General features: G+C 64.0%; 52 protein-coding genes, 1 tRNA gene and 2 pseudogenes (2 of these 55 cut by a window edge). 25 read left to right on the top strand and 30 right to left on the bottom strand.

The annotated features are described in order from the left end of the window. The 3 genes in view from smpB to dapA are tightly spaced (at most 59 nt apart) and all read right to left on the bottom strand, a layout consistent with a single transcriptional unit that may run on beyond the window. Positions 1–2 carry a 2-nt sliver of an SsrA-binding protein SmpB gene (gene smpB, locus ACKWRH_RS25715; protein ID WP_008133025.1) on the bottom strand. It extends 472 nt beyond the left edge of the window, so just 2 of its 474 coding nucleotides fall inside the window; only part of the start codon is in view: it crosses the left edge, with 2 bases visible at positions 1–2; its stop codon lies off the left edge, out of view. A gap of 59 nt (positions 3–61) precedes the next feature. Continuing rightward, positions 62–478 (bottom strand): large conductance mechanosensitive channel protein MscL, encoded by a 417-nt coding sequence (gene mscL, locus ACKWRH_RS25720; RefSeq protein WP_445222475.1) that lies wholly within the window; start codon positions 476–478, stop codon positions 62–64. Positions 479–528: 50 nt separating this feature from the next. Then, entirely contained in the window at positions 529–1419 is an 891-nt protein-coding gene (gene dapA / locus ACKWRH_RS25725; protein WP_038975901.1) for a 4-hydroxy-tetrahydrodipicolinate synthase, read from the bottom strand. 282 nt (positions 1420–1701) lie between these two features. Here dapA and ACKWRH_RS25730 point away from each other — a divergent pair, with 282 nt between their 5' ends. Continuing rightward, entirely contained in the window at positions 1702–4098 is a 2397-nt protein-coding gene (locus tag ACKWRH_RS25730; protein ID WP_445222476.1) for a transglycosylase SLT domain-containing protein, read from the top strand. Positions 4099–4292: 194 nt separating this feature from the next. Here the strand turns inward: ACKWRH_RS25730 and ACKWRH_RS25735 are convergent, their stop codons facing one another. From ACKWRH_RS25735 to ACKWRH_RS25790, 12 genes are all read right to left on the bottom strand, one after another. Next, the gene (locus ACKWRH_RS25735) at positions 4293–5966 is read right to left on the bottom strand and encodes an arylsulfatase (protein ID WP_445222477.1); all 1674 of its coding nucleotides are present in this window, start codon (positions 5964–5966) and stop codon (positions 4293–4295) included. Between the two features lie 29 nt (positions 5967–5995). Next, a complete protein-coding gene (locus ACKWRH_RS25740; RefSeq protein WP_445215800.1) occupies positions 5996–6802 on the bottom strand; it encodes an SUMF1/EgtB/PvdO family nonheme iron enzyme in 807 nt (268 codons plus the stop codon). Between the two features lie 615 nt (positions 6803–7417). Continuing rightward, entirely contained in the window at positions 7418–8989 is a 1572-nt protein-coding gene (locus tag ACKWRH_RS25745; RefSeq protein ID WP_445215801.1) for a porin, read from the bottom strand. 571 nt (positions 8990–9560) lie between these two features. Continuing rightward, positions 9561–9654 (bottom strand) — tRNA-Ser (locus ACKWRH_RS25750). Between the two features lie 444 nt (positions 9655–10098). Then, entirely contained in the window at positions 10099–10365 is a 267-nt protein-coding gene (locus ACKWRH_RS25755; protein WP_014494734.1) for a hypothetical protein, read from the bottom strand. 1506 nt (positions 10366–11871) lie between these two features. Then, on the bottom strand, positions 11872–13350 hold the full coding sequence (gene gatB, locus ACKWRH_RS25760) for an Asp-tRNA(Asn)/Glu-tRNA(Gln) amidotransferase subunit GatB (protein WP_445215802.1): 1479 nt from the start codon (positions 13348–13350) through the stop codon (positions 11872–11874). Next, positions 13347–13649 carry a hypothetical protein gene (locus ACKWRH_RS25765; RefSeq protein ID WP_445215803.1) on the bottom strand — a complete coding sequence of 101 codons (303 nt, stop codon included), beginning with the start codon at positions 13647–13649 and terminating at the stop codon, positions 13347–13349. The genes gatB and ACKWRH_RS25765 overlap by 4 nt, the downstream gene beginning before the upstream one ends. After that, entirely contained in the window at positions 13640–15121 is a 1482-nt protein-coding gene (gene gatA / locus ACKWRH_RS25770) for an Asp-tRNA(Asn)/Glu-tRNA(Gln) amidotransferase subunit GatA (protein WP_445215804.1), read from the bottom strand. Before gatA ends, ACKWRH_RS25765 begins: the two co-directional genes overlap by 10 nt. Then, positions 15118–15333, bottom strand: a complete 216-nt coding sequence (locus ACKWRH_RS25775) for a hypothetical protein (RefSeq protein ID WP_354268054.1) — start codon at positions 15331–15333, stop codon at positions 15118–15120. Before ACKWRH_RS25775 ends, gatA begins: the two co-directional genes overlap by 4 nt. A gap of 79 nt (positions 15334–15412) precedes the next feature. Beyond that, positions 15413–15700 carry an Asp-tRNA(Asn)/Glu-tRNA(Gln) amidotransferase subunit GatC gene (gatC, locus tag ACKWRH_RS25780; RefSeq protein WP_445215805.1) on the bottom strand — a complete coding sequence of 96 codons (288 nt, stop codon included), beginning with the start codon at positions 15698–15700 and terminating at the stop codon, positions 15413–15415. 77 nt (positions 15701–15777) lie between these two features. Then, positions 15778–16854, bottom strand: coding sequence for an NAD(P)H-dependent flavin oxidoreductase (locus ACKWRH_RS25785; protein ID WP_445215806.1), 1077 nt, complete (start codon positions 16852–16854; stop codon positions 15778–15780). A gap of 145 nt (positions 16855–16999) precedes the next feature. Continuing rightward, positions 17000–18022, bottom strand: a complete 1023-nt coding sequence (locus ACKWRH_RS25790) for an NAD(P)H-dependent flavin oxidoreductase (protein ID WP_445215807.1) — start codon at positions 18020–18022, stop codon at positions 17000–17002. A gap of 100 nt (positions 18023–18122) precedes the next feature. On the opposite strand from ACKWRH_RS25790, the gene ACKWRH_RS25795 reads away from it, so the two are divergent. Both ACKWRH_RS25795 and ACKWRH_RS25800 read left to right on the top strand, forming a co-directional pair. Next, entirely contained in the window at positions 18123–19013 is an 891-nt protein-coding gene (locus tag ACKWRH_RS25795; RefSeq protein ID WP_445215808.1) for a LysR substrate-binding domain-containing protein, read from the top strand. Positions 19014–19200: 187 nt separating this feature from the next. After that, positions 19201–20136 carry a cyclase family protein gene (locus tag ACKWRH_RS25800; RefSeq protein WP_445215809.1) on the top strand — a complete coding sequence of 312 codons (936 nt, stop codon included), beginning with the start codon at positions 19201–19203 and terminating at the stop codon, positions 20134–20136. A gap of 67 nt (positions 20137–20203) precedes the next feature. On the opposite strand, the gene ACKWRH_RS25805 is transcribed toward ACKWRH_RS25800, so the two are convergent. Next, positions 20204–20419: a hypothetical protein gene (locus ACKWRH_RS25805; protein WP_445215810.1), complete on the bottom strand. Its 216-nt coding sequence runs from the start codon at positions 20417–20419 to the stop codon at positions 20204–20206. Between the two features lie 46 nt (positions 20420–20465). Between ACKWRH_RS25805 and ruvX the strand changes: the two genes are divergently transcribed. Together ruvX and ACKWRH_RS25815 are read left to right on the top strand one after the other, a co-directional pair. Beyond that, the gene (gene ruvX / locus ACKWRH_RS25810; protein WP_028150651.1) at positions 20466–20951 is read left to right on the top strand and encodes a Holliday junction resolvase RuvX; all 486 of its coding nucleotides are present in this window, start codon (positions 20466–20468) and stop codon (positions 20949–20951) included. 3 nt (positions 20952–20954) lie between these two features. Continuing rightward, positions 20955–21878 carry an AEC family transporter gene (locus tag ACKWRH_RS25815; RefSeq protein ID WP_445215811.1) on the top strand — a complete coding sequence of 308 codons (924 nt, stop codon included), beginning with the start codon at positions 20955–20957 and terminating at the stop codon, positions 21876–21878. Between the two features lie 128 nt (positions 21879–22006). Here the strand turns inward: ACKWRH_RS25815 and ACKWRH_RS25820 are convergent, their stop codons facing one another. Together ACKWRH_RS25820 and ACKWRH_RS25825 are read right to left on the bottom strand one after the other, a co-directional pair. Further along, positions 22007–22771 (bottom strand): lysostaphin resistance A-like protein, encoded by a 765-nt coding sequence (locus ACKWRH_RS25820; protein ID WP_445215812.1) that lies wholly within the window; start codon positions 22769–22771, stop codon positions 22007–22009. A gap of 54 nt (positions 22772–22825) precedes the next feature. Further along, positions 22826–23545, bottom strand: coding sequence for a M15 family metallopeptidase (locus ACKWRH_RS25825; RefSeq protein WP_445222478.1), 720 nt, complete (start codon positions 23543–23545; stop codon positions 22826–22828). 254 nt (positions 23546–23799) lie between these two features. On the opposite strand from ACKWRH_RS25825, the gene ACKWRH_RS25830 reads away from it, so the two are divergent. The 4 genes from ACKWRH_RS25830 (at position 23800) to ACKWRH_RS25845 (ending at position 28127) form a co-directional block, all read left to right on the top strand. Further along, a complete protein-coding gene (locus ACKWRH_RS25830) occupies positions 23800–24747 on the top strand; it encodes an aspartate carbamoyltransferase catalytic subunit (protein ID WP_014494716.1) in 948 nt (315 codons plus the stop codon). 5 nt (positions 24748–24752) lie between these two features. Beyond that, positions 24753–26054 carry a dihydroorotase gene (locus ACKWRH_RS25835; RefSeq protein ID WP_445222479.1) on the top strand — a complete coding sequence of 434 codons (1302 nt, stop codon included), beginning with the start codon at positions 24753–24755 and terminating at the stop codon, positions 26052–26054. Positions 26055–26116: 62 nt separating this feature from the next. Then, positions 26117–26713 carry a glycerol-3-phosphate 1-O-acyltransferase PlsY gene (plsY, locus tag ACKWRH_RS25840; protein ID WP_445215813.1) on the top strand — a complete coding sequence of 199 codons (597 nt, stop codon included), beginning with the start codon at positions 26117–26119 and terminating at the stop codon, positions 26711–26713. Positions 26714–26924: 211 nt separating this feature from the next. Continuing rightward, a complete protein-coding gene (locus tag ACKWRH_RS25845; RefSeq protein WP_445215814.1) occupies positions 26925–28127 on the top strand; it encodes a patatin-like phospholipase family protein in 1203 nt (400 codons plus the stop codon). On the opposite strand, the gene ACKWRH_RS25850 is transcribed toward ACKWRH_RS25845, so the two are convergent. Next, complete coding sequence (locus tag ACKWRH_RS25850; protein ID WP_445215815.1) at positions 28119–29363, bottom strand: amidase; 1245 nt, start codon at positions 29361–29363, stop codon at positions 28119–28121. The two genes, ACKWRH_RS25845 and ACKWRH_RS25850, sit on opposite strands and share 9 nt — an antisense overlap. A 312-nt stretch (positions 29364–29675) precedes the next feature. Between ACKWRH_RS25850 and ACKWRH_RS25855 the strand changes: the two genes are divergently transcribed. After that, positions 29676–30101, top strand: coding sequence for a DoxX family protein (locus ACKWRH_RS25855; protein ID WP_445215816.1), 426 nt, complete (start codon positions 29676–29678; stop codon positions 30099–30101). 106 nt (positions 30102–30207) lie between these two features. Beyond that, on the top strand, positions 30208–31350 hold the full coding sequence (gene dprA / locus ACKWRH_RS25860) for a DNA-processing protein DprA (protein WP_445215817.1): 1143 nt from the start codon (positions 30208–30210) through the stop codon (positions 31348–31350). Here dprA and ACKWRH_RS25865 read toward each other — a convergent pair. Next, positions 31347–31757 (bottom strand): winged helix-turn-helix transcriptional regulator, encoded by a 411-nt coding sequence (locus ACKWRH_RS25865; protein WP_445215818.1) that lies wholly within the window; start codon positions 31755–31757, stop codon positions 31347–31349. The genes dprA and ACKWRH_RS25865 overlap by 4 nt on opposite strands. A gap of 84 nt (positions 31758–31841) precedes the next feature. On the opposite strand from ACKWRH_RS25865, the gene ACKWRH_RS25870 reads away from it, so the two are divergent. Further along, positions 31842–32450: an FMN-dependent NADH-azoreductase gene (locus tag ACKWRH_RS25870; RefSeq protein WP_445215819.1), complete on the top strand. Its 609-nt coding sequence runs from the start codon at positions 31842–31844 to the stop codon at positions 32448–32450. 58 nt (positions 32451–32508) lie between these two features. On the opposite strand, the gene ACKWRH_RS25875 is transcribed toward ACKWRH_RS25870, so the two are convergent. Both ACKWRH_RS25875 and ACKWRH_RS25880 read right to left on the bottom strand, forming a co-directional pair. Next, entirely contained in the window at positions 32509–32691 is a 183-nt protein-coding gene (locus ACKWRH_RS25875) for a hypothetical protein (RefSeq protein ID WP_445215820.1), read from the bottom strand. A 175-nt stretch (positions 32692–32866) separates the two neighbouring features. Then, positions 32867–33640, bottom strand: a complete 774-nt coding sequence (locus ACKWRH_RS25880) for an SDR family oxidoreductase (RefSeq protein ID WP_445215821.1) — start codon at positions 33638–33640, stop codon at positions 32867–32869. A 121-nt stretch (positions 33641–33761) separates the two neighbouring features. Here ACKWRH_RS25880 and ACKWRH_RS25885 point away from each other — a divergent pair, with 121 nt between their 5' ends. Next, positions 33762–34229 (top strand): winged helix-turn-helix transcriptional regulator, encoded by a 468-nt coding sequence (locus ACKWRH_RS25885; protein WP_445215822.1) that lies wholly within the window; start codon positions 33762–33764, stop codon positions 34227–34229. A 264-nt stretch (positions 34230–34493) separates the two neighbouring features. On the opposite strand, the gene ACKWRH_RS25890 is transcribed toward ACKWRH_RS25885, so the two are convergent. After that, a complete protein-coding gene (locus ACKWRH_RS25890; protein ID WP_014494703.1) occupies positions 34494–34733 on the bottom strand; it encodes a hypothetical protein in 240 nt (79 codons plus the stop codon). Between the two features lie 227 nt (positions 34734–34960). Here ACKWRH_RS25890 and topA point away from each other — a divergent pair, with 227 nt between their 5' ends. From topA to ACKWRH_RS25910, 4 genes are read left to right on the top strand one after another with little or no spacing between them, the layout of a single operon-like run. Beyond that, positions 34961–37708: a type I DNA topoisomerase gene (topA, locus tag ACKWRH_RS25895; protein ID WP_445215823.1), complete on the top strand. Its 2748-nt coding sequence runs from the start codon at positions 34961–34963 to the stop codon at positions 37706–37708. Between the two features lie 19 nt (positions 37709–37727). Next, on the top strand, positions 37728–40085 hold the full coding sequence (gene rnr / locus ACKWRH_RS25900; RefSeq protein WP_445215824.1) for a ribonuclease R: 2358 nt from the start codon (positions 37728–37730) through the stop codon (positions 40083–40085). Further along, positions 40079–40519, top strand: a complete 441-nt coding sequence (locus ACKWRH_RS25905) for a DUF983 domain-containing protein (RefSeq protein WP_014494700.1) — start codon at positions 40079–40081, stop codon at positions 40517–40519. Before rnr ends, ACKWRH_RS25905 begins: the two co-directional genes overlap by 7 nt. A 32-nt stretch (positions 40520–40551) precedes the next feature. Next, positions 40552–41301, top strand: a complete 750-nt coding sequence (locus tag ACKWRH_RS25910) for an NUDIX hydrolase (protein ID WP_445215825.1) — start codon at positions 40552–40554, stop codon at positions 41299–41301. Between the two features lie 27 nt (positions 41302–41328). On the opposite strand, the gene ACKWRH_RS25915 is transcribed toward ACKWRH_RS25910, so the two are convergent. Both ACKWRH_RS25915 and ACKWRH_RS25920 read right to left on the bottom strand, forming a co-directional pair. Then, positions 41329–42687: a metallophosphoesterase family protein gene (locus ACKWRH_RS25915; protein WP_445215826.1), complete on the bottom strand. Its 1359-nt coding sequence runs from the start codon at positions 42685–42687 to the stop codon at positions 41329–41331. A 76-nt stretch (positions 42688–42763) separates the two neighbouring features. Next, positions 42764–43306: a hypothetical protein gene (locus ACKWRH_RS25920; RefSeq protein WP_445215827.1), complete on the bottom strand. Its 543-nt coding sequence runs from the start codon at positions 43304–43306 to the stop codon at positions 42764–42766. Between the two features lie 225 nt (positions 43307–43531). Here ACKWRH_RS25920 and ACKWRH_RS25925 point away from each other — a divergent pair, with 225 nt between their 5' ends. From ACKWRH_RS25925 to ACKWRH_RS25935, 3 genes are all read left to right on the top strand, one after another. After that, complete coding sequence (locus ACKWRH_RS25925; protein WP_445215828.1) at positions 43532–44857, top strand: LLM class flavin-dependent oxidoreductase; 1326 nt, start codon at positions 43532–43534, stop codon at positions 44855–44857. Between the two features lie 124 nt (positions 44858–44981). After that, the gene (rpmG, locus tag ACKWRH_RS25930; RefSeq protein WP_007603295.1) at positions 44982–45149 is read left to right on the top strand and encodes a 50S ribosomal protein L33; all 168 of its coding nucleotides are present in this window, start codon (positions 44982–44984) and stop codon (positions 45147–45149) included. A gap of 1198 nt (positions 45150–46347) precedes the next feature. Further along, positions 46348–46674: a BA14K family protein gene (locus tag ACKWRH_RS25935; RefSeq protein WP_063982797.1), complete on the top strand. Its 327-nt coding sequence runs from the start codon at positions 46348–46350 to the stop codon at positions 46672–46674. A gap of 212 nt (positions 46675–46886) precedes the next feature. Here ACKWRH_RS25935 and ACKWRH_RS25940 read toward each other — a convergent pair. Next, a pseudogene (locus tag ACKWRH_RS25940) lies at positions 46887–47018 on the bottom strand (MFS transporter); the annotation flags it as partial. 200 nt (positions 47019–47218) lie between these two features. Here ACKWRH_RS25940 and ACKWRH_RS25945 point away from each other — a divergent pair. After that, on the top strand, positions 47219–48073 hold the full coding sequence (locus ACKWRH_RS25945; RefSeq protein ID WP_445215829.1) for an arylamine N-acetyltransferase family protein: 855 nt from the start codon (positions 47219–47221) through the stop codon (positions 48071–48073). A gap of 6 nt (positions 48074–48079) precedes the next feature. On the opposite strand, the pseudogene ACKWRH_RS25950 reads toward ACKWRH_RS25945, so the two are convergent. Together ACKWRH_RS25950 and ACKWRH_RS25955 are read right to left on the bottom strand one after the other, a co-directional pair. Continuing rightward, a pseudogene (locus ACKWRH_RS25950) lies at positions 48080–48259 on the bottom strand (hypothetical protein); the annotation flags it as partial. 737 nt (positions 48260–48996) lie between these two features. Beyond that, complete coding sequence (locus tag ACKWRH_RS25955; protein WP_445215830.1) at positions 48997–49431, bottom strand: Imm50 family immunity protein; 435 nt, start codon at positions 49429–49431, stop codon at positions 48997–48999. Positions 49432–49498: 67 nt separating this feature from the next. On the opposite strand from ACKWRH_RS25955, the gene ACKWRH_RS25960 reads away from it, so the two are divergent. Together ACKWRH_RS25960 and ACKWRH_RS25965 are read left to right on the top strand one after the other, a co-directional pair. Beyond that, positions 49499–49666 carry an RNA polymerase sigma factor region1.1 domain-containing protein gene (locus ACKWRH_RS25960; RefSeq protein WP_445215831.1) on the top strand — a complete coding sequence of 56 codons (168 nt, stop codon included), beginning with the start codon at positions 49499–49501 and terminating at the stop codon, positions 49664–49666. A gap of 141 nt (positions 49667–49807) precedes the next feature. Then, on the top strand, positions 49808–50662 hold the full coding sequence (locus ACKWRH_RS25965) for an SDR family NAD(P)-dependent oxidoreductase (protein WP_445215832.1): 855 nt from the start codon (positions 49808–49810) through the stop codon (positions 50660–50662). Positions 50663–50910: 248 nt separating this feature from the next. Here ACKWRH_RS25965 and ACKWRH_RS25970 read toward each other — a convergent pair whose 3' ends face one another. After that, on the bottom strand, positions 50911–52086 hold the full coding sequence (locus ACKWRH_RS25970) for an OpgC family protein (RefSeq protein ID WP_445215833.1): 1176 nt from the start codon (positions 52084–52086) through the stop codon (positions 50911–50913). An 802-nt stretch (positions 52087–52888) separates the two neighbouring features. On the opposite strand from ACKWRH_RS25970, the gene ACKWRH_RS25975 reads away from it, so the two are divergent. Then, complete coding sequence (locus ACKWRH_RS25975; protein ID WP_445215834.1) at positions 52889–53866, top strand: helix-turn-helix domain-containing protein; 978 nt, start codon at positions 52889–52891, stop codon at positions 53864–53866. Between the two features lie 136 nt (positions 53867–54002). Here the strand turns inward: ACKWRH_RS25975 and ACKWRH_RS25980 are convergent, their stop codons facing one another. Next, entirely contained in the window at positions 54003–55241 is a 1239-nt protein-coding gene (locus ACKWRH_RS25980) for an MFS transporter (protein WP_445215835.1), read from the bottom strand. A gap of 129 nt (positions 55242–55370) precedes the next feature. Here ACKWRH_RS25980 and ACKWRH_RS25985 point away from each other — a divergent pair, with 129 nt between their 5' ends. After that, positions 55371–55827, top strand: the 5' portion of a protein-coding gene (locus ACKWRH_RS25985; RefSeq protein WP_445222480.1) for a TetR/AcrR family transcriptional regulator. It continues 152 nt past the right edge of the window; only the first 457 of its 609 coding nucleotides appear in the window; the start codon lies at positions 55371–55373; its stop codon lies off the right edge, out of view.

The following is a 55827-nucleotide window of genomic DNA, read 5'->3' on the forward strand; positions in this document are numbered from 1 at the left end:
ATGGAAGACAAACCTGATCGAGATGCGCGAGGACGCTAACAGTTTGGATGAAGCGCGCGCGTCAAGACTTCTTGAGGAGATCGCGGATCTCGGTCAGCAGTTCGACCTCGGCCGACGGTTTTGGTGGAGCGGCGGGCGCAGCCTCCTCCTTGCGCTTCAAGGTGTTCATGGCACGGATCACCAGGAACAGCACGAAGGCGATGATGATGAAGTTGATCGTCAGCGTGAGGAAGCTACCCCAAGCCAAGACGGCGCCCTGCTTTTTTGCGTCCGCGAGATTTGCGGCGGTGACCTTGCTCGAAAGTGGCGTGAAGTAGTTCGAGAAGTCGAGCCCGCCGGTAGCCGCGCCGATGATCGGCATGATCACGTCGCCGACGAGCGAAGTGACGATGGCGCCGAAGGCCGCGCCGATGATGACGCCAACCGCGAGATCGACGACGTTGCCCTTCATGGCAAATTCGCGGAACTCCGTGAGCATCTTCCTGCCCTTCTCGTCGACGCTCATGAACGGCTCCCCGGTTGGCTAAATCAATTGATCAGCCCAGCATGAACCATGGCGCTGCGCACGGCAACGCGCGTCGGCTCGGTGACCGGAACCATCGGCAGCCGCAGCGTCTCGTCCAGCTTGCCGAGCAGCGACATCGCGTACTTGATCGGCGCCGGATTGCTCTCGATGAAGAGATTGTTGTGCAGCGGCATCAGCTTGTCGTGGATTGCGAGCGCCGCCTTGGTGTCGCCCTTCGCCCAGGCGGCCTGGAATTCCGAGCACAGGCGCGGCGCGACGTTCGAGGTCACCGAGATGCAGCCGTGGCCGCCATGCGCCATGTAGCCGAGGATGGTCGCGTCCTCGCCGGAGAGCTGGTTGAAATCCTCGCCCATCGCCGCGCGCTGCTGCGAGACGCGGACCATGCTGGCGGTGGCGTCCTTGACGCCGGCGATGTTCTTCAGCTCCCACAGCCGCTTCATGGTGTCGACCGACATGTCGATCACCGAGCGCGGCGGAATGTTGTAGATGATGATCGGGATGCCGATCGCATCGTTGATCGCCTTGAAGTGCTGGTACATCCCTTCCTGGGTCGGCTTGTTGTAATAGGGCGTCACGACCAGCACGGCGTCCGCGCCGGCCTTCTCGGCGTGCTGCGCGAGCTCGATCGCCTCCTTGGTCGAGTTGGAGCCGGCACCCGCGACCACGGGCACGCGCCCCTTGGCTTCAGCGATGCACCATTCGACGACCTTCTTGTGCTCGTCATGGCTGAGCGTCGGGCTCTCGCCGGTGGTGCCGACCGGGACCAGGCCGTTGGTGCCCTCCGAGATCTGCCAGTTGACCAGCGAGCGGAACGCCGCCTCGTCCAGCGAGCCGTTCTTGAACGGCGTGACCAAGGCGGTGAACGATCCCCGGAATTTCGTCTTGGCTGCCATGGACTTCCTCCGTACGCGGCTATCTCTTGTGAGCAAGCCGCATTCATATCGGGTCTATCCCGCGGGTAAAAGACCCGCCTCCGTGTGACGCACCGTTTAGGCCGCGATTTTGCCGCGGTAATGGTGCAAACCCGGCAAAGGTAAGCAGCTGTTGGTATTTTGTCCGCATATTCAATCAAATACAGCTAGGTCTTGGGCCAACTGACTGATTCGGGGCGACCAAACGCCGTGACCTCCTTTCCTCGTGCCGCATGGCGATCCACCGGTCTGGCCGTGTGCCTCATGGCGGGGCTGTCGGTCGGCTGCGCCGCCCTGGCCAAGTCCAATGAGACGACCGCGGACGGGGCCAAGGACGCCGTGAAGCCGGCGGCCAAGGACCCCGCGAAGGGACCAGCCAAGGAAACACCAAAGCAAACACCGAAGGGAACCGGCAAGGAAGCACCGAAGGGCACGAGCAAGGGAGCGGCTACCGCCCCGCCCAAGGATGCCGCGAAGAAACCTGGCAAGGACGCCGCCAAGGATGCAGGCAAGAACGCCGGCAAGGAACCCGCCAAGGACAAGCCCAAGCCCGCAGCCGCCGCGCCAAAATCACAGCCGACCGCCAACGGCTCGCCGCCCAAAACCGCACCCGCGCCGGCCGTGACGACCACCGTCAGGTCTGCCGCCCCGGCGCCCGTCACCAAACCCGTCGCAGCTCCTCTGCTTGCGCCGGCGACCCGCCAGCACGCCACGCCGCGCAAGCCGGTCACGCCGGCTGCGGTCGCTGCGACCTCCTCGACGTCGCAGGCCGACAAGGACACGCTCGAGAACGTCATCGAGCTCGTGCGCAAGCGCAAGGCGGCCGACGCCACGAATTACGCCGCCTCGATCTCGGATCCCGTCGCACGAAAGCTCGCCGAATGGATCATCCTGCGCAGCGAGGACAATGGCGCGACCGTGGAACGCTATCGCGCCTTCCTCTCCGCCAATCCGAGCTGGCCGTCGCAGACGTTCCTGCGCCGGCGCCTCGAGGCCGCGATGTGGGACGACAGGCGCGACGATTCGGTCGCGTGGTCGTGGTTCGAGAATGAATCGCCTGTGTCCGCCAAGGGCCGCTTCACGCTCGCCAAGGCGATGCTGGCGCGCGGCGACCGCGCCAATGCCGAGCGGCTGGTGCGCGAGGCCTGGCGCAGTGATCCGATGTCGGAGGAGACCGAGAACAACGCGCTCGACCAGTTCGGCGCCCTGCTGACGCCGGGCGACCAGAAGGCGCGGATGGACACCCTGCTCTATGGCAGCGAGAACGAAGCTGCGCTCCGCGCCGCAAAGCGCCTCGGCGCCGGCTATGTCGCGCTGGCCAAGGCCCGCATCGCCGCCGTCAAGAAAGCGCCGAATGCGCGCGCGCTGCTCGACGCCGTGCCGCGCGAGCTGCACAACGATCCCGGCTTCATCTTCAGCAAGATCCAGCTCCTGCGCCGCGAAGAGAAGTTCGCCGAAGCCGCCCAGCTGATGCTGTCGGCGCCGAAGGATCCGAACCGGCTCTACAATCTCGACGAATGGTGGATCGAGCGGCGCCTGCTGGCGCGCAAGATGATCGACACCGAGGAATTCCGCAGCGCCTATCTGATCGCGCGCGACGCGGCCCTGCCCTCGCGCGACATCTACAAGACCGAGCAGGAGTTCACGGCGGGCTGGATCGCGCTGCGCTTCCTCAACGATCCCGCGGCCGCCACCCAGCATTTCGCCCGCATCGGCGTCGGCAGCGTCAATCCGACCACGCTGGCGCGCGCCGGCTATTGGCAGGGCCGCGCGGCGGAAGCGGCGGGCCGCCAGCAGGAGGCGCGCAACGCCTACGCCCGGGCGGCCGAGCAGTCCACCAGCTATTACGGCCAGCTCGCGCGCGCGAAACTCGGCCTGCCGCAGATCGAGCTCAACAGCCAGCCGCGCGGCCGCGGCGCCGAACGGCTGGAGATCGTGCGCGCCGCGCACCTGCTCTACGAGCTCGACGAGCGCGAGATGGCCGTGCCCATGCTCGCCGACATGGGCGAGAACGGCGATCCCGAGGCACTTGCCGGCCTCGGCGAGCTCAGCCAGCGCTACAGCGACGCGCGCGGCATGCTGCTGCTCGGCAAGGCCGCGCTCAACCGCGGCCTGCCGTTCGACTTCTACGCGTATCCCGTCAACGGCATTCCGCAGTTCACGCCGATCGGCCCCGAGGTCGAGCGCAGCATCGTCTATGCGATCGCGCGGCAGGAAAGCGCGTTCAACCCCTCCGTGGTCTCGCCGGCGCAGGCTTACGGACTGATGCAGGTGACGCCGGACGCCGCGCGTTATGTCTGCAAGCGGCACGGCGCGACCTACGATCTGGGGCGGCTGAAGAATGATTCGGTCTACAACGCCACGCTCGGCTCGGCCGAGCTCGGCGGACTGCTCGAGGACTACCGCGGCTCCTACATCATGACCTTTGCCGCCTACAATGCCGGCCGCGGCAGCGTGAAGAAATGGGTCGACCGCTACGGCGACCCGCGCGATCCCAAGGTCGACGCGGTCGACTGGGTCGAGCTGATTCCGTTCTCCGAGACGCGCAACTACGTGCAGCGGATCATGGAGAATCTTCAGGTCTACCGTGCGCGCTTCGGCGGCGGCACACGGTTGCAGATCGAGGCTGACCTGCGCCGCGGCACCGGCAGCGTGGAATAGCGGCGCCTTCTCTCGATTCGCTGCCGGGAGCATCGGCGGCAAGCGCCGGACATCCGCCGTCGTCCGGCTTGAGCCTTCGAGAGTAATCTCGTGAGGCGCCATTCCAGAGCGCACCCTTGAGAGCTGCCGATGTCGTTGGTCAGATCGGCAGCTCGCGCCACTCCCGGGGCTTGGGGCGCCCGTCGCCCCATATCCTACTTGCCGGCCTGCGACTGCATGGCCTTTTCGATCTGCTCCTTGACGGCTTCCAGGTTGAAGCTCGCGCCCTTCTGCATCGGCGGAAACTCGATCGCCGTCTGCGCAAGCTTGCCGACCTCCTGCTGCACGAACTGGAACCGCCAGAACTCGAAGACAAACCAGTTATAGAATGCCATCGACCCTTGCGCGCCGTTGGGCATGTTCGTGCGTTCGAAGGGATCGAGGCGGATATTGGTGAGGATCGGCCAATCAACCTTGACCGTGCCGCCCAACCAGCCGCCCGGCTGATCAGTGAAGCGATATTTGAAGTCGTCGATGCGCACCGCGCTCAGTGTGCCCTCAGTGAAATAGAAGACCGAGTGGCGAGCAGACGGGCCTTTCCCGGTAATCAGGTCCATCTGGTTGTACCCGTCGAGGTAGACCTTGTAGGTCTTGTCGCCGAGTTGCTTTCCCTTCCTCAGCTCCTCGGCGATATTCGGATTGCCCGCTGCGGCGACGAAGGTCGGGAACCAGTCGAGTCCTGACATAATGGCGTTCTCGACCTTTCCTGCGGGCACGTTGCCCGGCCAGCGGATCATGCAAGGCACACGGAAGCCGCCTTCCAGCGCCGTTCCCTTGCCGCCCGCAAACGGCGTCTGTCCGCCGTCCGGCCAGGTGAAGTTTTCCGCGCCGTTGTCGGTTGTGAACGCGACGATCGTATTGTCGTCGAAGCCCTCGTCCTTGAGCTTCTTCATGACGGCGCCGACGATATCGTCGAGCTGTGCGAATCCGCCCTCGGAAACTGACCAGCCGTTTTCGGAGTTGCGCATGTTCTCGTATTTTTCAGAGAGGTGGGTGACGATGTGCATGCGCGTCGGGTTGAGCCAGACGAAGAACGGCTTGTTGTCCCGCTTGGCCTTGTCGATGAAGTCGAACGTGATCTTCAGGATTTCGTCATCCACCGTCTCCATCCGCTTTGGGTAAAGCGTTCCGGCGTCCTCGATCTTTTGCTTGCCGATCTTGCCCCAGCGCGTCTGCACTGTCGGATCGTCGACGTTGGTCGCCCATGAATGAACCATGTTGCGCGGACCGACGGTGGCCAGCAGCGATTGCGGGTAATTGCGGTGGGCCGGGTCCTCCATCGCGTCGAGGTGATAGAGGTAGCCAAAGAACTCATCGAAGCCGTGCACGGTCGGCAGGAACTCGTTGAGGTCACCGAGGTGGTTCTTGCCGAACTGCCCCGTGGCGTACCCCATGGATTTCAGCGCGGTCGCAATGGTCGGCGCTTGCGCCGGCATGCCGATCGGGGAGCCTGCCTGGCCGACCGTGGTAAGCCCGGTACGAATCGGCAGCTCTCCGGTGATGAAGTTGGCGCGGCCCGCCGTGCAGCTGGCCTCGGCATAGTAGTCGGTGAAGCGCATGCCTTCCGCGGCGAGCTTGTCGAGGTTCGGTGTCCGGCTTGCCATGATGCCCTGGTGGTAGGCACCGATATTGAACCAGCCGATGTCGTCACCCATGATGAAGACGATGTTTGGCCGCTGGCCGGCCGCTGCGGGTGCTGGTGCCGGCTGCTGCGCTTGTGCCGGGCTCGTCAGTCCGACGGCCGAGAGCGCCGAAGCGGCGACGAGAGAACTACCACTCAACAAGAGATCGCGGCGTTTCAATCCTCCGCCGATTGGTCCCGTGCTCATCTCAGGCTTTTCCGGAATCCTATCGTTACTCATGACGTGATCCTCTTCCTGGTGATGCACCTGAAGCCGAGATGGCTTGCTGAGGTGTCGATCGGCTCGGCATGACGCGCGGCCGGACGATAGCGGCGGCAGTAGTTGGGAGCGCAAAGATGCGAGCCGCCTTCGAGCACCTTGCGCGGAATCCCGAGTGTCGGCTGACAAGAGTCGTAGCTCGCGCCATTGGGCCCGCCGCGAGGATTTTGCGGGATGCAGCAGACTTTCGGGATGTCGGCTTCGTGCTTCTGCGAATACCAATCGGCGGTCCGCTCCCAGACATTGCCGATCATGTCGTGCAGGCCGTAACCGTTGGCCGGGAATGCGGTGACGGGCGAAGTGCGTTCGAAGCCATCAGCCGCAGGATTCTGGTGCGGGAAAGTGCCCTGCCAGCTGTTTGCCATATGCCTGGCGCCGGGGAATTGCTTGTCACCCCAGGCGAATTCCGCGCCGTCCAGTCCGCCGCCTGCGGCGAGCGCTCGCTTAGGTGGCGTGAAGACCAGCGAGCCGGCCATGAGCGTGTGCGGCAGAGCGCCCGGATAGTCCTTCGCATCAGGTGTAATTTCGGCGACAGTGACGTAGCCGGTCGCGTTCAAGAATTTGCGGAATTGGCGGTTGGTGACCGGCGCGCGATCCATCCAGAATTCGTCAACGGTAACGAGATAGGCCGGCGCTTCCTCTGGATAATGCCGATCCGAGCCCATGCGAAACGTGCCGCCCGGCACGTAAGGCATCCCCTCACCCGCTGGATCTTCGAACGATTGTCCGGAGCCAGACAACGATTTCGTATCAGCCAGATTCATCCCGCCCCCCGGGCCCGTACATCAGCGGCCTGCGTTGCTTCACACCGCTCGAAGAGTTGCTTCGCTTGATATGCGCTTTTCGATAGTGGGGTCTTTGACGGATGGTGAGGCGTACAGAAACGAAGCGGCACTCCTCCGGGTTGATCCAGATCAAAGGTCCGTTTCGGGTTAAGCAGACAGCGCGGAGAGTAGAGAAGATGTCAGCCGCAACGCCGGGCCGCCGTCGTCAACTCGGCGGCAGCGGAACCCAAACCTGAGAAGCTCGAAATTGGCCGCCCGACCTCGTCAGTTCTGGGACCCATCTGCCAGATCTGACCCGTTCGATTTCGAGTGCGGCGGAGCAAAGGGAAGCCCTCGCCTCCGCGGCGAGGTCAGTCGGCGAGATGATCGCTCGCCGTGTCCGAAAGCGACGGGCGGACCACGGGCGCGCCGGAGATGACGTGCAGAGCAGTGACCGCCCCTTCTGCAACGGCCGCGACCTGAGGCGTAGCGAGCGACCGGTCACGGGGGCGAGGCACCAGCTTGGCCTGCGTTGCCGGGTCGCAAGCCCGTTCACCAAAAGAAAAGCCCCGGCGGTTTCCCGCCGGGGCTCTCTGTCAGGTCGTTAGACCAAACTTACCAGTTGCGCTGAGCGCGGAGCAGCATGCTGACCGTGCTCTGATCCTTCAGCTCGTACACGGCACCCGGCTTGGCCACAACAAACGCAGGGCCAGCGGCGAGCGTGCTGATCGTGCCCGCGAACTTCTGGTCGAGCATGGTGTAAGCCACGTCCGCCGAGAAGGTCAGGTTCTTCACCGGCGTCCAGCGGGTGATCAGACCGATCGTGCCGATGTTGAAGTCCGGGTTGCAAGAGGTGATACCCGCGGTGGCGGCACCCAACGTAGCGAGTTGGCCGCAAACGAGAGCCGCACCACCGTTGCCGTACTTCAGCTGAGCGTACGATCCGTAGATTGCCGTGTTCCAGTACGCATCCCAGTTGTGGGTGTAGGCGCCACGGAAGCCCCAGCTCGTAACCGTGCTGATGCCGGTTCCGTTGGCGAACACACCATCAGCAGCGCCGGCAAGGCCAATGCTCTGATAGGCGCCAGCCAGGTTGGTACCGCCGAACATTGCATAGTTCTGCGAAGCCAAGCTCTGGAAGTTGTAGCGGGTCGCGCCGTCAGTGTAGACCGCCTGGACGTTGATCACGTCGCCCGCGCCAGTCGGAATGTTCTTGATGGACAAAGCCGCCTGGACAGCCCAGCCCCACTTGTCGCCGGGATGACCGGCTGCTTCGGTTCCGACAAGACCAGGAGTCGCGTAGTACGCTACGTGGTTGTTATGCGCCGCTGCGGACAACTGGAACAGACCCCAAGCCTGGTCAATGCGGACCATACCCTGGATGTCAGGAGCCCGCGTGCCGCCGAAGGCATTGATGCCGTAGCCGCCGGTACCAAAATTCGCGACCGAAAGGCCGGCGCTGGTGTTGTACAGGTTGCTCTGGTAGTAAGCGGTCGGGTCCACGGCCGAAATCGCGGCAGTGATGCCCTGACCGAAGTCAGCGGTGTAGGTGAACTGGTTCACACCAGTGACCGTGCCGCCGCCACCAGTCAGACCGTCGAAGTTGTTACCCGGATAGTTGGTCCAGGGGGCGTCGAACTGGGCAACCGCCTTACCCATCGTGAAGCCAGCGAACTGGATGAAAGCGTAGTAGACGCCAAGCGTACCGCCGGCGATTGCGCCTGCGTTGGAATTGTTGGGTCCGCTAACGCCCGAGCTGCCGAGCTGCGAGTAAACGGTAGAGCCGTTGCCGGTGCCGTTGCCCGTGTAGTTATCCGTCGTCCAGGACATGACCACATCAGCAAAGGTACGAACCACGCCGTACTCGGTCGCAGTGCGTGTGTCGATGTTGAGGTCTGAACGGGCGCGAGTGACGTAGTAGTTCGTCAGGCGGTTTTGAGAACCGTTAACGCTGCTGAAGTTACCGTTGAAATCGGTCGCGTTGATCGCGACTTCAGCACGCAGGTAACCACCCAGCTTGATGCAGGTGTCAGTGCCCGGGATGTAGTAGAATCCGGCACCGTACAGGGAGCAGATCTTCACGTATTCGACCGCTTTGGCCTTCACGGGGAGATCGGCTGCCTGTGCTCCGCCAACGGCAATCAGACCTGCCGCTGAACCGAGCAAAAGGCTCTTAACCAACTTCATGTTAAACCTCCAAGTTTGCTCTATAGGGAAGGTTCCGGATCCGCTGGGTGACGACACCCTAAGGTTGGTTCCCTTGTCCCTTAACTCACCGCTTAGTCGCTTCGCGCCTTCGGACACACCCGCTGAACGCGAGGGACTTAAGCGAACCACCTAAAACGGGACGACCTCGGGATGCCCCCCTCCGTCGCTCAGTCACAATTACCGAACGTCCTTGCACACACAACAACAGAACGCTCCGTAGCGAGCCCATGACGTTTGTTTTCCGAAGGGTGTTGCACAAATAACACGCAGATGTGATCGAAGCGCCTTCGCAACATATTGTTTTTACTTATGTTTCTAGGACGGTTCCGTTTGCCGTCAAAATTCCCCACCTGAGGCACTGTGGACGGAACCTCGGCCTGAACAGGCTTTGACGCGCACGAATCGTGGAATCAGAAGGAGACTCAAGGAGAAGGCACACAGGTCTTCCCGCGACTCTCCACCAGGCGCAGGCATGGTCACGGCTCGAGGCGCGCTGCGAAGGCTCTTTATCGATGGCGGGGATTGTTGAGACCGGAGCGGACAGCTCGGCTGGCGGAGACGGAGGGATTCGAACCCTCGATAGGCCTTTACAAGCCTATAACGGTTTAGCAAACCGCCGCCTTCAGCCACTCGGCCACGTCTCCAATATGCCGGGTATGCCCGACACGGCGGCGAGCCGCAAGCGGCAGAATCAAGGTCTGTGCGTTCTTTCACCTGAAAGCGACCGCCGGACGGCTGCGAAAGCCTGGCGCAAGGATCAGCGCGGCACGCGCAGCCGATTCTCGCTCTCTATATATGTGTGCATCCAGTGGCGGGATTGCCGGATCCCCCACTGCGAGGGCGCATTCAGCACCGCCTCGCCGGCTCAGATATTGAACCAGACGCCGGAGCCGCGCCGGGACGGAAGGCCCAGGACCTTCATATCCCCGGCAAGAGGCCCGTCTTGTGCGGCCCTCCGGGTTCCAGAGCGGAGTCGTCGGGCGGCGGATCGGTCATGCCCCGCGGGTCCCGAGGCGACACGACGAAGGAACTTGATTGAGCGCAATCAGACGCCCCGTGAAGACAGGGGTGCGGATGCGATTCTCGGCTCAGTGAGCCGAGACCCACGCCCTCGCCTCGCGCTGCGCGGCCGAGATCTCGGCGTCCGACATCTGCCCGGCGACTTCCTGGCGCAGCGCCACGGCGTCCTTGCGGCCCTTCAGCGCGGCGAGGTTGAACCATTTATGCGCGGCGACGAGGTCGACGAGGCCGGAGCGGCCGCTCGCCCAATAGATCCCGCGCTCGAACAGCACGTCCGACAGCGCGCTCGCGTCGATCGGCGTCGCCGTCTCCAGATCGAAAGTACCCTGAAACATAACGCATCCCCTTTTTTTCTGCCGCCTCGTTCCCCCGAGCGCGGCTCCCGTCCAAAGAACTGTTCAACTCATCCCCGAGTCTTCTTGCCCAAGCCGTTTGCCGGCTTGTTGGAGGCGATGATGGCGGGCAAATTTGAATGGCAGTTTAAGTATCGCGATGAAGCAGACGTAAACGCACCCGCACGGGGCGCGCACGACAAATGCAAAAAGTCCCCGCTTTGCAGGCACTTCTGCGATTCGTCAGATTCGGTTTACCTTGGGATTTTGGGAGAACGATAACCATCGCGCGCGGTGACGCCCGCCCTGCGGTTACAATTTATGGGAGGGGCGCGTTGTTGGAGGGCTGGCAAGGCCACACGGGCGCCTCGCGCGGCGGCGCCACCCCGCGCAGCGCGAAACTCGCGACTCAGGAATCGGAGCGACGACTTCGCATTGCGCCTGAGCGGCGACCGTCGCGGCAAACGACAGTTCGTCGCAGCTCTCGCCTGCCCCAAGGCAGCGCGGCCACGTCACGGTCAGATCAGCAATGTGGGAAAAGGGAATGCCGGCAATACCCCGGCCTCAAAAGAACGAGGGCGTCGGCGAACACGTCAGGACCAGATTCCACGTTGGCCCGAAGGCCGCTTGTGAAATTGCGGAGCCCTTGAGAAGGAGAACCGCACCGAACGAAGAAAACTTGTTTCTTCTGCCGGACCGTACTTTGGCGAGCGAACCCGCGAAAGAGAACGATCCGACCGTTGGCCTGATGTCTCGCCGACACCCTCTATCGCCGACCAGAACCTGTTAGAAGGCGCTGATGACGTGCCGGCTCTCTAGGAGCCGGCAACTTCAGAAGTCGAAGTTACTTCTTCTTCGCGACCTTGCGGGTCTTCTTCGCAGTCTTCTTCACTGCGCTCTTCGCCTTCTTCGCCTTCTTCGCCTTCTTCGCTTTCTTGGCCATGTTGCCCTCCGATGTGTGAGATGGCTTTAATCGCTGCATGCAGTCGGGGATCGAGTGCACACTCATCCCGAATACACCAACACGACGAAAAAAACAGCTTCTCGCTTAAAGAAGTGTTGACGGCGCAACGCGCCTACGCTTGGCGAGCGCGGTGCAGGCGCACTGCATGACGCGTGCTTGCGATCGCGGGGAGTGCCCGCATCGTCAACGTTTGCGCGAGATGCGATTGCAGAAAAACACTACGCAGCAAGTATTTTTCTGCACGCGCGCATCGCGCATGCGCGATGCAATGATGCGCATCGTCGATCCCGCGATCGCCGCGCGAACGCGCTTCGCGGACTCTGAGTCGCGAGTTTTGGCAACGAAAATATTTTCATGCTTAACGGCGCAAGCGCTCGTCAGCGCGTAGGGAAGCCGCCGTTTTGCGCGAATCGCGTGGCGGCGATTCGGCCGCCGCATCGCCGTCGGTCGGGATGGAGTTTGCCGCCGAGGGTGCGCGAGCGTCGCAGCGCGCACCGGAAGCGAGGTGACGGAGCGTATCCGTCACCTCGTTCGAATGTGTGACGTCAGATGCCGAGCTTCGACTTCAAGAGGTCGTTGACGCTCTGCGGGTTCGCCTTGCCGCCGGACGCCTTCATCACCTGGCCGACGAACCAGCCGAGCGACTGCGGCCTGTCCTTGACCTGCGCGGCCTTGTCGGGATTGGCCGCGATGATGTCGTTGACCACCTTCTCGATCGCCGAGAGATCGGTGACCTGCTTCATGCCGCGGCTTTCGACCAGCGCGCGCGGATCGCCGCCCTCCTGCCAGACGATCTCGAACAGATCCTTGGCGATCTTGCCGGAGATCGTGCCCTCGCCGATCAGGTCGATGATCGCAGCCAACTGCTCGGCGTTGACGGGAGAGTCCGTAATACCCCGGCCTTCCTTGTTGAGGCGGCCGAACAGCTCGTTGATCACCCAGTTCGCCGCCATCTTGCCGTCGCGGGCACGGTTGCCGAGCGTGTCCAGCACCGTCTCGTAGAACACCGCGCTCTCGCGCTCGGCGACCAGCACGCTCGCATCGTAAGCCGACAGGCCGAAATCAGCGACGAAGCGCGCCTTCTTCTGGTCCGGCAGCTCCGGCAGCTCTGTCTTCAGCTCGTCGACGAAGCTTTGCGAGAATTCGAGCGGCAGCAGGTCGGGATCGGGGAAGTAGCGGTAGTCATGCGCCTCTTCCTTGGACCGCATCGATCGCGTCTCGCCCTTGTTGGGGTCGTAGAGCCGCGTTTCCTGGTCGATCGCCCCGCCGTCCTCGAGGATCTCGATCTGGCGCCGCGCCTCGTACTCGATCGCCTGGCCGATGAAGGTGATCGAGTTCATGTTCTTGATCTCGCAGCGCGTGCCGAGCGGTGCGCCCGGTTTGCGCACGGAGACGTTGACGTCGGCGCGCAAAGATCCCTTCTCCATGTCGCCGTCGCAGGTGCCGAGATAGCGCAGGATCGAGCGCAGCTTGGTCACATAGGCCTTGGCCTGCTCGGCGTCGCGGATGTCGGGCTTAGAGACGATCTCCATCAGCGCCACGCCGCAACGGTTGAGATCGACATAGGACATGGTCGGCGACTGGTCGTGCAGCAACTTGCCGGCGTCCTGCTCAAGATGAAGGCGCTCGATGCCGATGGTCGCGGTCTTGCCGCCATCCAGTTCGACCACGACCTCACCTTCGCCGACGATCGGCGACTTGTACTGGCTGATCTGGTAGCCCTGCGGCGAGTCCGGATAGAAATAGTTCTTGCGGTCGAACACCGAACGCAGATTGATCTGCGCGTTCAGCCCGAGCCCGGTCCGGACAGCCTGCCTGACGCATTCCTCGTTGATGACGGGCAGCATGCCCGGCATCGCGGCATCGACCAGCGACACGTGGCTGTTCGGCTCGCCGCCGAATGTGGTCGAGGCGCCCGAGAACAGTTTCGAGTTCGAGGTCACCTGGGCATGGATCTCCATGCCGATGACCATCTCCCAGTCACCGGTGGCGCCCTTGAGAAGCTTGTGCGTGGCCGTGCTCATGTCCTGCTCCCGAGCAGCGTGGCAGCGATCCGCTCCCACTCCGCCTCCAATGAATCCTTTGCCGCGGGTTGGCCGGCCTGGCGATACCAGTAGCCGGCATTGCCGAGATCGCCTTCGACCCGGTGCAGATAGGCGTGCACCCAGGCAGCGTCGCGGCTGCTCTCGTCCTGAACGATCATGTGCGCCTGATCCCAGTCGCCCTTCGCGGCCCACCAGAGACCGGCGAGCGGCGCGCTCAGATCCGGCGCGGGCGCCGCGCCGTCGAGGCTCGCGATGAACGCGGCGACATTCACCACCACCTCGCGGGCGTGAAGCGGCCGGCGGCCTGCTCGATCACCTCGCCGAGCGAGAACAGCGTCTCCTCCTCGAACGGACGGCCGATCAGCTGCAGGCCGAGCGGCAGGCCCTGCGCGTCCTTGCCGGCGGGCACGGCGATGCCCGGCAGGCCCGCCATGTTCACGGTCACCGTGAAGATGTCGTTGAGGTACATCTCGACAGGATCCGCATCTTCGCCGCTCTTCTCGCCGATGCCGAAGGCGGCGGAGGGCGTCGCCGGGGTCAGGATCGCGTCGACGCCCTTGGCGAAGCAATCCTCAAAGTCCTTCTTGATCAACGTGCGCACCTTCTGAGCGCGCAGGTAATAGGCGTCGTAATAGCCGGCCGAGAGGACATAGGTGCCAATCATGACGCGGCGACGCACCTCGGCACCAAAACCTTCGGCACGGGTGTTCTCGTAGAGCTCGATTATGTTCTTGCCCTGCTCGCGCAGGCCGTAGCGGACGCCGTCATAGCGTGCCAGGTTCGAGGACGCCTCCGCCGGCGCCACGATGTAATAGGCCGGCAGCGCGTATTTGGTGTGCGGCAGCGACACCTCGACCAGCTCGGCACCGGCGGCTTTCAGCCACTCTGCCCCCTCACTCCAGAGCTTTTCGATCTCGGCCGGCATGCCGTCGAGACGATACTCCTTGGGGATACCGATCTTCATGCCCTTCACGGACTTGCCGATCGCGGCCTCATAGTCCGGCACGGCAATGTCGACCGACGTCGTGTCCTTCGGATCGTGCCCGGCCATCGAGCGCAGCAGCATCGCGCTATCGCGCACGCTGCGCGCGATCGGACCGGCCTGGTCGAGCGAGGAGGCGAAGGCGACGATGCCCCAGCGCGAGCAGCGGCCGTAGGTCGGCTTGATGCCGACGGTCGCGGTGAACGCCGCCGGCTGGCGGATCGAGCCGCCGGTGTCGGTCGCGGTCGCGCCCATGCACAGCAGCGCCGCCACGGCCGACGCCGAGCCGCCGGACGAGCCGCCCGGCACCAACGTCGTGTTGCTTCCCTCACGCCGCCAGGGATTGCCGACGGGGCCGAAGCAGGAGGTCTCGTTCGCCGAGCCCATCGCGAACTCGTCATTGTTGAGCTTGCCGAGCATCACGGCGCCGTCGCGCCAGAGCTGCGAGGTCACGGTGGACTCATAGGTCGGCACGAAATTGCCGAGGATCCTTGAGCACGCCGTGGTGCGCACGCCCTTGGTCGCGAACAGGTCCTTGATGCCGAGCGGGATGCCGGCGAGCGGGCCGCCCTCACCCTTGGCGATCTTCTCGTCCACGGCCTTCGCCATGTCGCGCGCGCGATCGGGCGTCTCCATGACGAAGGCATTGAGCACGCGTGCGGCTTCGATCGCGTTCAGATGCGCGTCGGTCAGTTCGAGCGACGTGAAAGTTTTTGCCGCGAGACCCTTGCGGGCCTCGGCGAGCGTCAGCAATGTCAAATCGGTCATTTATTGATCGGGCTGCAGAAGAACGGAGACAGGGTTTTGTCGTTGGCCGGGTCGTCTTTATTCTTGGCGGCGGCGTTCGCGGCGGCCTCGATCTCGTCGAGCACGGCATTGACGGCGACGTTGGGATCGGCAGCCTTGCCCTGCCGCTCCATCTTGTCGAGATAGTTCATATAGGCCTGATAGGCCTTCTCATCGTCGCAAAGCATGCACATCGGACTTGGTCCTAAGGCTCTTTAGTTTGACGCGTTTTCTTTACGCGAACCGGCTTCCACTTCGCTCGAAAACGCTACGTCACTCGACCACCTTGGGCACCAGGAAGAAGTGACCTTCGGTCGCGGGCGCGTTGGCAACGATATCGTCGGCGATCTCGCCGTCATTGACCACGTCCTGCCGCTTCTTCATCTGCATCGGGGTGACCGAGGTCATCGGCTCCACGCCCTCGACGTTGACCTCCGAGAGCTGCTCGACAAAGGCGAGCATGGCGTTGAGCTCGCCCTGCAGATGCGGAACCTCGTCCTCGGAAACCGCAATGCGCGCCAGGTGCGCGATGCGGCGGACGGTAGCGTCGTCGACGGACATTATATAAGGCCTCTCACGGCAAAATCTAACTGCCGTATAGCAGAGGCCGGTTTTGCGCCGCAACCGGCGGCGAGACCTTAGCCAGCCAGTCCCTTCATGCGGGCCAGGGCCGATTTGGCAAGATCCCGGGTCAATTCGGCTGCGGGGACCTCACGGCCCAGGGCCACGGCCTGGCCGGCCCAGAGATTGGTGAAATCCACCCTGCCCTGTTTTTCGGCAGCTGCCTTGAGCGGCCCCAGCGCGGTCGCGGCATGCGGAAACGGCGGCGCCTCGGGCGAGATCGGGCCGGCTTCGCGCATCAGGCGGTTCTGGACGCCGCGCGCCGGACGGCCGGTCATGACATTGGTGATGACGGTGGAATCGTCCCGCGCTTCAGCCAGCGCCTTGCGCCCGCCCGCGCTGACCTTGGATTCCGGGCAGCGCAGATAGGCGCTGCCGATCTGCACGCCGGAAGCGCCGAGCGCAAAGGCTGCGGCGATGCCGCGCCCGTCGGCGATACCACCGGCCGCGATGACAGGCACCTTCACGGCGTCGGCGACCTGCGGCACCAGCGCAAAGGTGCCGGGCTGCTCGGAGATCTTGTCGGTCAGGAACATGCCGCGATGCCCGCCGGCCTCGGCGCCTTGCGCAATGACGGCATCGACCCCGCGCTCTTCCAGCCAGACTGCTTCCTTCACCGTCGTGGCGGACGAGATGACCAGGCAGCCGGCCGCCTTGACGCGCTTGAGCAGCGCCTGCTCCGGCAGACCGAAATGAAAGCTGACGACCTCCGGCTTCAGCTCCTCGACGACCTCGCAGAAGGCGGCGTCGAACGGCGCACGGTTCGCGGCGTTGATGGGCGCGGCGGGATCGAGGCCGTGCTCGGTGTAATAGCCCGTGAGCCGCTGCTTCCAGCGCGCTTCGGCTTCGGCTGTGAGGTCAACCGGCGTGTGGCAGAAGAAGTTCATGTTCACCGGCGCCTTCACGCGCTGGCGAATGATGTTGACCTGCTCGCGCGCCTTCTCCGGCGACAGCATCGCGCTCGGCAGCGAACCAAGCCCGCCGCCCTCTGCCACGGCGATCACCAGTTCGGCATCCATCACACCGGCCATCGGCGCCAGCACGATGGGGAATTCGGTCTTGAAGAGATCGATCAGTCGACGGTCAGGCCACATGGTGTGTCTCTCTCGTTGGTCCTTACCCTCCCCTGGAGGGGGAGGGTCGATCGCGCGAAGCGCGAGCGGGGTGGGGTGACGGTCTCTCCATTGAGACGCTGCCCGAGTGGAGAGATCACCCCACCCCGCTACGCATCTCGCTTCGCTATATGCGTAACGACCCTCCCCCTCCAGGGGAGGGTGAAGAAGTTTGCGCCGCGACTATCGAGTTGCGGCGGCCGGCAAGCAGTTGCTCGGCTTCAGCTGCAATCCGCTGCACGAGCTCCGCCGCCGGTGCAATATCATGAATCAATCCGACCGCCTCGCCCGCGATCACGGCCGCAACGTCGAAATTGCCGGCGGCCTTTGCCGCGGCATAGTCCGCCGCGACTGCCGCAACATTCTGCATCAGCTCGACCTCGCGGCCGATCCAGCGCCTGGCGTGGTCGTTGATGAGACACCTTCCCGTGAAGGGCGCCGGCCAGACATTGTTGCGCGAGAGATCGAAGATGATGCCGCGCACGGTCGTGCCGCTGTTCGCCGCGCAGATGCGTCGCTTGGCTTCCTCCGCGCCATCAGCCTCCTGGCTCGCATAGAAGCGCGTGCCGAGCAGCACGCCGCTCGCGCCCAGCATCATCATGGCGGCGAGACCGCGCCCGTCGGCGATGCCGCCGGCCGCGACGACAGGCACGTGGCCCGCGGCAAGATCGACGATTGCAGGCACGAGATCGACGGTGGTGCGGGAGGCACCGTGACCGCCCGCCTCCGTGCCCTGCGCGATCAGGACATCGGCGCCGGCATCGAGCGCCTGCCGCGCCATGGCTTCATCCTGCACCTGGCAGATCAGGCGTGCACCAGCGGACTTGATCTTCGGCGCGAACGGTGCGGGATCGCCGAACGACAACATGATCGCAGACGGTTTTGCGGCGAGCGCGACATCGAGAAGCTCGGGCCGCTTGGCGAGGCTCCAGGTGATGAAGCCGATCCCGAATGGCGCCGACAAGCCCGCGAGCTTCGCAGTCTCCTGCTCAAGCCACACCTTCTCGCCATAGCCGCCGCCCAGAATGCCGAAACCGCCGGCACGGCTCACGGCCGTCACGAGCCGGCTGCCGGCGACGATATCCATCGGCGCGAGCAGGATGGGATGCTCAATCTCCAGCAGCGTGCTCAGCGAAGTCGCAATCGGCATGGCTCCTCCCCAATCTGGACAGGGAGACTAGGCGCGGCTAGCATTCTCGAAAAATGAATTGTTGCGAACGCTGCCATCACAAAAGCGAAACGACGCCACCATGGAACTCAACGATATCCAGACCTTTGCCGCGGTCGCTCGTACCGGCGGCATCACCCGCGCCGCCGAAGAGCTCAACACGGTGCAATCCAACGTCACCCAACGCGTGAAGGCGTTGGAAGCGGAGATCGGCACACCGCTGTTCGAGCGCCACAGCCGCGGCATGACGCTAACCGGCGCCGGCAAACGCCTCCTGCCCTACGCACAGCGGATGGCCGCGCTGTCGCGGGAGGCCGTGCTCGCCGCGCGTGACGACGGCGAGCCGAAGGGACCGCTCGCGATCGGCTCGATGGAGACGACGGCAGCCGTGCGGTTGCCGCCCCTCCTCGCCGATTTCCACCGCAACTTCCCTGCCGTGCGGCTGAGCCTGCGCACCGCGACCACCGCCGATCTCGTCGCGGGCGTGCTCGAAGGCGCGCTCGACGGCGCCTTCGTCGCGGGTCCCATCGCACATGCCGACCTCACTGCGACGAGCGCGTTTCGCGAAGAGCTGGTGCTGGTCAGCGCGCGGCGCTGGGCCTCGCTCGCCGAGCTGCGCGCCGGCACGCCGGAGTCCGGTCCGACCGCGCTGGTGTTCCGCACCGGCTGCACCTACCGCCAGCGCCTCGAACAGATCTTTGTCGAGTTCGGCTGGCCGTCGGCGGCACGCTTCGAGCTCGGCACGCTCGACGGCATGATCGGCTGTGTCGCCGCCGGCATGGGCGTGACGCTACTGCCGCGCGCCGTGGTCGAACGCAGCGCGATGAACGGCAGCGTGTCGATCCACACACTCAGCCCCTCGCATGCGCGCGTCGAGACGCTCTTCATCCAGCGCGGCGGCGGACATCAATACAGCGCACTCAGCGGTTTCATATCCTGCCTGAAGAAAGACAACGACGTCATCGCGGCCTGACGCCGGCGCCGCGTTCCACGCGGCGAAATTCGTCACAAATCCATCGCGCTTGAATTAGTCTGCGCTGCGTTCAGCCGCCGCAGCGCAGCACCTCGAAAAGCTTTGAAGCGCGCATCCGTTCTCCGTTAGGATGTGTCACTGGCCAGCGCGAAAACATAACGAAGCCAAAACATCGGGAGGACTAACGATGCGCAATACGCTCGTGTTGTGCTGTGTCGCCGCGTTGTCGGCGATATCAGGAACTGCAAGCGCACAAGACTGGACCAAATCGAAATGGGGACCGAACGACGAGATCGGTGCCGCCAACTACATGACGCCGGAGCTGGTGGTGAAGGCTGCATCGCTGGTGAAGACCGGCAAGACCTACGCCCTCGGCATTCCCGTGACGTCGCAGACGCCGGCCTATCCGCCGCGCACCTTCAAGATCACCGTGGTGCAGCCGGGACAGGCGGGCAGGCCGGGCCTCGGTCCGAACAAGGCGACCTATAACGACGACATCCTTGATACGTGGGTCGGCATCGGCAGCCAGCTCGACGGGCTCGGCCATCTCGGCGTCGAGCACGTCTATTACAACGGCAACAAGCTCGCCGATTTCGCCGATCCGAACGGGTTGAAGAAGCTCGGCATCGAAAAGGTGCCGCCGATGGTCACGCGCGGCGTGCTGCTCGACATGGCCGCCTATTTCAAAACCGACATCGTGAAGGAAGGCACCGCCTTCAACGTCAAGGAGATCGAGGAAGCCGCCAAGCAGCAGAACGTCGAGATCCGCCAGGGCGACGTCGTCATCTTCCACACCGGCTGGCTCAGCCTGATCGGCAAGGACGACAAGCGCTATTCGGCCGGCGAGCCCGGCCTCGGCGTCGAAGGCGCGAAGTACCTGACCGGCAAGGGCGTGGTCGCAATCGGGGCCGACACCTGGGCGCTCGAGGTGCTGCCGTTCGAGTCCAAGAACGTGTTCGAGGTGCACCAGATCCTGCTCGCCATGAACGGGACCTACATTCTCGAGAACATGGACACCGCCGCGCTCGCTCGCGACAAGGGCTACGAATTCCTGTTCGTGCTTGGACAGCCGCGCTGGACCGGCGGCGTGCAGGCGATGATCAACCCGATCGCGATCCGCTGATCGGCGACGCCCTCAGCGGGCGAGGATCGGCCTGCCGCCCGGCAGCCGCCCTCGCCCGACCTGTCCGTCATCGCGGCCTGAGATACCACCGCCGCAGCGCAACCAAGGCCCAGATAGCTTCGACGAGTCCAAACGGCCAGGCGCCTTGCAGGAAGCCGTAAGCCGAGCCGAGCGCGCAGGACACCGCGAACAGCAGCACGAACCAATGGCTGCGATCCTCCAGGGCATAGCAGACCAGCATCGCCGTCACGGCAAACAGGCCGAATAGTGTCAGTGCATCCATGTTCCGGGTTCACTCCGCAGCGCGACGCGTGATAAGCGCTAGTCCCATGCCGGCTCTTATCCTGCCCCTGATCGATGCTGCAACCCACTGGCCCGAACGCGGCGGGTTGGTCGGCCTTGACCTAGGCACCAAGACCATTGGCGTTGCCGTATCCAATCCGGACCGGCGGTTGGCCACCGGCGTCGAGACCATCCAGCGCAAGGCGTTCAAGCAGGACGCGGCGCGGTTGCTCGCGATCGCGGCCGAGCGCAAGGCGGTCGGCTTCGTGCTCGGCCTGCCCATCAACATGGACGGCAGCGAGGGCCCGCGCGCGCAATCGACCCGCGCCTTCGCCCGCAATCTTGCCGGGCTGACCACACTCCCCATCGGCCTCTGGGACGAGCGTCTGTCGACCGCCGCGGTCGAGCGCGAGCTGATCGGCATGGACGTCAGCCGCGCCAAGCGCGCCGAGGTGATCGACGAGCACGCTGCGATCTTCATCCTGCAAGGCGCGCTCGACCGCCTCGCCAATCTTCGCGCGGCATCGGGCTGATCCATGACCGTCGTGATCGCGGCGCTGCTGCCGGTTTTCATCCTCATCGTGCTCGGCGTGGTGCTCAGGCGCACCCTGATGCGGCTCGACACGCAATGGCACGGGCTGGAGCGGCTGACCTATTTCGTGCTGTTCCCGATGCTGCTGATCCAGACGCTGGTGAAGGCCGACCTCTCCAGGGTGCCGGTCGCCGGCGTCGGCGGCGCGCTGCTGCTGTCGGTGCTCGCGATGTCGCTGCTCTGCCTCGCGCTCCGCCCGGCGCTCGCGCGTGTCGACATCGACGGTCCCGCCTTCACCTCGATCTTCCAGGGCGCGACGCGCTGGCAGACCTATGTGGCGCTCTCGGTGTCCGCCAACATGTTCGGCGATGTCGGGCTGGCGCTGGCGTCCGTGGCGATGGTCGCGATCATTCCGCTGGTCAACGTGTTCAGCGTCGCCGTGCTCGCGCACTATGCATCGCCCGAGAAGCAGTCGGCGCGCGCCATCGTCATGACGGTGATCCGCAATCCCCTGATCTGGGCTTGCGTGATCGGCCTCTTCATCAACGTCATTCATTTGCCGCTGCCCAAGATCTGGCATGATGTGGCGGACGCGCTGAGCCGGTCCTCGCTCGCCATCGGCCTGCTCGTCACCGGCGCCGGCCTGCAGCTCGAGGGCCTGCTCCGCCCGAGCGTCAGCGCGACGATCGGCGTCGCGTTCAAGCTGGTCCTGATGCCCGTGCTCGCGCTGGCGCTCGCCGCCTGGTTCGGGCTCTCGGGCGACAGCCTGGCGATCGTCGCAATCTGCGCGGCGGTGCCGACCTCGCCCAGCGCCTATGTGCTGGCCCGCCAGATGGGCGGCGATGCGCCGCTGCTGGCGCAGATCATCACGCTGCAGACGATCTTGGCGGCGATCACGATGCCGATCGCGATCGCGATGGTGGCATAAGACTCGTCATTGGAGCGCACCTCCCTCGCCTCGTCATTGCGAGGAGCGAAGCGACGAAGCAATCCAGACTGTTTCCGCGGAACGATTCTGGATTGCTTCGCTGCGCTCGCAATGACGGAGTATGGGCCTCAGCTCCCCAGCCACATCGTCAGCACCACCGCCGTCAGATTGTTCAGCGCGTGAAGCACGATGGTGAGCCAGAGCGAGCTGGCGCGATAGCGCATGTAGCCGAACCACAGGCCGATGGAGAAGACCTCGGCGAGGAAGTACATGTCGTACTGCAGGTGTACGACGGTCCACACCAGTGACGACAGGATGATCGCGCCGGGCACCCGCAGGAAACTCGCCGACCAGCCGCGAAACAGGAAGCCGCGCGCCAACACCTCTTCCGACATCGGCGCAGCGACACTGAACGCGAACAGCAGCATCACAGCCGCGCCCTTGTCGCGACCCGATTTCAACAGATCAGTCATGAAGCCCGGCGTCGCCTCGCGGCCAAGGCTCCGCGACATCGTCTCCCAGGCGACAACGATCAGGACAAGCCCGATGGCGCCGAACAGCATTTGCTTCCAGGACGGCCAATGCAGCGCGAGATAGTCGACGAACGAGGCCTTCTTGATGCGGATGGCGAGCCACACCGCGGCCAGCGTCGCCGGCAGGCCCATGGTCACCGACAGCGCGAGCGCCGCGGGCTCGCGACCGACACGCTGGATCGACATCAGGTCGAGGGGGTCGCCACGGTCCCAGACCAGATAGAGGATGGCACCGACCTGGCCGAGAAACATCGCGACGAAGATGAGCAGGCCCCACACCGCCGTGCCCCAGAATTTCCAGACGCGCGGCGCGGCTGGCGTCACGGTCATCGGCGGGAGATCGGGATTGAGGGAGTCCATTCAAGCGCTTTCGTTGGGACGGCACCGTCATTCCGGGGCCGTTCGCACGACGATCTACTTCGTTCGCGGCGGAATCGGGAAATCATAGGCCGCCCCGCCCGCCCCCGGCAGGGAAAAATGCCACCACTCCTTCGCATAGTTCACAAAGCCTTGCTTCGCCATCGCGGCCACCAGCCGCTTGCGCCAGGCGCGCTGGTCCGGATTGATCGACGTTACAGCGGTATGCCCCTTCGTGTCCGTACAATCATAGCCCGTGCCCATGTCGACGCTGCCCTCCGGCAATCGCGCCTCGACCGGCGCCGTGCAATCGGCATAGGTTTTCGACGGGTCGTATCTGGCGGAATTGTCAGCCTTGAGATCGACCAGCGTGAGATCGAGCGCCGCGCCCGTGGAATGCTGCGAGCGGCTCGCGATGTAGCCGAGGCGGAACAGCTCGGTCTTCGGGATCTTCGGATTGTAGCGCCGCTCGGCCGCCGTCTCGTGGCCGTTCTGCGACCACTTCACCATGTCGAGCGAGGCCCGCGCCGGCCGGTAGCAGTCGAACACCTTCAGCGACAGGCCTTGCGCCGCCAGCTCCTGCTGGACCGCCCTCAGCCGCAGCCCCACCTCGCGCTTCACCACGCATTCGCCGGCGCCGTAGCCGGCGAGCGGACGGCCGACGAAATTGTTCGAGCTGGCGTAGCGGATGTCCTGGATGATGCCGGGATCGATGTCGCGCAAATAGACGAAGCCGCCGGGGAGCGATTGGGCGTGGGCACCAGACGAGATCGCCATCAATACAATCGCAATTCGAATTGATTTCACGAGATGTCTCCCGGACCCGTCATGGCCGGGCTCGTCCCGGCCACCCACGTTCTTTTTGCGTCAAATGCGATAGAAGATCGTGGATGCCCGGGACAAGCCCGGGCATGACGGAGATCGACGATTGGGCCCGTCAAAGCGGCGAAACCGACAGATCAGGGGATAACTCCCCGCCGCGGCATTGGCCCTTGCTCCCCCCGCCATCCCCGCCTATAGCTCTCGTTTTAATGACATCGAAATCGACCTTCGTCCTCGGCCACCGGCATTTGCTGGGCATCGAGGGCCTTTCCGCGGCCGACATCACCGGCCTCCTCGACCTGTCCGAAGAATATGTCGAGCTCAACCGCCAGGTTGACAAGAAGCGCACCGTCCTGCGTGGACGGACGCAGGTAAATCTGTTCTTCGAGGCCTCGACCCGGACCCAGTCCTCGTTCGAGCTCGCCGGCAAACGGCTGGGCGCCGACGTCATGAACATGTCGGTCTCCTCCTCGTCCATCAAGAAGGGCGAGACGCTGGTCGACACCGCGATGACGCTGAACGCCATGCATCCGGATATCCTGGTGGTGCGGCATCACGCGTCCGGCGCGGTGGAACTGCTGGCGCGCAAGGTCGACGGTTCCGTGATCAATGCCGGCGACGGCGCGCACGAGCATCCGACGCAGGCGCTGCTCGACGCCCTGACCATCCGCCGCAACAAGGGCCGGATCGAGGGCCTCGTGGTCGCGATCTGCGGCGACGTGCTGCATTCGCGTGTGGCCCGTTCCAACATCATCCTGCTCAACACCATGGGCGCCCGCGTCCGCGTCGTCGGCCCTTCCACGCTGCTGCCGCCCGGCATCGAGCGAATGGGCGTCGAGGTTGCGCGCGACATGCGCGAGGGGCTCAACGGCGCCGATATCGTCATGATGCTGCGGCTCCAGCGCGAGCGCATGAACGGCTCCTTCGTGCCGTCGACCTCCGAATATTTCAACTATTTCGGGCTCGACCAGAAAAAGCTCGCCTACGCCAAGCCAGACGCTCTCGTCATGCATCCCGGCCCGATGAACCGCGGCGTCGAGATCGACACCGCGGTCGCCGACGGCGCGCAATCGCTGATCCGCGAACAGGTCGAGATGGGCGTGGCGGTACGGATGGCCGTGCTCGAAGCGCTCGCCCGCAACTTGCCGAACGCGTGATGCTCATGCTGACTGACCGCCGTCCCATCCTGCTTGCCAACGCCCGCGTCGTCGATCCCAGCAGGGATTTCGACGGCCCCGGCGATGTCCTGATTGCCGACGGCATCATCCGCGAGACCCGCCGCGGGATCGGAGCGGCCGGCGTCCCCGAGGGCACCGACGTCGTCAACTGCGCCGGCAAGATCGTGGCCCCCGGCCTGGTCGACATGCGCGCCTTCGTCGGCGAGCCCGGCTTCAGCCACCGCGAGACCTTTGCCTCCGCGAGCCAGGCGGCTGCGACCGGCGGCATCACCACGATCATCTGCCAGCCCGACACGTCTCCGGTGATCGATAACTCGGCCACCGTCGACTTCGTGATGCGCCGCGCCCGCGACACCGCGATCGTCAACATCCAGCCGATGGCGGCGCTCACCAAGGGCATGCGCGGCGAGGAGATGACCGAGTTCGGCCTGTTGAAGGCCGCAGGCGCCATCGCCTTCAGCGACGGCGACAGAAGCGTGACCAATGCCCAGGTGATGCGCCGGGCCCTGACCTATGCGCGCGATTTCGACGCGCTGATCGTGCATCACACCGAAGATCCCGATCTGGTCGGCGAAGGCGTCATGAATGAGGGCGAGTTCGCCTCGCGGCTCGGCCTGATGGGCATCCCGAACGCGGCGGAGGCCGTGATGCTGGAACGCGACATGCGTCTCGTCGCGCTGACTGGCGGCCGCTATCACGCGGCCTCGCTGTCCTGCATCGACTCGCTCGACGTGCTGAAGCGCGCCCGCGACGCCGGGCTCGCCGTCAGCGCCTCCGTCTCGATCAATCATCTTGCGCTCAACGAGAACGACATCGGGCCCTACCGGTCGTTCCTGAAGCTGTCGCCGCCGCTGCGCACCGAGGACGACCGCCGCGCGCTGGTCGCAGCGGTGGCCTCCGGCCTCGTCGACGTCATCATGTCCGACCACAATCCGCAGGACGTCGAGGTCAAGCGTCTGCCGTTCGCGGAAGCCGCACCCGGCGCCATCGGGCTCGAGACCATGCTGCCGGCGGGCCTCCGCCTCGTGCACAATGACGAACTGGACCTGAAGACGCTGATCCGGGCCATGTCGACGCGGCCGGCCGAGATCCTGGGCCTGCCGGGTGGAACCCTGCGCACGGGCAGCCCCGCCGATGTCATCGTGATCGATCCCGATGTGCCCTGGATCGTCGATCCCGCCGACCTCAAATCGCCCTGCAAGAACACCCCGTTCGACGAGGCCCGCTTTACAGGCCGCGTGGTGCGCACCATTGTCGGCGGACGGACGGTGTACGAGCATGTCTGACGGGCAAATTCATGCGTGGCGTCTCGGTTCGACATGGAGATGCGGCCTTTGGAGATGCGGCCATGGGGCTTGAAGCCTTCCTGCCGGTGGCCTTCGTCATCGGCTACCTCCTCGGCTCGATTCCGTTCGGGCTGGTCCTGACCAAGTTCGCCGGCACGCAGGATATTCGCTCGATCGGCTCCGGCAGCATCGGCGCCACCAACGTGCTGCGCACGGGACGCAAGAGCCTTGCCGCGGGCACCCTGCTGCTCGACGCGCTCAAGGGCACGGTCGCGGTGGTGGTCGCCGGCTACATCGCGGGGCCCAATGCCGCCATGGTGGCCGGGCTCGGCGCCTTCCTCGGCCATCTCTTCCCGGTCTGGCTGAAGTTCAAAGGCGGCAAGGGTGTCGCCGTCTATATCGGCATCCTGCTCGGCCTGTTCTGGCCCGGCGCAGTCGTGTTCTGCCTGCTTTGGCTCGCCACCGCCTTCACCACCCGCTACTCCTCGCTCTCCGCACTGGTGGCGGCGTTCATCACCCCGATTTTCCTGTGGTGGTTCGGGCACCTCGCGCTCGCATCGCTGTTCGCCGCGCTGACGCTGCTCTTGTTCTACGCGCATCGCGAGAACATCAAGCGCCTGCAATCGGGCAAGGAAAGCCGGATCGGCGAGAAGGCGTAGAGCGTTTTCGAGCGAAGTGGATACCGGTTCGCGTCAAGAAAACGCGTCAAAACAGAATCCAAGGCCGAAAAAAGTACGGATACCGCCGCACCGCTACCGCATTATATGCCGAATCCTGTTCGCAACTCTCAGCTGACTCTCGGCGAGAGTGGCGAACAGGTTCCATGCCTGTCATCCTGACTCAGCAAATGGCGTTACGCGGTTGCTCAGAATGAGCGAGAAGATTGTCGGCGCGCATGACGGGCCCGGTTCGCTTGGTGCTTCCAGCACCGCAGCAAGCCGGCTGCTCTCGACGACCAATGTCTGGTCCGTTGCGCCCTCGCCGCTGCCCGCGCCCGAGCCTGCTCCCGTTCCCCCGCAGGTGACCCAGCCTGCGCCAGTCGCGCAAGCCGCTGCGCGAGTCGAGATCGTGACCACGTCCGCGCCGGTCGCGCTCGCGCAGCCGCACTCCGACCAATGGCCTCCGCAAAAACTGTCGCTGGCCCTTCAGGGCGGCGGCACTTTTGCGGCCTTCACCTGGGGCGTGCTGGAGCGGTTGCTGGAACACCCGACCATCCAGATCGACACCATCAGCGGCGCCAGCGCCGGCGCCATCAATGCGCTCCTGCTCGCCACCGGCCTTGCCGAAGGCGGACGCGAAGGCGCCCGCTCGCGGCTGAACCGGTTCTGGGTCCGGCTGATGCACGAGGCCTCGTTCCGCTCCTTGATGCTGGTCGGCGGATTCTCGCCGGCGGGAAGCTCGGTCGCGTTCGGCCCGACGCTGCGCTCCGGCCAGTTCGATCCGTTCGATCTCGATCCGCTGCGGCTGGCGCTGTCGCGCGACATCGATTTTGCCGCCTTGCGCGACGCGGCCTGCCCAAAACTGCTGATCGCCGCGACGCGAATCCGCGATGGGCAGCAGCAGATCTTCCGTAACGATTGCATTACCGCCGACGTCGCGCTGGCCTCGACCTGCCCGCCTTTGGTTCACTGCGCCGTCGAGATCGACGGCGAGGCCTATTGGGACGGCGGCATTGGCGGCAATCCGCCGCTGGTGCGCCTGGCGCAGGAGTCGACAACCTCCGACCTGTTGCTCGTCCAGGTCACGCCCACGCGCGACAGCTACGTGCCGATCACCCTCGCCGCGATCGACCGCAGGCTCGACCAGATCGCAGCCAACGCCGCGCTCAACGCCGAGATCGCGGCCCTGGAATGGGCGCGAGCCACGGCCGCACCTTCGCTGCGGCTCTCCAGGGTCGCGGCCGAAGACTCCGTCGAGGGCCTGGCGCAGCGCTCATCCACCGATCTCGGCCGCGGCTTCATTCGCACGCTGCACCGGAGTGGCCGCGAGGCGGCCGAGCGTTGGCTCGGACAAGGCGCCACAGGCGCCGAGGCCGAACGCGCGCTGCCCGCTGCTGAGCCCGCGCTAGCCTGATTTCGCCAGCGCATCCTCCAGGAACCATGCCGCCGCAAGCGCGAGCGGATCGTTGCCGAAGCGTGCGATCACCTGCACGCCGATCGGCAGGCCGCCGACCTTCAGCACCGGCACGTTGACGCAAGGATTGCCCATCAGCGTCCAGAGCCGGTTGTAACGGGGCGAGCCGGTCGAGGCGAGCTCCTTGGCCGGCGCGGTGCCCGGCGCCGAATAGGTCAGCAGCACGTCAAAGCCCTCGAACAGCTCGCCGAGCTCGCGGCGGCCACGGCGGGCGATCCGACGCGCGTCGTCATATTGCTTCGGCGTCAAGCCGACGGTGTCATCGAGGCTGGCACGCAGCATCGGCGCGATCTCGTCATGATGCTCCGAAAACTCCCAGGCCAGCGCGCGATGCGCCTCGAAATCCTGGATGATCGGATGGATTCGCCAGGCTTCCTGCACCGACTCCGGCAAATCGATGGTCTTGACACTGGCACCGGCCCTCTCGGCCGCCTTGATCGCAGCCTGCAAGCCCTCTTCCGCCGCCGGCTCCACGGCCTCGGCAAACTCCTGCCTCACCACGCCGATGCGCGGCGCCTTCGCCGCGGCGATGCCATCGAATTCAGTGCGGCCGGTGATCGCCAGCAGCCCGCGCGCGAGATCTTCCGCGCGCGATCCGAACAGGCCGACGGTATCAAGCGCCCATGAGTAGCACTTCACGCCGATGGTCGGCAGCATCCGGAACGACGGCTTGATCGCGGCAGCCCCACAATAGGCCGCGGGACGGATCACCGAGCCGCCGGTCTGGGTGCCGAGCGCCAGCGGGATCATGCCGGCGCCGACGGCCGCGGCCGAGCCCGAGGACGAGCCGCCCGGCGTATGGCCGAGATTGTGCGGATTGAGCGTCGGGGTCGGATCGCGCGAGGCGAACGCCGTGGTGGTGGTCTTGCCGATGATGGTGGCGCCTGCCCGCTTCAGCATCATCACGACCGGCGCGTCCGCGCGCGGCTGCCAGCCGCGATAGATCTCCGAGCCCATCTCGGTCGGCATGTTGGCGGTGTCGATGATGTCCTTGATGCCGACGGCGATGCCGCGCAGCGGGCCGGAGGCTTGCGCCTTCGCGGATCTGTCGTGGCGGACGAAGGCGTGGACGTCCTTCTCCCTGGCCTCGATCGCCGCGTGCGACTGGGCGATGGCGTCATCGGGCGAAAGCTCGCCCGCTTCGATGCGGCGCTGGAGGTCGGCAAGTGAGATCATGGCGATACCCTTCTTATTGGGATCGCTTTTAGCATCGGGGCGAGGTCGCGCAAGCGCACGTGGACGCGGTCGATCCATGCGTGCAGTCGAGCGGGACCAGCGGCTCGACCAGAGCATTCGCCGCCGCGGGCGCCGCGCCAATGAGATCAAAAATGGAAACAGTATCTTTCAATTATTTCTATTTTTATCGCAATTCAATCGGGCCAGTTTGAGATCACAACGCAGGGCCCTGCGGCGCGCACCCTCTTGCGGACCACAAACGCTTGGTGCGTCACCGCCGTCGGACCTCAACCAGGTACAGGAGCGATTACCATGGATACGACCCGTTATGCTTCCCTCGTTGGCCGGCTGCTGATCGGCCTCCCGTTTGCGATGAGTGGCTTCAGCAAGCTCACCGCCTATGGTGCGACGACCGCTTACATCGCCTCTGCGGGATTGCCGGTGCCCCCGTTGGCATATGCGATCGCAGTTCTCGTCGAGCTCGGTGGCGGTCTCCTGCTGATCGCGGGCTATCAAGCCCGCTCGGTCGCGCTGGCGCTCGCCATATTCTCGCTGGCCGCGGCAGTCTCGTTCCACAACAACTTTGCCGACCAGAATCAGATGATCAACTTCCTCAAGAACGTGATGATGGCAGGCGGCCTGCTCCAGATCTTTGCCTTCGGTGCCGGTGCGCTCAGCCTTGACGCTCGCGTCTCGCGGAGCGGCGTCGCTGTCGCTCAGGCGGCGCACGCGCGTTGAATGGACGACCCTGCGGAAGACCCGTCGACCACGTCGGGTCTTCCGGCAGCGCCTTTGAAGCCCGATCAAGCTCACGCAACTGTTGCCCACGCCCTCAGGTTGTTCCATGCTGCTCCCACAAGGAGACGCCGTGGACGCCATCAATCCGAGCGTGGAGCTGACTGAAGCAGAGCGGATCGACCGCCTACGGCTGATCCGCTCCGACAATGTCGGGCCGCGCACCTTCCGCTCGCTGGTCGACCATTTCGGCACGGCGCGCGCCGCGCTGGAGCGGCTGCCCGATCTGGCGCGCCGCGGCGGTGCTCAGCGATCGGGGCGCATCTGTAGCGTGGACGAGGCGAAGGCCGAGCTCGATGCAAGCCGCAAGTTCGGCATCGCCTGGCTCGCGCCCGGCGAGGACGGTTATCCGGCGCGGCTCGCCACGCTCGACGATGCGCCGCCTTTGCTCGCCGTGCGCGGCGACACCACGACGCTGATGCGTCCGATGATCGCGATCGTCGGCTCGCGCAATGCCTCCGGCGCGGGACTGAAATTCGCCGGTCAGCTGGCCCGTGAGCTTGGCGAAGCCGGCTTCATCGTCATCTCGGGGCTTGCCCGCGGCGTCGACCAGGCCGCGCATCGGGCCAGCGTCGAGAGCGGCACCATAGCGGTGCTCGCCGGCGGACATGACTGCATCTATCCGCCCGAACACGGCGATCTGCTCGCCGCGATCCTCGATCACGCGGGTGCAGCGATTTCCGAGATGCCGCTCGGCCACGAGCCGCGCGCCCGCGACTTTCCCCGCCGCAACCGGCTGATCTCGGGCGCCGCGCTCGGTGTGGTCGTTGTCGAGGCCGCGCATCGCTCGGGCTCGCTGATCACCGCGCGCATGGCCGCCGAACAGGGCCGCGAGGTGTTCGCCGTGCCCGGCTCGCCGCTCGACCCGCGCGCCGCCGGCACCAACGATCTGATCAAGCAGGGCGCGACGCTCGTCACCGAAGCGTCCGACATCGTCAACGCCGTCGCACCGATCATGGAGCGGCCGCTGATGCATCCGATGAGCGAGCCCGACAGCGAGCCGTTCGAGCACGATCCGCAAGCGCACGACCGCGACCAGATCACCGGCCTGCTCGGCCCTGCCCCCATCTCGATCGACGATCTCGTGCGGATGTCCGGCGCCTCGCCGGCAATCGTGCGCACGGTCTTGCTGGAGCTGGAGCTCGCGGGCCGCCTTGAACGTCACGGCGGCGGATTGGTGTCGCTTCTTTAGCTGTCGTTGCGTCGATCGAAATGCTTACGCGCAGCCTCGATCTGCATCAGATGGTCCATCGCCCACTGTCCGAGTGCCTTCACCGGCTGTTGCAAACCGCGGCCGAGATCGGTCAGCTCGTAATCGACGCGCGGCGGAATGGTCGGAAAGATCGTGCGCGTGACGAGGCCGTCGCGCTCCAGCCCGCGCAGCGTCAGGGTCAGCATCCGCTGCGAGATGCCGCTGATCATGCGCTTCAGCTCGTTGAAGCGCTTTGGCCCGTCGCTCAGGTTCATGATGACGAACACGCTCCATTTGTCGCCGACGCGCGACAGGACCGACGCCACGCCGCGGCAGTCGGCGTGGTCAGGATCAGGCAGCCGCGGAGCAGGCAAATCGGTGTGTGCAGGTTTCAATGATGTGCCCATGGCTCAAAAAAGTGCGTTCTTGCGGGGAATTTGACAGTCACTCATGTAGTGCGGGTTACAAATCTATACCATAGGTGAACCCCAATGAAACTCCTCCATATCGACTCCAGCGTGCTCGGCCCCCACTCGGTCTCACGGCAGGTTTCCGCCGCGATCGTCGACCGTCTCAGGCAGGCGACGCCGTCGTTCGACCTCGTCTATCGCGATTTGACGCAGATCCCGCTCGCCCACCTTTCCGGCTCGCACCTCGCGGCCGCGCAAGGCGCGCCGGCGCCGGCGGAACTGGGACCCGACCTCGCCGCGAGCGCGGCCGTGCTCAACGAGTTCCTCGATGCCGATATCGTCGTGATCGGCGCGCCCATGTACAATTTTACGATCCCGAGCCAGCTCAAGGCCTGGATCGACCGCGTCCTCGTGGCGGGGAAGACGTTCAAATACGACGCGAACGGTCCCCAGGGCCTTGCCGGCAACAAGCGCGTGATCGTGGCGATTTCGCGTGGCGGCTATTACGGCCCGGGCACGCCGGCCGCCTCGCTCGAGCACCTCGAAACCTATTTGCGCGGCGTGTTCGCGTTCATGGGCATCACGAGCCCCGAATTCATCGTCGCCGACGGCATCCAGGTCGGCCCTGAGCATCGTGAGAAGGCGCTGGCCGGAGCGCTTCAGGCTGCCACCAGCCTGCAGGCGGCGTAACACTTACGCCGACACCAGCCGCTGCCGGACTCCGGCGGCGGCTGAGAGTTCGACAGCGCTAAAACCAGGCGCCCTGAACGCCAAGAATGACGGCGACGAGCGAAATGAAAAGCCCGATGCCTGAGAAAAGTGCCACCCCGATGAACTCGGACGTGTCGGAGCGCTTGGCGGGAATGGTGGAATGTTCGGTGTAAATACGCGGTTCTGAAATCGACGAAGAAATACGAGCTGCCTTTGACATCGCGGGCTCCCTGAAAATGAGTCTTGCGACCCCTGCCCGCAAAAGTGTCTCGGCGGCGCAAGCGAAGGTTCAACGCCTCACGCAAGGTTCAGAGGAATACGGCCACCGAGGTGCAGGAACCGGCCGGCGCAACCGATGTCGTCGCGCCGACCGATTCAATTTTCGCAAACGTTGATCAGCCGCGATAGATCGGTGCGCCGCTCGGAGACGCCACCGCGCCGCCGTCGACGAAGATCTCCTGGCCCTGGATGTGCGCTGAATCATCCGAGGCGAGGAACAGCACCGTCTTCGAGATGTGATCTGGTTCACCAATGCGCCCCAACGGGGTCGACAGCGCGATGCGATTCTCGAACGCCTTCTCCGCTTCGGGCGTTGCGATCGCGGCGCCCCAGATCGGCGTGCGGATCGCGCCGGGCGCGACGACGTTGACGCGAATCCCACGCGGCGACAGTTCGGACGCCATGATCCGCGCCATCGCGCGCACGCCGGCCTTGGCGGCGCCATAGGCCGAATAGCCGGGAATGCCGAGCACGGAGATCACCGAGCCATTGAGGATGATCGAGGCATTGTCGTTGAGATAAGGCAGCGCCGACTGCACCGTGAAGAACACGCCGGTGAGGTTGGTGCGGATGACCTTCTCGAAAACCTCCAGTGTCGCCGAACCGAGCGGCGTGCCGCCTGGAATGCCGGCATTGGCAAACACGACGTCGAGCTTGCCGAATTTTTCGGCGCCTTGCTTGATCGCCGCATCGGTCGCGGCAATGTCGGTGGCGTCGGCTGCGACCGCGAACCCGTTCGGGCCAAGCTCCTTCGCCGCGGCCTCCAGCGTCTCCTTGTTGCGCCCGGTGATGATCACCTTCGCACCCTCGGCCACGAACAGCTTTGCCGTCGCCAGGCCAATGCCGCTATTGCCGCCCGTAATCAATGCCGTCTTGTTCTTCAGTCTCACGATCGTCTCCAGTGGTTGCATCATAAAACTATGTTGCCATCTAGGGCACATGGTTTTATGATGCAACCACACAAGCGCGTGATCGACGCCGAAATCGGGCGAAAGCGACAGGACCAGGACGATGGTGAAACGAACGAGCTTCGAGGGCGATTCCTGCCCAGTCGCGCGGTCGCTGGAAGCGATCGGCGACTGGTGGTCGCTGCTGATCATTCGCGAGGCACTGTTCGGCCTGCGCCGCTTCGGCGAGTTTCAGAGCAAGCTCGGCATGGCCAAGAACATTTTGGCGGCCCGGCTGCGCTCACTCGTGGACCACGGCATTCTGGCCACCGCCCCTGCCTCCGACGGCAGTGCCTATCAAGAGTATGTGCTGACCCCGAAAGGCCGCGGCACTTTCCCGATCCTCGTGGCGCTCCGGCAATGGAGCGAGGAGTTCGACGATCACCCCGAGCAGATCGCAACGGTTCTGGTCGATCGCGAGAAAGGCCGCCCGGTGAAGAAGCTCGAAATGCACGCCGAGGACGGCCGGCTGCTCAGTCCCGCGGACACGATGGTGAAGCCGCGGCCGGCGCCGCGACGGCGGTCAGCCTGATCGCGGCGCGCTGCCACCACAACCGTCATTGCGAGCGCAGCGAAGCAATCCAGAATCCCTCTGCGGAAAGACTCTGGATTGCTTCGCTACGCTCGCAATGACGACGCGGATGCGGCGCGCCTCCATGCATCGCCGTCACCCTGAGGTGGCCGCTTCTTCAGCGGCCCTCGAAGGGCGACGACCCGGCTGCGGCATCTCGGCCGCTCATCCTTCGAGGCTCGCTCCGCGAGCACCTCAGGATGACGGATTGGATAGTGAGCGCCGCTACGACAGCTTGCGCTTGCTCCGCAGCCGGAGGTGCTCGTCGGCCTCCAGCTTGGTCATCCCCAGGAGATAATGCAGCACATCGAGCTTGTGGCGCTCGGCGAGCTTGCGCAACGCCCCGACCTGCTCGGCAATGAAGGCGACCGCCTCATCGACGCCGCCCTCCCCTGGTTCCTCACCGCGCGAGCCCCCCGGCGCGCCTGATGCGGCGCGCGCCCGTTTCTTTCCTGGCTTAGTCACCAGACCCCACCCGAATCCATGCCCCGGGAGGACTCTACGCCGACATTGATCGCAACTCCAAGGTGGTATTTTGCAACTTTCTCGATATGAAACTTTTCCCATTCGAGGTGCTTTCAACACCCCTCGATTTGACAGCGAGGGCCTCACCACCCATGTTCGGGTCGAAACGGCCGATCCGAATCTCATCGAAAGCGGCTCGTAATTTCCCCGTAAGTTACTGGAACTACATGAATATCGTCATTGTGGAGTCGCCGGCGAAAGCCAAGACGATCAACAAGTATCTGGGCTCGTCCTACGAGGTTCTGGCCTCGTTCGGCCATGTCCGCGACCTCCCGGCGAAGAACGGTTCCGTCGATCCGGACGCAAATTTCAAGATGATCTGGGAGGTCGACCCCAAGGCGGCCGGCCGGCTCAACGATATCGCCAAGTCCCTGAAGAACGCCGACCGTTTGATTCTGGCGACCGACCCTGATCGCGAGGGCGAGGCCATCTCCTGGCACGTGCTGGAGGTGCTGAAGGAAAAGCGCGCGCTGAAGGATCAGAAGATCGAGCGCGTGGTATTCAACGCCATCACCAAGCAGGCCGTCACGGATGCGATGAAGAATCCGCGCCAGATCGACGGCGCGCTGGTCGACGCCTACATGGCGCGCCGCGCGCTGGACTATCTGGTCGGCTTCACCCTCTCCCCCGTGCTGTGGCGCAAGCTGCCGGGCGCCCGCTCGGCCGGCCGCGTGCAGTCGGTGGCGCTGCGGCTGGTCTGCGACCGCGAGCTCGAAATCGAAAAGTTCGTGCCGCGCGAGTATTGGTCGCTGATCGCGACCCTGCTGACGCCGCGCGGCGACGCCTTCGAGGCGCGCCTCGTCGGCGCCGACGGCAAGAAGATCCAGCGGCTCGACGTCGGCAGCGGCGCGGAAGCCGAAGACTTCAAGAAGGCGCTGGAAGCAGCCGCCTATGCCGTGACCGCGGTCGATGCGAAGCCGGCCCGGCGCAATCCGCAGGCGCCTTTCACCACCTCGACGCTGCAGCAGGAAGCCAGCCGCAAATACGGTTTTGCGCCGGCGCACACGATGCGCATCGCCCAGCGCCTTTATGAAGGCATCGACATCGGCGGCGAGACCACCGGACTCATTACTTATATGCGTACCGACGGCGTGCAGATCGATCCGTCCGCGATCACCCAGGCGCGCAAGGTGATCGGCGAGGATTACGGCAACGCCTATGTGCCGGAGGCGCCGCGCCAGTACCAGGCCAAGGCCAAGAACGCCCAGGAAGCGCACGAAGCGATCCGCCCGACCGACATGTCGCGCCGCCCCGACAGCATGAGCCGCAAGCTCGATGCCGACCAGGCGCGACTCTATGAGCTGATCTGGAAGCGCACCATCGCGAGCCAGATGGAATCGGCCGAGCTGGAGCGCACCACCGTCGACATCACCGCGAAGGCCGGCGGCCGCACGCTGGAGCTGCGTGCGACGGGCCAGGTCGTCAAGTTCGACGGTTTTCTGGCGCTCTATCAGGAAGGCCGCGACGACGAGGAAGACGAGGACTCCCGCCGCCTGCCCGCGATGAGCCCGAACGACGCGCTCAAGCGGCAGTCGCTCGCCGTCACCCAGCACTTCACCGAGCCGCCGCCGCGCTTCTCGGAGGCCTCGCTGGTCAAGCGCATGGAGGAGCTCGGCATCGGCCGTCCCTCGACCTATGCCTCGATCCTCCAGGTCCTGAAGGACCGCGGCTACGTCAAGCTCGAGAAGAAGCGCCTGCACGGCGAGGACAAGGGCCGCGTCGTGGTCGCGTTCCTCGAAAGCTTCTTCAGCCGCTACGTCGAATACGACTTCACCGCCAATCTGGAGGAGCAGCTCGACCGCATCTCCAACAACGAGATCTCCTGGCAGCAGGTGCTGAAGGACTTCTGGACCGGCTTCATCGGCGCCGTCGACGAGATCAAGGATCTGCGCGTAGCCCAGGTGCTCGACGTGCTCGACGACATGCTGGGCCAGCACATCTATCCGCCCCGCGCAGATGGCGGCGATATCAGGCAGTGCCCGAGCTGCGGCAACGGCCGGCTGAATCTGAAGGCCGGCAAGTTCGGCGCCTTCGTCGGCTGCTCGAACTATCCGGAATGCCGCTACACCCGTCAGCTCGCCGCCGACGGCGAGACCACCGCCGACCGTTCGCTCGGCCAGGATCCTATCACGGGCCGCGATGTCTGGGTCAAGGCCGGCCGCTTCGGCCCGTACATCCAGCTCGGCGAGCCCAAGGATTATGAGGAAGGCGAGAAGCCGAAGCGCGCGGGCATCCCGAAGGGCACCTCGCCCGGCGATGTCGAGCTCGAGCTTGCGCTGAAACTGTTGTCGCTGCCGCGCGAGATCGGCAAGCATCCGGAGACGGGTGAGCCGATCACGGCGGGCCTCGGCCGCTTCGGGCCGTTCGTGAAGCATGAGAAGACCTATGCCAGCCTCGAGGCCGGCGACGAAGTCTTCGACATCGGCATCAACCGCGCGGTCACGCTGATCGCAGAAAAGATCGCCAAGGGCCCAAGCCGCCGCTTCGGCGCCGACCCCGGCAAGGCGATCGGCGATCATCCGACGCTCGGCACCGTCACAGTGAAGGGCGGCCGCTACGGCGCCTATGTCACGGCTGGCGGCGTCAACGCGACGATCCCGAGCGACATCGAGAAAGACGCCATCACGCTGCCGCAGGCGATCGCACTGATCGACGAGCGCGCGGCCAAGGGCGGCGGCAAGACCAAGGCGAAGAAAGCCGCGAAGCCGGCCAAAGCCAAGAAGGCTGCGGAGAAGGCCGCGGATGGCGATGACGCCGCGCCGAAGCCGAAGAAACCGGCCGCGAAGAAGGCGGCCAAACCCAAATCCGAATCCACCAGCAAGGCGCGCGCCGCCGTGTCGTCGACCGCAAAAACGTCGCCGACCAAGGCCGCCGCCCCCAAGGCTCCGGCCAAGAAGAGTGCCGGCAAGACCTAGATCAAGAATTAGAGGTTAAGTGAAACGCAAGAATGACCATGGCTTTCCGGACCGGAGCGCCATCGTCGCCTTCATCAAGGCAAATCCCGGAAAGGTCGGGACCCGCGAAATTGCGCGCGAGTTCGGCCTGAAGAACGCCGATCGCATCGAGCTTAAGCGCATGCTGCGCGAGCTCGCCGACGACGGCACCATCAAGAAAAAACGCCACAAGGTCTCCGAGCCGGACGCGCTCCCGTCGACGCTGGTCGCCGACATCACCGGCCGTGACAGTGACGGCGAGCTGATCGCCTCCCCCACCGAATGGGACGAGGTCGAAAGCGGCGAACCGCCCAAAATCCTCATCGTCATGCCGCGCCGGCCCAAGCCCGGCACCGCGGCCGGAGTCGGCGATCGCGCGCTGCTGCGCGTCGAGCGCACGGACGAGAACGAAGGCCCGGCCTATCGCGGCCACATCATCAAGGTCTTCGACAAGACGAAGAGCCGCATCCTCGGCGTGTTCCGCAGTCTGCCCGAAGGCGGCGGACGGCTGGTCCCGGTCGAAAAGAAGTCCGCCGACCGCGAGCTGAACATCGCCGCAGCCGACACGCACGGCGCACAGGATGGCGACCTCGTCAGTGTCGATATCGTCCGCACTCGCAGCTTTGGGCTGGCCTCCGGCCGGGTCAAGGAGAAGCTCGGCTCCGTCAAGTCGGAGAAGGCGATCAGCCTGATCGCGATCTACGCGCACGACATCCCCCTGCAGTTCCGGCCCGCGGCAGAGCGTGAAGCCGAAGCGGCAGAGCCGGCCAATCTGAAGGGGCGTGAAGACTGGCGCGACGTGCCGCTCGTCACCATCGATCCGCCGGATGCGAAGGACCACGACGACGCGGTGCATGCGCAGCCCGATCCTGATCCGAACAACAGAGGCGGCTTTATCGTCGATGTCGCCATCGCCGATGTGAGCTTCTACGTCCGGCCGGGCACCGCGCTCGACCGCGACGCGCTCGATCGCGGCAACTCGGTCTATTTCCCGGACCGTGTCGTGCCGATGCTGCCCGAGCGCATCTCCAACAATCTCTGCTCGCTGGTGCCGGGCGAGCCGCGCGGCGCGCTCGCGGTGCGGATGGTGCTCGGCCCTGACGGGCGGAAGCGCTCGCACAGCTTCCACCGCATCCTGATGCGCTCGGCGGCGAAGCTGAATTATGCGCAGGCGCAGGCCGCGATCGACGGCCGACCCGACGACACCACCGGACCCCTGCTCGATCCGATCCTGAGGCCGCTCTATGCCGCCTATGCCTGCGCCAAGCGCGCCCGCGACGAGCGCGATCCGCTCAATCTCGATCTGCCCGAGCGTAAGATCCTCTTGAAGAGCGACGGCACGGTCGATCGCGTCGTCGTGCCTGAACGTCTCGATGCGCACAAGCTGATCGAGGAGTTCATGATCCTCGCCAACGTCGCGGCAGCCGAGATGCTGGAGAAGAAGTCGCTCCCGCTGATCTACCGCGTGCACGACGAGCCGACGCTGGAGAAGGTCCACGCACTCGCGGAGTTTCTGGAGACGCTAGACGTTCCGTTCGCGAAAGGCGGCGCGCTGCGGCCCGCTTTGTTCAACCGCGTGCTGGCGCAGCTCGAAGGCCACGACCACTTCCCGCTGGTGAGCGAGGTCGTGCTGCGCGCCCAGGCCCAGGCCGAATACTCGTCCGAGAATTACGGTCATTTCGGCCTGAACCTGCGCCGCTACGCGCATTTCACCTCGCCGATCCGCCGCTATGCCGACCTCGTCGTGCACCGCGCGCTGGTCCGCGCGCTCGGCCTCGGCGAAGGCGCTCTGCCCGACAGCGAGACGCCGGAAAGCCTTGGCGAGGTCGCAGCCCATATCTCGGTGACCGAGCGGCGCGCGATGAAGGCGGAGCGCGAGACCGTCGACCGGCTGATCGCCCATCACCTCGCCGACCGCATCGGGGCGAGCTTCCAGGGCCGCGTCTCCGGCGTCACCCGCGCCGGCCTGTTCGTCAAGCTCGCCGAGACCGGCGCCGACGGCCTGATCCCGATCCGATCCCTTGGCACGGAATATTTCAACTATGACGAGAGCCGGCACGCGCTCGTCGGCACGCGCAGCGGCACCATGTATCAACTCGGCGACGTCGTCGACGTCCGCCTGATCGAAGCGGCCCCCATCGCGGGCGCGCTGCGCTTCGAGCTGCTGTCGTCCTCCAGCGAGACCGCACCGCGCGACCGCAGGCGTCCCGGCCCACAACGCCGCCCCTCGTTCAAGGCACATCCTGGACGCAGTCCGGATAAAAAACGCAAGCCGCCGAAGCAAAAGTCCGGCAAACCCAAGAAGGGCAAGGGCAAGAACAAAGGAAAAGGCGGGGGTCAGAAGGGCAAGGCATGGTGACGACGAGCACGGCCCCAAAGATCTGGACGCGCGAGACCGGTCTCGTCGAGAAGCGCGACGTCTGGACGGCCATGAAGCGCGGTTTCCGCAGCCGCTGCCCGCGCTGCGGCGAGGGCAAGCTGTTCCGTGCCTTTCTCAAAACCGCGGACAATTGCGCGGTCTGCGGCCTCGACTTCACGCCGCACCGCGCCGACGATCTGCCGGCCTATCTCGTGATCGTCATCGTCGGCCACATCGTGGTGCCCACGATCCTCTGGATCGAGACCAACTACACCACGCCGGTCTGGCTCAGCTTCGCGGCCTATCTGCCCTTCACCTTCGTCGCCTCGCTCGCGCTGCTCCAGCCGGTCAAGGGAGCTGTGGTCGGCTTGCAATGGGCTCTGCGCATGCACGGCTTTGACGACAACCCTCCGGATGGTATTCCGCCGGTCTAAGCAAATAATCAAAAAGCGGTTTGGGTGAGGACATGACGGATATGTCGCAGGGAGCCGAGAAGGCCAAGATCCACGAGGGCAAGGAAGCCGACCACCATCCCTATTTCCGCCCACGCGATGCGGCGACGCTGATCCTGGTCGATCGTAGCGGCAGCATTCCAAAAGTCCTCGTCGGCAAGCGCCACGACAAGGTGGTGTTCATGCCCGGAAAGTTCGTCTTCCCCGGCGGTCGTGTCGACAAGGACGATTACCGCGTGCCGGTCGCCGCCCCCATCACCGCCGAGCTGGAAGCCAATCTCGCCAAGGGCAGCCCGAAGACTCCGGCCTCGCGCGCAAAGTCGCTTGCGATTGCCGCAATCCGCGAGGCCTGCGAAGAGACCGGCCTCTGCCTCGGACGCAAGACCGAGGGGAAAGCAAAACTCGAGGGTGCCTGGAAGCCGTTCGCGGATGCGGGCCTGCTGCCCGACCCCTCAAGCCTGTTCCTGATCGCACGCGCGATCACCCCGCCCGGCCGCGTCAAGCGCTTCGACACCCGCTTCTTCACCGCGGACGCTTCCGCGATCACCCACCGCGTCGAGGGGGTGATCCATGCGGATGCCGAGCTGGTCGAGCTGGTCTGGGTCGAGCTCGGCTCAAAGCCGCTCGCCGATCTGCATCCGATGACACGCAACGTGCTCAACGAGCTCGACACGCGCCTTGCCACCGGCCCGCTCCGCCACGATGCGCCGGTGCCGTTCTTCCATTTCTACGGCGGCAAGATGCAGAAGGATATCTTGGGCTGATCCAGCCGCCGAACTCTCCAGGCTCGTTCACGCGATCAGCAAACTCAGCGCGGCACCTCTGAAGGCGCGGTCTTCGCTGCCACCTTGTCCGTAGCCGATCGCCCATTGCTGCGGCCACGCCAGCTGATCCAGCCCTCGCGCCGTCGCGGAGGTGAAAGACGACCAGCGCGTGGAATCGTGACGGCGGTACAAGAGACCGCCCGGGCCCATGTCCGGGTAGATCGCGACGTGAAGATCGAAACCCTCGCCCACCGGAAGATCAGGTCCAAACCAATAGGTTGGACTTCGCCCCGGCTCACGAGCAACGATGGCTGTCAGGGTTTGCCTCGGTCCCCGAAGCCCAAGCCAGAACGGCGCAATCGAACCAGGCGCGAAGGCCGTGAAAATCGTCTGGGCTGATGCGATATCGGTCGCAGCGCTTTGCCCCACAAGCCTCAGCTCGATCCGCCGCCCGCTCTCCACGCATCCGCTGAACGGCGCTTCGGCTTCCCCGAGCGGCAGCTCCCTCCACTGGGCGGGATCAGGATCGCGCAGCGGCCATTCCATCTTCTCCCTGACCGCACCGTCAACATCGAGCACCTGATAACGCAGGCCTTCCTCGTCAAGCGCGGCTTGAACGCAATGTAGATACTCGACACCTTCCGGCATCCTGTGAGCCGTTCCCGCGCCCGCAGTGCAGATCTGCAGGACACCGCGATGCGCCTGCACGTCGAAGGCGAGGATGTGGCTGCACAGATAGGCAAGCACGTTTTCGTTCACCAGGATGTCCCAGAACGGGCGAGCATATTCGTGGCCAATCTCGCGCTGATACGTCCCGGTAAAGCCGTTGACGGGAAACACCGGGTGATGACCAAGGACGAGCTTGTGTCGGGCGTCGCCATGCGCTCTGAGCGTTGTTTCGAGCCACGCGAGCTCGACATGGCCCTCACCTCCCAGGCCGCTCCAGAGCGTGTTGACGAACACCATCAGGAGGTCGCCGCGCCGCACGAAGTAGGAGAGGCCCGCCTGTCCCGGCGGCCCATTTTCCGGCAGCGCGAGCACTGCGCGAAACACCGCCTCGCTCATCAAATCGTAGGTCGTGTGGTTGCCGGTTGTGTGCCACATCGGAATGGCCGCACGGTCGAGCCATGCCATTTCCGTATCCAGCCAATAGCGCCACTGCGCGCGGAGCGCGTCCGGATCCGGCGTCAGCCCGATGATTTCATCGCCCGGGAAGAGCACGAATTCAGGCTGCGGTCTCAGGCGTTGAACGACCGCATTGACCGAGGCGAAGGTCTTTTCGTGCAATCCACCCGGCACGCCCGAACAGGAGTCGCCATACAACAGGAATTGGTGGCCCTTGCCGCGCGGTAGAAGCGCGGGAATGGAGTTATTCGCTGAGGTCATGGCCTTCCATTGCGGTGTGAGGCCGCGAGGATGGCAATTTCCGCAACGGGTAGCAACAGGCCGTGGCTGGACCTAATCAGGAATCATCAGGCTCGGTGCCGACATAGTCGCGCGCCGGCAGCTTGAGGACGCGGCCGATCTCGCTTGCGAGCCTGTCGGCCTCCTCGCGCCTGGTGAAGCTCTGGAGCGTGATCGGCTCGGTGCCCCTGTTGCCGCAGAGATTGACGTCGTAGGTCGTCAGATCCGCATCATAGTCATCGGTGATGCTGACGAAGTGATAGTCGGCGAGATCGCGGTGCTTGCGAATATTGAGCGGGCCGAACTGCCTGGTGATGACGATCTGGCGCAACGTCTCGTTGAGCACGACGAAAGTACGGAACGTCAGCAGGATGATTCCGGGGATGCCGACGAGCAGTCCCAATCCCGTGAACACCAGCACCGGCACGAGGTCGTCGGCGAGCCGGCCGAAGCCGGAAAAATCCTGGCGCAGGCCGAGGCCGACATTCCACAAGAGATAACCGCTCGCGGCCAGCAGCGGCAGCGACAATAGCCGGCCGACCCAGGGCATGGGACGGTCGATGCGAACGGTGCCGCCGTCCACGGTCATTGCGCCTGCCATTGAAGGTCTCCTCACGGGGTCCTGGCTTGGTCGGGGCGAGCGGCGGATCGGTTCGATGGCTTCCCCTTTGTCATTCCGGGGCGCCGCGGAGCGGCGAGCCCCGGAATGACGGAAACATGCTGAGCACGTCGCGAAAAACGAAAAAATCTTCCCGCCTCCCCCGATGGCGGAGTTCCCAGGCGTCCCTATGTCCTCCCTAACGACACCCAGAACGGATACGGGGCGATGGCACAACGGCAACTCAAGCTTGGCGCGTTCATGCGCCCGATCAGCATCCACACCGGCGCCTGGCGCTATCCCGGCGCCTGGCCGGACGCCAATTTCAACTTCGGCCATATCAAGACGCTGATCAGGAAGCTCGAGGCCGGCAAGTTCGACGCCTTCTTCATGGCCGATCACCTCGCCGTGCTGAACATGCCGGTCAATGCGCTCAAGCGCAGCCACACCGTGACCTCGTTCGAGCCGTTCACGCTGCTGTCGGCGCTGTCCGCCGTCACCGAGCGCATCGGCCTGATCGCGACGGGCTCGACGACGTTTGACGAGCCCTACCACGTGGCGCGCCGCTTCGCCTCGCTCGACCATCTCAGCGGCGGGCGCGCGGGCTGGAACATCGTCACCACCTCGAATCCGGACGCGGCGCTGAATTTCGGCCTCGATGACCACATGGAGCATGCCGAGCGCTACAAGCGCGCCCGCGAGTTCTACGACGTGGTCACGGGCCTCTGGGATTCCTTCGCCGACGACGCCTTCGTGCGCGACGTCGAAAGCGGCCTGTTCGTCGATCCCGCGAAGATGCACGTGCTCGACCACAACGGCAAATATCTGAAGGTGCGCGGCCCCCTCAACATCGCGCGGCCCGTGCAGGGCTGGCCGGTGATCGTGCAGGCCGGCGCATCGGAGGACGGCAGGCAGCTTGCGGCGGAGACGGCGGAAGCCGTGTTCACCGGCGGCGGCCCCCTCGCCGACGGCCAAAAACTCTATGCCGACATCAAGGGCCGCATGGAGAAGATCGGCCGCGATCCCGAGCATCTCAAGATTCTTCCCGGTGCCTTCGTCGTGGTCGGCGACAGCGTCGATGAGGCCAAGGAGAAGCGCGCGCTGCTCGACAGCCGCGTGCATTACGACAGCGCCATCGCCTCGCTCTCCGTCATCCTCGGCACGGACGCCTCAGGCTTCGATCCGGACGGACAACTGCCGGAGATTCCGGAGACCAACGCCAGCAAGAGCGGCCGCCAGCGTATGGTCGACCTCGCCAGGCGCGACAAGCTCACCGTGCGCCAGCTCGCCCAGCGCGTCGGCGGCTATGGCGGTTTGTCCTTCGTCGGCACCGCCAAGACCATCGCCGACCAGATGGAGGAATGGCTGGTCGGGCGCGGCTCCGACGGCTTCAACATCATGTTCCCGTTCCTGCCCGCCGGCCTCGACGATTTCGTCGACAAGGTGGTGCCGGAGCTGCAGCGCCGCGGGATTTTCCGCAAAGAGTATGAAGGAGCCACTTTGAGGGAGAATCTGGGCCTGCCGCGGCCGAAAAACCGGTTCTTCGAGGCGTAATGGGACCGTTTTGGGTGGTTTTCCGGGTGTAAAACCTTGACATCAGGCGGTTTCTGGCTAGGTTGCCGGCCAACGCGGGCCGTTTGGCCGGCTCCAGATTCCCTTCATTCCTGAGGTTCTGAACATGGCCAAAGCGGTCACCATCAAGGTCAAGCTCGTGTCCTCGGCTGACACCGGCTTCTATTACGTCGCCAAGAAGAATTCGCGCACCATGACCGACAAGCTGGTCAAGAAGAAGTACGATCCGGTCGCGCGCAAGCACGTCGAATTCCGCGAAGCCAAGATCAAGTAAGAAGATCAAGTAAGATCGCGGAATAAGCTACGGACTTTTGACGGGGCCTCACGGCCCCGTTTTTATTTGTGCCCTCTCATGTCGGGGCACGAGACCGAAGTTGACGCGCTGCTCTTTCTCCACGCCGTCGTTGCGAGGAGCTTTTGCGACGAAGCAGGTCGTTCAGCAGAAGCCGCGCTTTCTGCGGATGGCGAGTTTATAGGCAGACGCCACCTCAACCCTCGGTTGCCCGATCCGGAATGTATGTTACCGTGCATTTACCGGGGCGGCATCTCCGTCCCGCATTTGGGAAGGACATGCTCATGAAATTGTCATCAGGCTTTGTCGTGCCCTCTGTCATCGCTGTCTTGTCAACTGCCTTGCTGTGCGCCCCGGCAGCGTCGCAAATCCCGACTGGCTCCGCCGCCACGATTCCCCCTGTCACGGTCGATGCGCCGAAGCAGGTGGCAAAACCGCACGTGTCGGAGCGGAGAGCAAACACAACGGCGCCGCGCCGGACTGCGTCAACCGCTCAAACGTCATCGTCAGCCACACGGACGCCTTCGTATGCGCCGGGTTCGGTGATGGGGAGGATTGCCTCGCTGGAGAAAGTCGCCAGCAGCTGCAACGGTGGCTGTGCATCAAGCTTCCCACAGGGCAAAGAACCCTGGGTTGGATGCAGCGAGTCGGGCGGCGGCCAGAACTATGGACCTTTCTCGCCAACGTGCAGAGACACCATCACCCATACATCCTACGAGAATTGCGTCGAGACGAAGGTGTTCCTGGGCGAAAACCGAAACAGGGCCCACTGGTTTTGCAGCAGCCTGCAGGCCGGCAACAGGTTTAAGGTCGCCGATCTCAAGCGATCAGGACGTCGCTAGTCCATACCGCCCGCTGGCTTTCTGTTTCAGTTGAACTTGGACCCGATGTCGGCCAGCGCTGGCCGCGGCTAGCCCAGCGTCGCCCGCCGGTCGCGCGCAAGCGCACCGTCGAGGTAACGCTCCGCTGCGCCCGGGGCACGAGGGCAAGGACAGGCGCTCCTGGCGGCGGTGGACCACTCTTTCGCGTTCCGCAAGCAAACGATTCTTTCTGTATTTGAACGACGAGATCGCGCCAGGTCGCGCGTATGGGATCATAGCGAGCTTGTTCAGCGCAGATGTCGATCCAACTCCTGTCGCACCGGCAGCACGATTGCACCGGGCAATGATGGAGATGGATCATGACTGGACTTAAAATTCTCGCTGCCGTGGCTTTGTTGTCGGGCCTGACCGCAAGCGCCGCCTACGCGCAATCCGGCTTTGCGAGCAGCCATCCCGATACGTATGAGGCCGAGAACCCCAATCGCAACCTGAACGGCACGCTGACGCCGGCCGGTCGGCTGGGCCTCGAATTGCCGGATGGCGCAGCCCCTGCGCAAGGCGCGGACAGCGCCATGGCTCGCGCGGATGGCACCGCTTCACGTTCCTGCGCGGAGCGTTATCGATCCTACGATCCGGCAACGAGCACCTACCTCGGGTGGGACGGCAACCGCCATATTTGCAGGTAACGCAAAGCCGCAAGTCACCGGACCAGGTGGACGTCCGAACGGATGGCCAGATGACTCGGTTGGATTCGAGGCGCCGTCGAGATGGCGTCTCGAACTTTCCAGGACACCTTACGCGTCACGGCCAACTCGTGCCCCTCCTCAGGTCCTCATGCTCCCCGTTCTGCCGGAGGAGACGCCTCGGGTGCCGACGCTCGTGACAGCGCGCCCCGAAGCGCCGTGCGCAGCACCGGCGGCTGTGACGGCCGGATCAGCGCGAACGCGACCTGGATGATGCCGCCGGCAAGGCCGAGCCCGATGCCGATGCGCCAGGCCATCGTGTAGGAGCCGAGCGCGTCGTAGAGCACCCGCCAATGGTCGCATCACCTCGGGCGCGTGCGCGCATCCGATAAGGGGACGCCGGTGCAAGTAGACTGATGTCGGCTCAGGGCGAACCGCTGCCATCCTCGAAACTCTAATCGGACCAAATCATCGTACCCGAGACTTCTGTGGGATACCGAGCCGAAAAATGGCAATATGGGCGTCCTGGACGCCCGGAGCGCGTGAGATGCTCGGCACACAACTCGATCAAAAAGCCTGGCTTGCACGCATCGGCTATGCTGGGCCGCTCACACCAACGCTTGAGACTCTGAATCAGCTTATTTTCAGACACTCGCATTCAATCCCCTATGAAACGCTCGATATTATGCTGGGACGTCCGCCAAAGCTCGACATCCCTACGCTCCAGCAGAAGATGATTGCCAGCGGGCGTGGCGGATACTGCTTTGAACAAAACATGCTCTTCCGAGCCGGACTTCGGTCGCTCGGCTACAGGATCACAAGCCTGCAAGGGCGCGTCGTGCGCGGGCTGGAGATCGACGCACCGCGCCCAGCCATCCACATGCTGTTGAAAGTGGAGTTGCCGGAGGGGACTTATCTGGCGGATGTCGGCTTCGGCAACCTCGCCCCTACCTGCGCGCTCGTGCTCGTGCCGCAGGTCGAACAAGAGACGCCCCACGAGGTCATGCGTTTCATTGATATTGGCGGCGAGCTGACGCTCCAGGCGCGGCTCAAGCATGGCTGGCAGCACATCTACCGGGTCATTCCTTATCCCCGCTACGATGGCGAATACGAGATTACCAACTGGTACACTGCGACCCATCCGGATACGCCCTACCAAGGCAACATCATCGTGGCAAAGCCGGGACCGAACAGGAGCCGGATCACTATGTACAACGCGCGCGTCACCGTGCGCGACGCAGACGGGCACGCGGAGAAACGCTGGTTGGCGACCGAAAGGGAGTTTAGGGACGTGCTGCGCGGCGAATTCGGACTAAACATGTCCGACCAGCAGATCGATGAGTGCGTTGCGGTTATGAAGGCGAAAGGAACGGGAGACGCTCCGCACCCCTTCTTTGCCTAGGCTCTCTTAGTCCGTGTCCGAAACGAGTCCACAAGCGGCCATCACGACCACGCAGCACGGCGTCCGCAGCACCGGTGACGGCGGCTGCGACGGCCGGATCAGCGCGAACGCAGCCTGGATGATGCCGCCCGCCAAGCCCAGCGCCACGCCGATGCTCCAGGCCATGGTGTAGGAGCCGAGAGCTCCCAGGATGACCGCGCCCGCGGACATCCTTGTCATCAGGATTGCTTAACCAACAAATCTTGAGGGTAGTGCATAAATCTCACCAGTTATCATAGGTTGCATTGTGCAATGAAGGTCCCGAGACAATCGGCGGGGTTTTTGGATTATGGGCAACGACGTCCCTTGGTAGGTGAGCTTGATTGTATCTTTCCTTCCGCTCGTGCTCGGCTGTGGCGCGATTGCGTGCCACGGGCGGGGTCTTCGACAATCTCACGCAGGAGATTAAGCGCGGCAACGATCTGCGCGAGAACGGCAAGCCTTGAGCGAGCACACAATGACCGATAGCGAAGATGCCGTTACGAGCTTTCTGAACGTTGACCTGGACATAGGAGGAGCCGCTCGCGAGATTGAAGAGTTTTTGAAACCGATTGAAGCCTCGGTCAAAGCATGATCTCTCACTGGATAGCGGTGATCGTGTTGTTCCTGATTGTTGCCGGTGGAATGGCGTTGGCATGGCCCCGTCGAAAGAAGGCGTCCGGCCTCGGGGCTGATGTTGATGGCCCCGGCCCGTCGATAGATGGCGGAAGCGATCATCACTCTGGAGGCGATGGTTTTTCGGCAGGTGACTAGCCGCTGACGGCATACCCGCGCGACCGCTCAGGCTCTGAAACCAGCGCTCATGGCGACACGCCCCGCTACGCACATAGGAGACGACGTTGACGCTTGGTCGCTCGACGTCAGCGATAGGCCACGAGCAGTCATCAGTCGTCCTGACCGCTCGGCTTGCCTGGCTTGAATTCTATGGAAACCGAGCGCGCCCGGATGAAGCCGTCGAGGCCGTAGCAAGGCTCAAGCTCGACCTCAATGTCTTGCGGAAGCGGACTAAAGCAGCCGTAACGATCTGCGCGATCAGGTGCACGCCGCAACACCAGCCCGCCAATGACATTCTGGTGGCTGAAACCGTCGAGCTTCAGATCCACGACCTCGGTGAGCATGAACGTCACGATGGCGTGCCGATCGAGCACGTAGTAGCCGTCCTGCCCCACTTCACCTGTGCCAATCCAACCATGGAGACAAAGGGTGCTTTGCCCTTTGCGGCGCAGGTTCAGGCTGAGGATTTCGGCGTCGTGAAAGGTCGGCACCTGGCCAAACCACCTTACAAGCTCGGCGCCCCCGGCGATCTCGTCATAGGTCACTGTTCCCTCCCGGTGCGCCAAACCGACTCTCTCCCCGTATAGTGGAGGCTACAAAAGGGAGAGTAACATGAACGTGCCGGACATCATTCGGCGAGCTATCGAAATTGGTGAACGGAACGGCAAGATTACCTTTGATGAGCTGAACCAACTATGTGGCCGTGAGCCAGATCTCGAAGACATTGAACGCATTTTAGAAGCTCTCAGCGACGCAGGAATTTGGCTTGAGGGAGAGTGAAACAGGTGACCCTGGCGAAGTCGTCTACAGTGGGACACGAACGGACATCCGGCACGCTTCCCAATCGCTCGAAAGCGCGGTCATATGGCGTCCGGGGACACTTGGCGTTTTGGCGCGAGGGTGTCCGCTTGCACGAGGAGAATGCGCGTGAAGGAACTCGCTGGAAAGACTGTGTTCGTGACCGGTGCAGCGTCAGGCATTGGACTGGGGATCGCGACCGCCTTCGCCCAAGCGGGGGCGAAAGTTATGCTTTGCGACATTGAAGAAGCGGCTCTGTCCGCAGCGCTCGAGCAACTGAGGCTCACCAACGTCGATGTCGACGGCGTGAAAGCGGACGTTTCACTCAAAGCCGAACTCGTGGCGGCCGCCGAAGCCACGACTGCCCGCTATGGCAAGGTGCATATCATCGTCAACAACGCGGGCGTTGGCGGCGGTGGGCCTTATGGCGCCTGGACCGAGGCGTCGTGGAGTTGGACCATGGGCGTCAACCTGATGGCGACCATTTGGGGGATCGAGATTTTCGGGCCGTTGATCGAGCAGCATGGCGAGGGTGGACACATCGTCTCCACAGCCTCGATCGCTGGCCTCATTTCGGGGGAGAGCAATGCATACAACGTCTCCAAGTATGGCGTTGTCGCGCTGTCCGAGGGCCTGCGGCGTGAACTCGCGCCCCGAGGGATTGGCGTATCGGTGCTGTGTCCAGGGATCATCCGCACTCAAATCATGAACTCGAGACGCAATCTCCCCAAGCGCTTCGAGGGGGAGCTCCCCGCCCTGCCGACTTCGGGCCCACGTGCCGACGGGATCAATATGCTCCGGGAACGCATCTCTCTGGGCATAGAACCCAACTATGTCGGTGAACTCGTCCGCGAAGGCGTCGAAAAGGACTTGCCATATATCTCCACCGACCTCGAATTTGAGCCGATGATCGAAGCGCGCTTCGCCGCAATCAAGCAAGGCTTTGACCACATCCGCGGGTGCACCCCGAAACGTTGAGCGCGCAGCCCTTCCACCAGCCTTAGCGGCTAAAGCGAATATTCGGGTAGGGCTGAAACCGGATTCAAAGCCGTTGCGCAGTCGACCGCCAATGTCTCAGTTGGGTCAAAATGCGAAGCAATCAGAGTGAACAAAGTCAGTCCGCTCTACCCCACCAAGTGGACCTCAATGAAAGGTGTCGCCACTTCGCTGATGGACCAAGAGCCGCTCGCCGTGCTCCACGCAATCTACCAGTTTAGCCTACAGTTTTAGCGAACCGGCGGAACTTTCTCGATCGACTGCGTCCACCCTGACTTCCGCTCGCGCTTGAGGCTGATCGCGTTCAGTAGCCGCGCGGCGACGATCATCATCAGGACTCCGGCAAAACTGACCACGATCTGCATCGCAAGCCCCTCGGAGAGGTCGAGCAGCGTAAGGTGGCTAGCGAGCGCCAGAAGGACGCCGAGACAATAGATCGGCAGCGAATTCTCGCCACACCACCTTGCGCAGCTCAGCGCCGGCGTTGATAGCGCTCCCCAATTCTGAGGAATGAATCGCAGCACCACAATTGCAAGAGCCACAAAATGCAGCAGCCTTATCGGACTGAGATTCGATTTATCCAATGGAAACACCAGATCCTTCAAAGTTTGCGGGACCAGCGGCTTGATGCTCCAACTCTGTGCAAGGACCAGGCCGAAAATCAGATAGAGAACGGCAAGAACAAGCGCCGGGCGCGACATCATCCATGGCCGGAATTTCCCTCCCTCAACGACGCACCATGCGCCCAGCACGATCAGAAGCTGCCAAGCCAGCGGATTAAAGAACCAGACGCCATTGGGCCAGGCTGGCACACTCCAACCGAAGACGTGCACGAGCGCGTACAGCAACAGGGACGCTCCCAGCGTCACGTTCGGTACTCGCAGCAGCAGCCATAGCAGCGGCGGGAACAGCACGTGAAAAATCACAAAAACCGGCAAGACGTCGGTATTGACGGGCCGGTATTGCAGGATTGCGGCGTGCGCAAGCGTGGCGCCCGGATGCTCGAGCAGAATTCGCGTATTGCTCTCGTCGGCGAGATCATCGCTGCCCGCAAGGTAGACGAGGACGACGCAAGCGAGCGTGAGCAGCAGAAACGCCGCATAGATGTCCCATCCTCGCCGCAGCGAACGGCCAATCATGCCGCTCCAGCCCTCGCGCTCCCGTGCCCTGCCGTAGGCGAGTGCGCAGGTCGCGCCCGAGAGGAACATGAAGATCTCGGCGGCATCGCAGAAGCCGTAGTTGCGCGGTGTCAGCCAGCTCCCGATGTTATTGGGAACGTGATCGAGAAAGATCCACCATAACGCGATCCCGCGACAGATGTCGATACGCAGATCGCGGCCAGCCGCTTTGAACTCCGGCGGAGTTTCGCCGAACCATCGCGTCGAGGTGTGAGTTCGATCATCCATCTGCCGGCCTGTCTGCGCGCGCTCGCACTCATGGGGTCGATAACGCGCGCCAGCTACCCGTTGGATGATGGGGGCTCTTTGGTCGCCCAGCTGCTCCTCTGAGCGCCAGGGTCGGCAGGATCATCGTCCTCCCAAGGCACTTGCAAGGTTATGTCGCCGACGCCCCGTATCAAAAGTTGCTTTCGCATTTCGATGAGACGCGCACGGCAGTATTCGCGAAAAAGCATGTCGACTATGGCGGACATGATCGAATCCCTTCCTGATCACCACGGTTGACGTCCCATGTGACAGATTTCGACCATTTCACCCGGCGGCTGAAAAGGAGCTGTGCCGGGACGTAATTTGTGTCCGACGGACCTTAATGGTGATGCGACGATCAAGGCACGACAGGAAATCGGTAGAGGATAGTCTCGTGCTGCAGAACTTCTGCTCGCGGGTCGATGAGCCCGAGCAGTCGCGAACAGCGTTGTAAAGTTTGACTTGGTCTTGCAACCTGCCAGGGATTTCCAAATAGGATCCGATGGCAGCAATTTGAAATAGAGCCATCACAATCATCCCCTCAAAGGAGATATTTGCACGCGATATTCGCAATCAAAGATTGTCGCAATTTTCCGGTCGCCACGTGAGCCAGTTCACATCAACATCAATCACAGGTGAACGAGACTAGCAGACAAGCGATGTAGCTTCTTGGAGGCCTGCGTACCTCAAGGGACGGTCGGTGCGCAAATTGCAAAGTACGGATACCGACCGCTGGCCTTTCGCTGCATTTGAACCCAATGTCTTATCAAGGCTGGAGGTCCCCATGTCTACGGACGCAGCCGATTTCGTATCGCATCGATTTTCGACGCGCGAACATCCGGAGCGGATGCGACTTCCACTATGGCGCGAGAGCTTTGTGCGGGGGATAGTCCACGTCGATGTCGAGCCTCTTGCGAACATTCCGTTTCAAGTCGACGCAACGCTGCAGGCGATCCGCAGTTTGCGCAGGCTCGCACTGAAAGGCTCGCCAATGCGCTTCCAGCGCTTGCGGACGAGCATTGCCGACGGTGACGACTCGATCGGCCTGATCGTCTCCTCGCCCGGCAAAAGTCAGCTGACGCAGCGGGGCCGCGACGTCGAGCTTTGCGCCGGCGGCGCAGTCTCGATTCTGCATTCGGAGCCCGCCACCGTCACCTATGTCGACGGAATACTATTCGGTCTGGCCGTGCCCCGCGAGGCGCTTGCGCAGCGCGTGACGGACATCGAGAGCCTCGCTATGCGACCGATCCCTCAGCGAAATGAACCGCTTCGTCTCCTCATGGCCTATCTGAAGTCGGCATTCAAGGAGGGGGCTCTGGCCGCCCCCAAGCTGCGTGAAGTCGTCATGGCTCACACCTGTGATCTCGTAGCGCTCGCAGTCGGCGGGTGCGCTCCCTTGGGCGAGAGCGATGCGAGTGCGGTCGTGGCCTCGCGCCACAGTGCCGTCCTCGACTACATCGCGACACACTTTCAGGAGCCCGGGCTCAGCGTCGAAACGGCCGCTCGCTGCCAGGGCATTTCACCTCGCTATCTGCAGCGCCTGATGGCGCTGTCAGGATCGTCGTTCACCGGGCACGTGAATGAGCTACGTCTGCAACTTGCGCTCAAATTGCTGACCGAGGCGCGCGCCGGTGCGCAACTGATTTCCGATATCGCCCTGGAGGTGGGTTTCTCGGACGTTTCGCATTTCAATCGCCTGTTCCGAGCTCGCTTCGGCGATTCGCCGCGTGGGGTTCGCTACATCGGCAGGGATCGCGGCTGAGCGATGTGCTCTTGATCGGCCCATGCGCGAGATGCTGCTACCGAATGTCCGCTTCAGGTCACAAGCTGCCATCACGAAGAAGCAGCGTGGCGTCCGCTATAAGCCCCCAAGCTGACGTTGGCGAGCGCAGCCCCGGCTACGCCGTCCGCAGCACCGGCGCCGGCGGCTGCGACGGCCGGATCAGTGCGAACGCAACCTGGATGATGCCACCGGCCAAGCCCAGCGCCACGCCGATGCGCCAGGCCATGGTGTAGGAGCCGAGCGCGTCGTAGATTACGCCTCCTCCGTACGCGCCGAGGAAGCTGCCGATCTGATGGCTCATGAAGGCGAGGCCCTGGATCATCGCCTGCCAGCGCAGGCCGAACATCTCGGCGACGGCGCCGGCGACCAACGGGCCGACGCCCATCCAGAGGAAGCCCATGATGGCGCCGAACAGCAGCGTCGAGAACGATGTCGCCGGCAGCATGAAGTACCAGGCGAGCGCGAGCGAGCGCAGGATATAGATCCCGCCCAGCAGCGCCAGCTTGTTCCAGCGCTGGCCGGCCCAGCCGAAGAACAGCGAACCCAGCACGTTGAAACCGCCGATCATGCCGAGCGTCTGCGCGCTCAGCATCGGATCGAGGCCGCAGATCGCCAGATAGGACGGCAGATGCGTGGTGAGAAACACGAGCTGCATGCCGCAGACGAGATAGGCGCAGGTCATCACGACGAAGGGGACGTTGCCGAACGCCGCCTTCGCGACGGATGCGGCCGTGGCATCGCCGATATCGTCGGCGGCCGGCTTTGGCAGCGGGACCTGGTCGACGCGTCCGGCATACCAGGCCGCGGGAATCATCAGCACCGACATGACGACGAAGCCGGCGAGCCCGGCGCGCCAGCCAAAACCCTCGTTGAGCATCTGCCCGATCGGCGCGGACAGCAGCGCGCCAAGCGAGCCCGCGCCGGAGACGATGCCGAGCACGGTGGAGCGCACCGTCGCGGGCACCGCGCGCGCGGCCACCGACATCGCGATCGCCGCCGCGGTGCAGGCCAGCGACGTCCCGATCAGCACGCCGGCGCCGATCATGATGCTGACGAGCCCGTTCGCGGTCGCCATCAGAATGAGGCCCGCAATGTACATCAGCGATCCCACGATCATGATCGGGCGGAAGCCGTAGCGCACCGTCATCGCGCCTGCGAGCGGCTGGAGAAAGCCCCAGGCGAGGTTCTGCACGGCGAGCGCCAGCGTGAAGTCGGACACCGACAAATGGATGTCGTGCGTCAACGGCTGCATGAAGATGCCGAGGCTCTGCCGCAGCCCCATGCTCAGCGTCAGCATGATCGAGGCGCCGATCAGGATGGGCAATGTCGGACGGAGGACCTGCAAAAGGGGCATATTCTTCTCCCTCGTCGGCGCGACGCGCGCGCCGGCGTCTGCAATTCTCAATGATTTTGGTTACACAGACCTGTGTACTTAGGCTATGAAAGGTCCATGCTGTCAAGCGAACAGGACCCGCAGCTCCGCATGGCTCCCCCGCCCACACCACAGACGATGAAGGAGCGGATCCTCGAGACCGCCGACAAGCTGTTCTATCTGCAAGGCATTCGCGCCATCGGCGTCGACACCATCGCGGCCGAGATCGGCATCTCCAAGCGCACGCTCTATAACCACTTTCCCTCCAAGGACGCGCTGATCGCGGCCTATCTGGAGCGCCGTTTCGTAGCTCCGCGCCCCTCCGACAAGCCGCCGGCCGAGCAGATTCTTGGCACCTTCGATTCGCTGGAGCGGCGCTTTGCGACCAAGGATTTTCGCGGCTGCCCGTTCGTCAATGCGGTCGCCGAGCTCGGGCCAAAGGACCGCGCCGTGAAGAAGATCGCAATCGCCTTCAAGGAAAGCCGCCGCGTCTGGTTTCGCGAGCGGTTGAAGGAGCTCGGCGTCACGGAGGCGGATGCGCTCGCTACCCAGCTCGTGCTCCTTGTCG

The organism is Bradyrhizobium sp. Pa8 (assembly GCF_052588265.1).

Bases quoted from the DNA above. Each gene is read 5' to 3' on its own strand.
- mscL (WP_445222475.1), bottom strand. From the start codon at position 478: ATGCTCACGGAGTTCCGCGAATTTGCCATGAAGGGCAACGTCGTCGAT.
- dapA (WP_038975901.1), bottom strand. From the start codon at position 1,419: ATGGCAGCCAAGACGAAATTCCGGGGATCGTTCACCGCCTTGGTCACG.
- ACKWRH_RS25730 (WP_445222476.1), top strand. From the start codon at position 1,702: ATGGCGGGGCTGTCGGTCGGCTGCGCCGCCCTGGCCAAGTCCAATGAG.
- ACKWRH_RS25735 (WP_445222477.1), bottom strand. From the start codon at position 5,966: ATGAGCACGGGACCAATCGGCGGAGGATTGAAACGCCGCGATCTCTTG.
- ACKWRH_RS25740 (WP_445215800.1), bottom strand. From the start codon at position 6,802: ATGAATCTGGCTGATACGAAATCGTTGTCTGGCTCCGGACAATCGTTC.
- ACKWRH_RS25745 (WP_445215801.1), bottom strand. From the start codon at position 8,989: ATGAAGTTGGTTAAGAGCCTTTTGCTCGGTTCAGCGGCAGGTCTGATT.
- ACKWRH_RS25755 (WP_014494734.1), bottom strand. From the start codon at position 10,365: ATGTTTCAGGGTACTTTCGATCTGGAGACGGCGACGCCGATCGACGCG.
- gatB (WP_445215802.1), bottom strand. From the start codon at position 13,350: ATGAGCACGGCCACGCACAAGCTTCTCAAGGGCGCCACCGGTGACTGG.
- gatA (WP_445215804.1), bottom strand. From the start codon at position 15,121: ATGACCGATTTGACATTGCTGACGCTCGCCGAGGCCCGCAAGGGTCTC.
- ACKWRH_RS25775 (WP_354268054.1), bottom strand. From the start codon at position 15,333: ATGTGCATGCTTTGCGACGATGAGAAGGCCTATCAGGCCTATATGAAC.
- gatC (WP_445215805.1), bottom strand. From the start codon at position 15,700: ATGTCCGTCGACGACGCTACCGTCCGCCGCATCGCGCACCTGGCGCGC.
- ACKWRH_RS25785 (WP_445215806.1), bottom strand. From the start codon at position 16,854: ATGTGGCCTGACCGTCGACTGATCGATCTCTTCAAGACCGAATTCCCC.
- ACKWRH_RS25790 (WP_445215807.1), bottom strand. From the start codon at position 18,022: ATGCCGATTGCGACTTCGCTGAGCACGCTGCTGGAGATTGAGCATCCC.
- ACKWRH_RS25795 (WP_445215808.1), top strand. From the start codon at position 18,123: ATGGAACTCAACGATATCCAGACCTTTGCCGCGGTCGCTCGTACCGGC.
- ACKWRH_RS25800 (WP_445215809.1), top strand. From the start codon at position 19,201: ATGCGCAATACGCTCGTGTTGTGCTGTGTCGCCGCGTTGTCGGCGATA.
- ACKWRH_RS25805 (WP_445215810.1), bottom strand. From the start codon at position 20,419: ATGGATGCACTGACACTATTCGGCCTGTTTGCCGTGACGGCGATGCTG.
- ruvX (WP_028150651.1), top strand. From the start codon at position 20,466: ATGCCGGCTCTTATCCTGCCCCTGATCGATGCTGCAACCCACTGGCCC.
- ACKWRH_RS25815 (WP_445215811.1), top strand. From the start codon at position 20,955: ATGACCGTCGTGATCGCGGCGCTGCTGCCGGTTTTCATCCTCATCGTG.
- ACKWRH_RS25820 (WP_445215812.1), bottom strand. From the start codon at position 22,771: ATGGACTCCCTCAATCCCGATCTCCCGCCGATGACCGTGACGCCAGCC.
- ACKWRH_RS25825 (WP_445222478.1), bottom strand. From the start codon at position 23,545: ATGGCGATCTCGTCTGGTGCCCACGCCCAATCGCTCCCCGGCGGCTTC.
- ACKWRH_RS25830 (WP_014494716.1), top strand. From the start codon at position 23,800: ATGACATCGAAATCGACCTTCGTCCTCGGCCACCGGCATTTGCTGGGC.
- ACKWRH_RS25835 (WP_445222479.1), top strand. From the start codon at position 24,753: ATGCTGACTGACCGCCGTCCCATCCTGCTTGCCAACGCCCGCGTCGTC.
- plsY (WP_445215813.1), top strand. From the start codon at position 26,117: ATGGGGCTTGAAGCCTTCCTGCCGGTGGCCTTCGTCATCGGCTACCTC.
- ACKWRH_RS25845 (WP_445215814.1), top strand. From the start codon at position 26,925: ATGAGCGAGAAGATTGTCGGCGCGCATGACGGGCCCGGTTCGCTTGGT.
- ACKWRH_RS25850 (WP_445215815.1), bottom strand. From the start codon at position 29,363: ATGATCTCACTTGCCGACCTCCAGCGCCGCATCGAAGCGGGCGAGCTT.
- ACKWRH_RS25855 (WP_445215816.1), top strand. From the start codon at position 29,676: ATGGATACGACCCGTTATGCTTCCCTCGTTGGCCGGCTGCTGATCGGC.
- dprA (WP_445215817.1), top strand. From the start codon at position 30,208: ATGCTGCTCCCACAAGGAGACGCCGTGGACGCCATCAATCCGAGCGTG.
- ACKWRH_RS25865 (WP_445215818.1), bottom strand. From the start codon at position 31,757: ATGGGCACATCATTGAAACCTGCACACACCGATTTGCCTGCTCCGCGG.
- ACKWRH_RS25870 (WP_445215819.1), top strand. From the start codon at position 31,842: ATGAAACTCCTCCATATCGACTCCAGCGTGCTCGGCCCCCACTCGGTC.
- ACKWRH_RS25875 (WP_445215820.1), bottom strand. From the start codon at position 32,691: ATGTCAAAGGCAGCTCGTATTTCTTCGTCGATTTCAGAACCGCGTATT.
- ACKWRH_RS25885 (WP_445215822.1), top strand. From the start codon at position 33,762: ATGGTGAAACGAACGAGCTTCGAGGGCGATTCCTGCCCAGTCGCGCGG.
- topA (WP_445215823.1), top strand. From the start codon at position 34,961: ATGAATATCGTCATTGTGGAGTCGCCGGCGAAAGCCAAGACGATCAAC.
- ACKWRH_RS25905 (WP_014494700.1), top strand. From the start codon at position 40,079: ATGGTGACGACGAGCACGGCCCCAAAGATCTGGACGCGCGAGACCGGT.
- ACKWRH_RS25910 (WP_445215825.1), top strand. From the start codon at position 40,552: ATGACGGATATGTCGCAGGGAGCCGAGAAGGCCAAGATCCACGAGGGC.
- ACKWRH_RS25915 (WP_445215826.1), bottom strand. From the start codon at position 42,687: ATGACCTCAGCGAATAACTCCATTCCCGCGCTTCTACCGCGCGGCAAG.
- ACKWRH_RS25920 (WP_445215827.1), bottom strand. From the start codon at position 43,306: ATGGCAGGCGCAATGACCGTGGACGGCGGCACCGTTCGCATCGACCGT.
- ACKWRH_RS25925 (WP_445215828.1), top strand. From the start codon at position 43,532: ATGGCACAACGGCAACTCAAGCTTGGCGCGTTCATGCGCCCGATCAGC.
- rpmG (WP_007603295.1), top strand. From the start codon at position 44,982: ATGGCCAAAGCGGTCACCATCAAGGTCAAGCTCGTGTCCTCGGCTGAC.
- ACKWRH_RS25935 (WP_063982797.1), top strand. From the start codon at position 46,348: ATGACTGGACTTAAAATTCTCGCTGCCGTGGCTTTGTTGTCGGGCCTG.
- ACKWRH_RS25945 (WP_445215829.1), top strand. From the start codon at position 47,219: ATGCTCGGCACACAACTCGATCAAAAAGCCTGGCTTGCACGCATCGGC.
- ACKWRH_RS25960 (WP_445215831.1), top strand. From the start codon at position 49,499: ATGAACGTGCCGGACATCATTCGGCGAGCTATCGAAATTGGTGAACGG.
- ACKWRH_RS25965 (WP_445215832.1), top strand. From the start codon at position 49,808: ATGCGCGTGAAGGAACTCGCTGGAAAGACTGTGTTCGTGACCGGTGCA.
- ACKWRH_RS25970 (WP_445215833.1), bottom strand. From the start codon at position 52,086: ATGGATGATCGAACTCACACCTCGACGCGATGGTTCGGCGAAACTCCG.
- ACKWRH_RS25975 (WP_445215834.1), top strand. From the start codon at position 52,889: ATGTCTACGGACGCAGCCGATTTCGTATCGCATCGATTTTCGACGCGC.
- ACKWRH_RS25980 (WP_445215835.1), bottom strand. From the start codon at position 55,241: ATGCCCCTTTTGCAGGTCCTCCGTCCGACATTGCCCATCCTGATCGGC.